Raw genomic sequence first — 57,671 nt, 5'->3', positions numbered from 1 at the left:
TCGACCTTCATGTCGCGCATCCGCGTGATCGCGCCGACCGCGTCGTTGGTGTGGACCGTCGACAGCACGAGATGCCCGGTCAGCGAGGCCTGTACCGCGATTTCGGCGGTCTCGCGGTCGCGGATTTCGCCGACCATCACGACATCGGGATCCTGCCGCAGAATCGCGCGCAACCCTGCCGCGAAGGTCAGCCCGACCTTGGAATTGACCTGCGTCTGCCCGACGCCTTCCATCGCATATTCGACCGGATCCTCGACCGTCAGGATGTTGCGACTGCCGTCGTTGAGCAGGCGCATCGAGGCGTAGAGCGTCGTCGTCTTGCCCGACCCGGTCGGCCCGGTGACGAGGATGATGCCGTTCGGTTCGGTGATCGCTTCCTTGAGCAACTGGTTGATCGCGGGCGTCATCCCGAGCACGTCGAGCGTGATCCCGGCATTCTCCTTGTCGAGAATACGCAGCACCACGCGCTCGCCCGCGCGGCTCGGCAGGGTCGAGACGCGGACGTCGAGCAATTTGCCGCCCAGCGTCAGCCCGATGCGGCCATCCTGCGGCACGCGCCGCTCAGCGATATCGAGCCGCGCCATCACCTTGATCCGGCTGACGACGACAGGTGCGACATGTGGTGGCATCCGCAGCGTCTCGCGCAGCACGCCGTCGATCCGCATCCGCACGACGAGGCCGGTTTCATAGGGTTCGACGTGGATGTCCGACACGCCGTTCCGCGCAGCATCGGCGATGATGCCGTTGATGAGGCGGATCGCGGGCGCATCGTCTGCGGTGTCGAGTAGATCGTCCGCGGTGGGTAAGTCGCTCGCGAGCACGTCGAGTTCGTCGCCGAGGCCGAGCGTTCCGGCTGCCATTGCCGCTGCCTGGCCGTCCATCCGATACGCTTCCGAGAGCAAGCGGTCGAATTCGGTCGGGCTTACGAAGCCGACGTCGAACGGGCGCGCGAGGTGGCGGCGAAGTTCGAGCAGCACCTTGGGGTCGGCGCCTTCGCGCATGGCGATCGCGAGGTGGCTGTCGGTGCCGGGCGCGAGCACGACGCCGAAGCGGCGCGCGAAGGCATAGGGGATGGTGATTTCTGGAATACTTAGCCCCTCCCCTTCAGGGGAGGGGTTGGGGGTGGGGGGTGTCTCACCAAGAGCCAGTCCTGCTGGACTGCCCCACCCCAACCCCTCCCCCGAGGGGGAGGGGCTATTTGAGAGCGGAACCCCCGTCACTTCCCCCTCCGCCGGATCACGGTCGAACTCCGCTGCACCGGCAGCGCGATCCTCGGATCATCCACATTCCCCAGCACCGGCGCACTCGGGATCGGCGGTGCTGCCCCAAGATACTCACGCACCAACTGGTCGATCGACGGCTCCGCATCAGGATCCTGCAAGCCCTGCTGCAACCGCAGATAGCCGTACCGCTGTTCGGTGAGCTTGCGGCTGTCGTCCGCCGTCCGTAAAATCGTCGGCCGGATGAAGATCATCAGATTGGTCTTGGTCCGCGACTTCGCCTTGGACCGGAACAGGTTGCCGAGCGCCGGAATGTCCCCCAGCAGCGGGATCTTCTGGATCGTCCGCCGCTCGTTATCGTCGAGCAACCCGCTGATTACCGCAATGTCGCCATCGTCCACTGTGCGGACCGTCTCCACTTCGCGCTTGTTGAGGATCAGGTCGCTATTATCGCTCGATACCGGCCCAGCGATCGAGCTCACCTCAAGCCGGAGGTTGAGCTTCACGGTCCCGCTCGAATTGACCTGCGGACGCACGGTCAGCTCGATGCCGACATTCTGCCGCTGGGTCGTGCGGAAGGCATTGTCGAAATTGTTCGACAGCGCCTGCCCCGTGGTGATCGGGATTTCCTGCCCGACCAGGCTGTGTGCTTCCTGATTGTCGAGCATCACCAGATGCGGGACCTGCAGCAGGTTCGACGTGGTGTCGCTCTTCACCGCGTTGATGATCGAGGCGAAGATCGTATCGCCGATCTTCCCGCCAAACCCGCCGAACCCGCCGCTCGCCCCGAGGATCGAACTGAGCGCGGATTGCGCGAGCGTATCGCTCACCGTGCTGTTGGTGCTGGTGGTGACGGTTGCACCGTTGATCGTCGTCGTCGTCGTGTTGAGCTGCCGCGCCGCGACCGCACCCGCGATCGTCAGCAGGCTCGGCGCGGTGTTCGAGAAGCTCGATGCCGCAAACACCCCGCCCTTCAGATTGCCGATCGCGAACTGCGCACCGAGCTGGCTCGCGACCTGATCCGACACTTCGGCGACGATCGCCTCAACCAGCACCTGTTCGCGCCGCGTGTCGAGCTGGCGGACGACATCGGACAATTGCCGCTGCACTTCGGCTGGCGCGGCGATGACGATCGCGTTCGCGCCGACGAAACGCGTCACAACTGCGGCGGTGCGCCCGCCCTGCGTGCTGATCGCAGCCTGTCCTGCCGTGCTGCCGGGAGCGGTCGTATCCTGCTGTACCGCCGGGGTATTGGCCTGGCGCTGCGAGCTATTGTTGCCGTTGCTGCCAGTCTGGTTGCTGTTGTTGCCGAAGTTCGACTGCGACAATTGCTGGTTGGTGATCGGCGACGGAGTCTGGCCAACGAGCTGTTGCAACACCGGCAGCAATTGCTCGGCGTCGGCATTCTCGAGGAAGATCACCTTAATCTCGGTGCCGTTCTTGGCGCGGCGATCCAGATCCTCCGCCACCGCGACCAACCGTGCGACCGTCGAAGCATCGCCGCTGATCGCGACCGAGTTGGAGCTTTGCACCGCAACCACACTGGTGCCGGTGCTGCTCGGTGCCGCAGCCCCCGCGGTCGCGCCACCACCGCCGCCGCCACCGCCGCTTTGCCCGGCGAGCGACTGGAGCGCGGTCGCGATCTCGCGTGCGCCGGCGTTCTTGAGCGCGACAACACGGGTCGATGCATTGTTGGTGTCGATTCGCCGCAACACTTCGCGCACGCGCCGCACGTTGTCGGCGAAATCAACGATCACCAGCGTATTGCCACTGCGGTTGGCGGACACCGTCCCCTGCGGCGAGACGAGCGCGCGGACCGTGTCGACCGCGGACTGCGCATCGACCGAGCGCAATCGGACGATCTCGGTCACGAAGCTGTTGCTCTGCGCCCCGCGCGACCCGACCCGGCTCGGTTGCGACGCGGCATTGTCGATCGGCTGGATGCGGAAGCTGCCGTTGGTGGTCGGCACCGCGACCAGTCCGTTGGCGCGGAGTGTCGACAGGAAGATCTCGAAATATTGCGACTTGCTCACCGGGTGATCGGTGACGACCGTCACCTTCCCCTGCACGCGCGCATCAATGATGAACGTCCGCCCGGTCACGCGCGCGGCGTCCGCGATGAACGCACGAATGTCGGCGTCGCGTACGTTCATCGTCTGTTGCGCAGTCGCAGTGCCGGCGGATGCGAGCGCGAGTACGGAAGCAAGTACGGGCCGGAGAATCAGTCTTTTCATTGACCCGCAATCGTAAGGGTAAGGGGAACAACCTGTCCGCCGCGTTCGACCGACAGGGAAACGGTGCCGCCACGGGCAAGCTGCGGACCAAGCCGCTCGATATCGGCCTGACCGCTGACCGGACGTCCGCCGATCTGTGTCACGATGTCGCCATCACGCAAGCCCGCCGCGCGGAATGCTGCGCCGGATCCTTGCGATCGCACGGTCAATCCACTGACCTTACCGCCATCGATCCGCGGGATGAAGCCGACGTCGCTGCGCAGCTGCGCGGCGGTGACGCCTTGCGGGATGCTGGCGGGTGCGGGCGGCATGCCGGGCGCGGGCGGCGGCGGCCCGATGCGATCGCCCATCCCGCCCATCAACGGCGCACCGGCGGGCTGCACCGCAGGCGCGGGTGCCTGCTCGGCCTGGGTGATGAACAGATCCTCGGCGCGCCCGCCACGCTCGATCGAGACGTGATCGAACGCGACCGACTTGAGGATCACGCCCGGCGAGATTTCCTGCCCGACGCCGATGCTCTGCTGGACGCCGTCAGGCCCGGCGATGATCGCCGACCCGCCGCCTTGAGCCTCGTCGATCCGCGTGCCGTACAAAGTCAGTTGCAACGTCGTGATCGCCGCAGGCCCCGCGGCGTCACCACCGCTCGTGCGGAAGAACGGATCGAAGCCGCGCAGGATCGCTTGCGGCGACCCTGCGATCACGCCCTGTTCCGGCCGCCATGTCCCAACCGGTCCGACCGGCGTGATCACGGCATAGACCAGGCGCGCGGACTGGATCGCCAGCACCGCGATCAGCGCCAGCTCCAATCCGGTATAGACTGTCGTGACGGGAAGGCGTCGCAGAATGGCCCGCGCCCGCGCATCCAAAACCAACCGCATGCGGACATATTCCCCGATCAAAGCCCTGCTAGGCAACAGGTGTTACAGTCCGGCGTCATCGCTGTGAACCTTATATGGCACCGACATACACTGGAAAATACCCGGCAGATTTGGCAGGAAATACGCATGACCCATGTGCTGAATTACGGATCGGGATACCCTGCGGACGCACTGGTCGCGCATTTGATCACCCAGCCCGGTGTCCAGCGCGTTCCGAGTCCGAAACTCACGCTGTTCATCAAGCGTCACTTCATCGACGCGGCGACCTGCGCGGCGCTGTGCGCGGCCGTCGATGCTACGCGGCGGCCTTCTACCTTGTCCGATGCCAACAGCGATGCGGCCTTTCGGACGAGCGAGACCGGCGACCTCGACCAACGCGATCCACTGACGATCGACCTGAACGCCCGGATCGCCGCGCTCACCGGGCTCGATCCGGCCTTTGGAGAACCGATCCAAGGGCAACGCTACGCGGTCGGCCAGGAGTTCAAGGCGCATACCGACTATTTCGAGCCCGACGGTGTGGACTATTCCCGCTATTGCGGGGTCGCGGGCAACCGGACGTGGACCGTGATGATCTACCTCAACGAGCCCGAGGCCGGCGGCGCGACGCGGTTCAAGGCGATCGACAAGATCGTCCAGCCCGAGACCGGCAAGCTGCTCGCGTGGAACAACCGCCGCCCCGACGGAACGCTCAACCCGGCGACACTGCATCATGGCATGAAGGTCCGCGCCGGGACAAAATACGTCATCACCAAATGGTTTCGCGAACGGCCGTGGGCCTGACCGCCGCCGCCTCCGCGCCGGTAAACAAACAGGCGCGGAGGCGATACGGCATCAGAACGTCGTGCTGAGGCCGAGCGACAGGATGCGGCCCAGGCGGTAGCGGTTGACGAACACCTGGTTGCCGTTGCTGAACGTCTGGCCTTCCTGATAGCGCGTCCCCGTCAGGTTGCGCGCTTCGGCCTTAAGCTCCCACTGCCCGCCAGCCACCTTGAACCCCTGCCGCGCGACCAGATCGAGCCGGATGCCCGGCTTCTCGATGATGTCGGGCTGGAAGCCGGTCCCGCTCAGGTTGGACGGGCCGCGATTGGTCACGCGGTCGCTGGCATAGTTGAACAGCAAGGTGATCTGCGACAGCGACGCCTTGTCCTCGAGCCCGACCTGAACGTTGACGAGATGTTCGGACTGCCCGGTCAGCGGCGCGCCGTTGCGGAACTGGAGATTGGCCGGACCGAAGCCCGCGCCACAGCCACCGAGCGTCTGGTTGAGCACGTTGGGGACGCAACTGTCGTCCGCGGTGATCTTCGACTTCGAATAGGTGTAGTTGGCGATGAACAGCGCGCGCCGGGTCGTGAAGAAGCTGCTGTCGAGGAAATCGAGCGGGAAATATTTCTGGAGCTCGACTTCGGTGCCGTACAGCTTCGCCTTGGGCAGATTGGTGAAGCCGGTCTGCAACCGGTCATCCGCGCCGGTGTAGAAACCGACTTGCTCAACCGGATTCTTGATCAGCTTGTAGAAGCCACCGAGCGTAAAGCGCTGGTCGCGTGCGAAGAACCATTCGAAGCGGCCTTCGTAATTGTACAGCTCGGAATCGCGCAGCAGCGGGTTACCGAAAAACAGGCGATCCGACTCGGGATCGCGGAACTGCTGTGGTGCCAGTTCACGGAACTGCGGACGCGAGATCGTCTTCGAGCCGCTCGCGCGCAGCTGCATGTTGTTGCGGAAATTCCACGTCAGCGTGAGGGCTGGCAGGAAGTAATCGTTGTTCAGCCGTGTCGTCGCTGAAGCAACCGGCGTGACGCGCTCGTCCGCGGTCTCGTAACGCACGCCGATCGTGCCGCGCACGCCATCGAGGACTTCGGCTTCGATCTGGCCATAGCCCGCATGGATATCCAGCGAAGCGTCATAGGCATAGGCGCCCAGCGGCGTCCCGAACTGGAGTTGCAGATTGTTCGCCGCGATCGAATCCGCCCCGACCAGATAATCCGGCCGCAGCAGGTTCCACGGATAGGCCGGCGCAGTGCCGCCGCCGTCCGCGGTCTGATAATTGAACTGCAAACGAGTCGAGGTGCGGTCGGTCCCCGAATAATAATAGCCCGTCGACAAGGTGACTGGCCGCCCGAGGTCGAGCTTGTAGGTCAGGTCGCCCTGCGCGCTGTACAGATCCTCATCGAGTTCGCTGAAGATGATCGAGGCGAACGGCGAGAAGCGCCGCGTCGCCTGATACGCGCCATCGCACCGCTCGCCGCCGATGCCGTTCTGCTGCGTCTCCTTGATCGGCAAGCCGGTCGTCGTCACGTTCGAGCAGAGATAGTCGAACTGCCGCTCATACGGCGCATCGCGCTTCGAATTGGCATAGGCCCCGCGCACGTCGACATGCAGCGCGTCGGTCACCTTGAACTCGCCGACCATCTGGCCTTCGATCAGCTGGCGTTCGAACCAGTTGGTGTTCTGCTGGAAACGGCGGCCGCTGGAATTGTTGTAGACGATCGCGGTCGATCCGCGCCCCTGCTTGAGCGTGTCGTGGATATAGACGCCGGTCGCACGGATCGTGTTCGGGCCGAATTCATAACCGAGCCCGAGCAGCGCGTTCGCGACGATCCGGTTGTCGGTCAGCAAGGTGTTGTAATCGTTGCGCAGCGTGCCGTCGGGCGAAACCGAATCCTGCTGCTGCGTCAGGCGCGTGCGGAAGGTGTTGCTCGCGCTGACCGAGGCGATCACGCCGATCCGGTCCGCGCCGAGGTCGATCACCTTGCCGCCGCTGATCTCGCCCGAGAAATTGGCGGGCAGGCTGTTGTTGCGCTGGAGCAGCGTCGTGCGCGCGTTGGTCAGCTGCGCGACCTGCTCGCTCGGGATGATACCGGTGCCGCCGGGTGCATTCTTGATGAAGTCGGGCACGTTGCGCGTGCCGTCGTCATAGCCGGTCCAGTCGCTGCGTCCGCCCGCATAGGTATAGCCGAGCTCGCTGGTCGTGACGGTATCCGCCGCGATCGCGCCGCCGAACGAGATGAAGTCCTTCTTGGGGATCGCCTTGGTCGTCAGGTTGATGACGCCGCCGCCGAACTCGCCCGGATAATTGACCGAATAGGTCTTCTGCACCAGCGCCGACCCGACGATCGTCGTCGGAAAGATGTCGAGCGGGACCGAACGCCGCAGCGGCTCGGGGCTCGGCAAGGGCGAGCCGTTGAGCATCGACGACGAATACCGATCGCCGAGGCCGCGCACATAGACGAACCCGCCGCCGACGACGCTGAGGCCAGCGACGTGCGCGAGCGCGCCCGCGATGTCGCCCTCGCCGGTCCGCGCGATGTCCGCGCCCGACAGGACCGACACGATCTGCGGGGTCGAGCGGATCACGTTGGGAATGTTGCGCCCGACGACGACGATGTCCGCGCCCTGGCTGGTGTCCATGCCGGGTGCTGAGACTTCGACCTGCTGTTCGGGGTCACCCGCCTGTTCGGCGGCGGGGGTGGCCACCGGATCACCCGCGCTTTGCGCCGAAGGTGCGGCGGCGGGTGGCGGCGTGGTCGCGGCGGGGGCCGGAGCGGTCTGCGCGAGCGCCGCGGGCGACACCAACGTGGAAGTAAGAAGAAGGAGTGTCCCGAAGGCGAGGCGCTTCTGCATGGCCTGTATTCCCGATCGATATGTCATAGGCAAATGCCGGGGCGGCGCTTAAGCGGCCGCCCCGGCATCAACTGCGCGATGGTCCGGGGCTGAGGCTCAGCGGCCCTGGCAGGAGAAGTAGATCGAGTTGAACACCGGCGGCCCGACATCCTGCAGCGCTGCGTCGGCCGGACGGATCGTCGTGCGACCGCCCGCGGTCTGCTCGCCCGCGATCAGGTTGATGCACGCGACGGTCGCCGGGGTCTTCACCACGCCGTTGACGAAGGTCATGTCCGCACCACCGCGCAGACGGATCGCTGCCGGGGCGAGCGCAGTCTGGAGGAAGGTGAAGTTGGCGTAGCGGCCGAAGGTGCGCGGCAGCAGGTCTTCGGCATTGTTCGAGTCGATCTCGGTCGAGAAGGAGTCGGCGGTCGCCCCGATCGTCCGCTGTGCGGTGATCATGAACTGGATGAACCCGCGGAAGCCGTTGTCGATGTCGAAGCCGTCATCGTCGGCACCCGTCATCACCATATACTTCATGTTGGTCGTGCCGCCGAAGATCTCGACGCCGTCATCCGCCGAATTGTGGCTCTGGACGTGGTCGATCACCGTGCCCGACCCGGTGCCGCCGAGCGTCAGGCCCTGCAGTTCGTTGCCGTCGCTGATCGCGATGCCGCTGTAGCGGATCTGGACGTACTGGAAGTTGCCGCTGCTGTCGGCCTTGGTCGGGCCACCGTAGAAGCGCCCGGTAACGCCTTCGATCGCCTGCTGGCAGGTCGTGCTGGTGCCATCCGCATTGTTCGGACCCGTGCCGGTGGCGCACACGCCGACCGGTGCGCGGCCGAGGATGATCACGCCGCCCCACTGCCCCTGTGTCGCATCGCTGACGCCGTTGGTGGTGAGGTTCTGCTGCGAGGTGAAGATGATCGGGTTGGCGACCGTGCCGACCGCGTTAATCTTGGAACCGCGATTGACGAGCAGCAGGTCGTTGGTCGTCTCGGTCGAATCCGCCGCGATGACGACGCCCGCCTCGATGTTGAGCACCGCGCCATTGTCCGCGCCGGTCGTGCCGACGTCGGTGCCGACTTCGGTCTGACCGCGCAGGCGATAGAAGACGCCCGCGATCTTCGGCAGGTTGAGCGTGCCGTTGATGACCGACGGCAGGCGGCAGGCGCGGAACGTCTGGACGAGGCCGTCATCGGTCGTGCCGGTCGGGCAAGCCGCCGCTGCGCCGCCGGTGCCGACCGCCGGAACCGCGGTGCAACGGGCACCAGCGCCGCCGAATTCCGCCGATGTCGAGTTGCAGGTCCAGCCCTGGAACGCGGTATCGGTCGGGCCATTAAGCGCGCCGACATAGTTGGTGCTGGTGAAGAAGCTGTTGATCGTCGACGGGTCGAGCGCGGTGGTCAGCGAAGCCGCGGTCGTCGGGTACACGCCGTTCAGCATGTTGGTGCCGCTGACGTTGTTGTTGGTTCCGGCGTTGACGAGCGCGAGTTGCTCGTCGGCGGTGATCGAGATGCCGTTGACCGCAGTGACCGCGGCGAACTGCGCTGCGGTGATGGCTGGGGTCGGCGTCGGGGTCGGGGTTGGCGTGGGGGTTGGCGTGGGGGTCGGCGTCGGTACGGGCGTGATGACCACAGTACCCGCGCCCGGCGAAGCAACATCGTTTGCCCCGCTACAGGCGCCCAGCGCAACGGCGGCGGTGGTTACCATGAGAACGGTGCTGAAACGGTTGAAGCTGGCCATGGGTCACTCCCGAATGTGATCGTTGCGCGCGGGCATGTTTGCCCTGATCGATTCGGAACCCCCTTATCGACCCTGCTGCCGCTGCCGTTACGGATGGGACATGACGACTTGATGTGTTTTCCGGGTCAGTTCCGTGACACGGTCATGACAGCAGCGTGACACTGCCGGTGCGACACGCCGCCCGGCCGATGCGGAGGACGTACGACCCAAGCGCTTCGCAGGCTGTTTGAACCTGTCCTTCGCTACCCGGTGCAACAAACGAAAAAGGCCCCCAACTCGCCGAGCTGGAGGCCTTTTCTATTGGTGGGCGCGGCAGGGATTGAACCTGCGACCCCACCCGTGTGAAGGGTGTGCTCTACCACTGAGCTACGCGCCCGTCGCCAGTGTCGCTGTCGCGATCGGCTAAACGGATCGAAGCGGCCGGCGGCCGCCCCGTTGGATCAGTCCTTAATCCGGGCGAACCGCGCTTTGCAAGCGTTGCGGCCAGGAAATTCGCAGGATCTCAGTTGACCGAGTCCTTCAGGCCCTTGCCAGCCTTGAACTTCGGCTGCGACGAAGCCTTGATCGTCATCGGTTCGCCGGTCCGCGGGTTGCGGCCGGTCGATGCCTTGCGCTTGCTGACCGAGAACGTTCCGAACCCGACCAGACGCACTTCATCGCCAGCCTTGAGCGCTGCCGAGACCGCATCGAACACGGCTTCGACCGCCTTGCTCGCATCGCCCTTCGTCAGCCCCGACGTATCGGCTACCGTTGTGATCAATTCCTGTTTGTTCATCGCGACCAAACCCCCGTTACAATTAGAAAAATGATTCCCAGCCCGAGGGCCGCGGGCGCATAAAGGCGGGTCCGGGGGGGGCTGTCAAAACAAAAAGCAAGGCCGTGCGACCGACGTAGGAGCGAATGCGACAATCAGGACACACCGCAAGACCTCGCCGTAGACGGCGCGTACATCAATGATGCACTTCGCCGCCTACAGCAGCCACCCCGGCGGGAGGCTGTGCCGCGAGATCATCGGCTTCACTCCATTCGATCGCCTCGAGCGGCCCGGTCAGTGCCAACCGCAGCACTTCATCGACGTGGGACACCGGAATGATCTTCAGGCCGTTCAGAATATTATCTGGAATCTCTGCCAGATCTTTCTCATTCTCCTGCGGAATCAACACAGTCGTGATGCCGCCCCGAAGTGCCGCGAGCAATTTCTCCTTCAACCCTCCAATCGGCAGGACACGACCACGTAGCGTAACCTCGCCCGTCATCGCGATGTCGCGGCGCACCGGCACCCCGGTCAGCGTCGAAATGATCGCGGTGACGATCCCGATCCCCGCCGACGGACCGTCCTTCGGAACGGCCCCCTCGGGCAGATGGATGTGGACGTCCTTGCGCGCGAACAGGCTCGGCTTGATCCCATAAGAGGGCGAGCGTGCCTTGATGAAGCTGAACGCGGTTTCGATCGACTCTTTCATCACGTCACCGAGCTTGCCCGTGATCTTCGCCTGGCCACGTCCCGGAACCGTGACGCTCTCGATCGTCAGCAACTCGCCGCCGACTTCGGTCCACGCCAGACCGGTGACCGCACCGATCTGATTCTCCTCCTCGCCGATGCCGTGGCGATACTTCTTCACGCCCGCGAAATCGGAAAGGTTCTCCGCGGTGATCGTGATCGCGGTATCCTTGTTCTCCAGGATGCGGCGCAGCGCCTTGCGCGCCAGCTTGGCGATCTCGCGCTCAAGCGTGCGGACGCCGGCTTCGCGCGTGTAATATTGGATCAGCGCACGCAGACCGTCGGTGGTCAGCGTGAACTCACCCGCCTTCAACCCGTGCGCCTCAATCTGCTTGGCGATCAGATGGCGCTCGGCGATCTCGACCTTCTCGTCCTCAGTATAACCCTCAAGCCGGATGATCTCCATCCGGTCGAGCAGTGCCTGCGGAAGATTGAGCGAGTTCGCCGTCGTCACGAACATGATGTCCGACAGGTCGACGTCGATCTCGAGATAGTGATCCTGGAACTTGCCGTTCTGCTCGGGGTCGAGCACCTCGAGCAGCGCAGACGCCGGATCGCCGCGGAAATCCTGTCCGAGCTTGTCGATCTCGTCGAGCAGGAATAGCGGGTTGCTGGTCCCGGCCTTCTTGAGGTTGGTCACGATCTTGCCCGGCAGCGAGCCGATATAGGTGCGACGATGCCCACGGATCTCGGCTTCGTCCCGCACGCCGCCCAGCGACTGGCGGATGAACTCACGGCCAGTCGCCTTGGCGATCGACTTGCCGAGCGAGGTCTTGCCGACGCCGGGAGGTCCGACGAGGCACAGGATCGGCCCCTTCAGCTTGTTCGTACGCGCCTGCACGGCGAGATATTCAATGATCCGGTCCTTGACCTTCTCGAGCGCATAATGGTCCTCGTCGAGCACCGCCTGCGCCGCCGAAATGTCCTTGCGGATCTTCGACTTCTTGCCCCACGGCAGGCCCAGCAGCACGTCGAGGTAATTGCGCACGACGGTCGCTTCCGCCGACATTGGCGCCATCGTCTTGAGCTTCTTGAGCTCGGACGTCGCCTTGCTGCGCGCTTCCTTCGACATCTTGAGCGTCGCGATCTTCTGGGTCAGCTCGGCGATCTCGTCGCCCTCGCCTTCCTCGCCCTCGTTGCCAAGCTCGCGCTGGATCGCCTTCAACTGCTCGTTGAGGTAATATTCGCGCTGGGTCTTCTCCATCTGGCGCTTGACCCGCGACTTGATCTTCTTCTCGACCTGCAGGACGCCAAGCTCGCCTTCCATGAAGGCGAACACCATCTCCAGCCGCTTCGCCGGATCACGCTCGACCAGCAGCGCCTGCTTGTCGCTCACCTTGACCTGGATGTTCGCGGCGACCGCGTCGGCAAGCTTGCTCGCATCCTCGATCTCGCCCAGCTGGACCGCGGTTTCGGCAGGGAGCTTGCGGTTGAGCTTCGCATAATTCTCGAACTGATCGACGACCGAGCGCATCAGCGCGGACACTTCGGTGTTCGGCGCAACGGCTTTTTCCGTGTCTTCCTCTCCCTCGATCATTTCGACCTGCGCGGAAAGATACCCTTCGACTTCGGTCAGCTCGGTCAGCGAGGCGCGGCGCTTGCCCTCGACCAGCACGCGCACCGTCCCGTCGGGGAGCTTGAGCAACTGCAACACGGTCGCCGTCACGCCGATATCGTACAGGTCGTCGCGCGCGGGATCATCCTGCGCGGGGTCGAGCTGGGCTACGAGGAAGATCTCCTTGTCGCCGGCCATCGCCGCCTCAAGCGCCGCGACCGATTTGTCGCGCCCGACGAACAGCGGGACGATCATGCTCGGGAACACGACGATGTCGCGCAGCGGCAGGACGGGGAAGGAATGCGGGGCAGATGCTTGCGTCATGGATACTCCGGGGTCGCGCCACTCAAAGCGCGTTCTTCCTTTATATGGGGCTAACGCCGCCACCATCAATCGTCACGCGATTTTGACGCGGGAATACGGCGGCAATGTGCCGCAGACGTGGACAATGATGACGTTCGACAGGGTTCGCCCGCGTCAGGCCAGCGATGCGAATTGGGCTTAGTTTGGCACTATCGCCGCGGCTGCGTCCACGCCGTGGCTTGCTCCGTGCCGCTGCTGGCGATAGGCGCGATGGCAATACCACAACAATACCGGGGAAACAGCGATGCGACGTACGGACAAGTTCGGGACGCTCGCCCTTGTGGCGGCAACGCTGATGACGGCCCCCGCCGTGGCGGCATCGAACGACGCCCCCCCGACGTTGCCGGCGATCTTTCCTGCGCCGACGTCGATCACTCTCGGCAACGGCAGCTTTCCCCTGGGCAAGACCGTCGTGCTGATAGCGGCCCCCGGTACGGACGCCGCCACGATCGCGCTCACCCGGGACATCCTGCTCGCCTCGGGCGTCGTCAAGGTCACCACCGCGAAACGGTTGCCATCGCATCCCGAGGGAACGCATATCCTGATCGGCGCCGGGTCCGCACCGCTGATCCGTACCACGCTCGCCCGCAGCGCCACGGTGGTCGACGATCACGTCGAAGGCTATACGATCGCCAGCACCCCGATCGATGGTGGCGGGATCATCACGCTTGCGGGTCACGACGCCGATGGCCTGTTCCATGCGGTCCAGAGCTTCCGGCAACTCGCGAAGCGCCCGGTGTTCCCGGCGATGGTGATCCAGGATCACCCCGCCATGCCGATCCGCGGCACGATCGAAGGCTTCTACGGCAAGCCCTGGTCGATGGCGGACCGCACCAAGCACCTCGATTTCCTCGCCACGGTCAAGGCGAACACTTATGTCTACAGCCCAAAGGACGACCCCTTCGCACGCGACCGCTGGCGCGAGGCGTATCCTGCTGCGACCCTGGCGTCACTCGGCGCGCTGGTGGCGACCGCGCGGCGCAACCACGTCGATTTCGTCTATGCCATTTCTCCCGGCCCGACGGTGTGTTTCTCCGATCCCGCCGATGCGCAGGCGCTCGAACGCAAGTTTGCGGCGCTGCGGACGATCGGCGTCCACAGCTTCTACGTCGCACTCGATGACATCGAATATAAGAAGTGGAACTGTGCCCGCGACGCGACCGCCTTCGGTCCCTCGGGAGCGGAAGCCGCGGGGATCGCGCAGGCGCGATTGCTCAACGCGGTCCAGGCGCAGCTCGTCGCGACCGATCCGGCGTCGCGCCCGCTGATCATGGTCCCGACCGAATATTACGACGCCAAGGAGACCCCGTACAAGGCGGCGCTCCGCAAGGAACTCGACCCGCGCGTCGTCGTGCAATGGACCGGCACCGACGTGGTCCCACCGTCAATCTCGATCCCGGATGCCCGCACCGCGACCAAGGCGTTCGGCCGCAAGACGCTGCTGTGGGACAATTACCCGGTCAACGATTATGGGCAGACGACCGGCCGCCTGTTGATGGCGCCCTATGCGCGGCGTGAGGCGGGCCTGTCGGGCGAACTGACCGGCATCCTGTCCAACCCGATGAACCAGGAAGCGCCCAGCCGGGTCGCGGTGACGGGGGTCGCAGCATTCGGATGGAACGATCGGGGCTATGACGCCGAGCGGACGTGGCATTTCTCTGCGCGCGAACTGGCCGGCGGCGATGCCCGCGCCGAGGCCGCGCTGCTCACCTTCTTCGACACGCAACACATGGCACCGACCTTCGGCAGCCAGCCATGGCAGGAACAGGCACCACGGTTGAAGGCGTCGCTGGATGCCGTCCGGGAGGCGCTGGCCGACGGCGACGCGGCCAAACGCAGCGCGGCGATCGCGGACTTGCGCGCGCAGGCGGACACGCTGGCCAACGCTCCCGATATCATCCGATCGGGCACGGTCGACCCGGCCTTTGCCGAGCAGGCACGACCGTGGCTGGACGCGCTGCAATTGTGGGGGCGAGCATTGCAACTGACCGCGGCGGGACTTGATGCGGCAGAGCACGGCAGTACTGCCGCGACGCGCTACTTCACCGACGCCGGCCGGTTGGCCGCACAAGCGGCGGCGGTGCAGAGCATCCCAGGCGCAACGCGCTTCGACGGCCCGATCAAGGTTGCCGATGGTGTGCTTGACCAGTTCGTGAAGGACGCTCCGGCGCTGATCGCGCACTAAGGGGGTGGGGGTAACTCATTGACCACCTTCCCCCCTTCTATCGCTTCCCCGGCGAAGGCCGGGGCCCAGTAGCGAAGGTGGAGGTAACGGAGCGCAATCGCTCGCATTCTTCTGCTTCGCTACTGGGCCCCGGCCTTCGCCGGGGAAGCGCTGCAGAAAAGGGGGAAGCGCTACGGAGGATAGGAAGGCGTTCATTGGTGCGCGTCAGCCAAACGCCCCTCACCCACCGCCAGGCGCAACCTCCAGCACATACCCCACCCCGGGAACGCCAAGCGCGACGCCAGTCGGCGCCAACCGTCCTTCCGCATCGATCGTTAGCGTCGTCACCGTCTGCGACTTCTCATGCGCCACGACGATCAGCCGCCGATCCTCCAGCAACAGAAAGAACCGCGGATACTCTCTCCCCGTGGCGACATGCTCCAGCAGCGTCGGAACCCCCTCCGCATCGAGCGCGAAGACCGCAATGCTGTCATGCCCGCGGTTCGAGACGTACAGCCGCGTCCCCGCCGCATTGATCGCGACATGCGCGACGATGCTGTGCCCCCGCCATGCGTCCGGCAACGTGGACCGGATCACGGGCCCGGTGAACGTCCCATCGCGCACCCGGTCGAGCGTCGTCAGCGTGCAAGCCATTTCGCTGACCAGATACGCCCGCTTGGCGAGATGCGGATGCAGGACGAGGTGCCGCGGCCCCGACCCCGGTGGCGCGGCATAAGCAACGATGGGCGGCGCCAGCTTCCCCGCCGCATCGAACGGGAATGCGAGCACCTCGTCGGTGCCGAGATCGGTCTGGTAAAGCCATCGCCCGTCCGGGCTGAACCCGACCCAATGCGCATGCGGCCCTTCTTGTCGTTCCGCATCGGGCCCGGACCCGCGGTTCGCATGGGTCTGCGCCGCGCCGTCGGGGAGACCCGTGCCGGGATCGAGGCGGATCACCGATACGCTGCCGCCCGCGTAATTGGCGACTGCCAGCAGGGTCTCGGCGGGGTTGAGCGCGACGTGGCACGGCGCGCCGCCGCCCGTCTCGACCGACGCCAGCATTTCCCAGCCGCCCGCCAGATGGCGGTGAACCCCGACGCGCCCGACCGCATCCTCATCGACGATATAATGCAGCCCGTGCCGGGCCGAATACACGCTGAACGAGGCATTGGGCGCGGCGGCATACGCGTCCCCGACACGCCAAGTTGCCGCTTCGTCGGACCATAACGGATGGAGCCCCTGCCCCCCGCCGCCACGATAAGTGCCGGCGGCGATGCGGGGAGTGGGATCATGGTTGGCCATGACGAAATCCTGTGCGTTAATCATCGCGACCGCAACGCTATCTCGCCAGGATCGCTCCGCAGCGTGATCGATCCGTCGCGCATGGCTTGCGCGCAACGCGCGCAAGCAAGACCGCAGGTGCGCTTGCCCGCGTTTGTGCGTATCACGCCCGCAGATCGCGCTTAAGCGGTCTTGACCCTGCAATTTTCGACGGAGTTCGGTTCGGCATGATGGTGTCTCGCGTTGCGGTCGTGCTGGCCTTCCTGTCGCTGACCGCCGCGGCACGCCCTGCGGACACGCTCCCCGGCAAGGGTGAGCCAGCGATCACCGCGCAGACCCAGAAATCGGGCGGTCCGGTCGACCGCGACCAGCAGAAACTGACCTTCGCCGCCGCCGATCTCGCGTTTGAGGTCCTGCCCGACACGCAAACGTTACGCGGCGTCGCCACGCTCGATTTCACCGCGCGCGCGCCGCTCGACCGGCTCGTGCTCGACCTCGATCGCAATTTGCCGATCGATTCGATCGCAATCGACGGCACCACCCTGCCCCGCGACGCCTGGACCAACCCCGAGGGTCAGTTGCAGATCACCCTGCCGCGGACGGTCCCCGCGGGCCGCCGTGTCGTCGCGCGGATCGTCTATGGCGGGCAACCGCATGTCGCGGTCAATGCGCCGTGGGATTCAGGCATGGTCTGGTCGAAGACACCCGACGGCGCGCCGTGGTTCGCCACCACCGCAGAGGGGATCGGCTGCGATCTGTTCTGGCCGTGCCTCGACTTTCCGTCGGGCAAGCCCGGTGTCGTCACGCTCCACATCACCGTGCCCAAGGGACTGAAGGCACCCTCAAACGGCATTCTGCTCGGCGTCGATGCATTGCCCGACGGTCGGACTCGCTGGAACTGGCGGATCAAGCGCCCGACGACCTATGGCATCGCGCTCAACGTCGGGCCGTATGAAGAGATCTCGGGCGTTTATAAGAGCCGCTACGGCAACACGATCCCGCTATTCTACTGGTACCTCCCCGGCGAAGAGGCGAAGGCCCGCGCGCTGTTCGCCGAGTTCGCCCCGACGCTCGATTTCTTCGAAAGCGAGATCGGACCCTATCCGTTCGGCAGCGAAAAGGTCGGCGTCGTCGAAACCCCGCACAAGGGGATGGAGCACCAGACGATCAACGCCTACGGCAACGGCTATGCCAAGGCGCCCGAGGGGTTCGACTGGCTGTTCCAGCACGAGTTCGCGCACGAATGGTTCGGCAACCAGCTGACCGCCGCCGACTGGGACGATTACTGGCTCCACGAAGGCTATGCCCAGTACATGCAGCCCTTCTACGGCCGCTGGCGCGAAGGCGAGGCGCGCTATGCGGTCATGCTCGACGACCAGCGCAACCGGATCGCCAACCTCCGCCCGATCGTCTCCGGCACCGTGCGCACCGAGGAACAGGTGTATGAGATCGCCAAGGGCGGCCCGGGGCAGGACATCTACTACAAGGGCGCATGGATGCTGCACACGCTGCGCGACCTGATCGGCGATCGCGCGTTCCGCGACGTGACGCGGCTCGCCGTCTATGGCCGGCTCGATCCGCGTCCGGGGAATTTCGCCCCGCGCTATGGCAGCACCGCCGAATATGAACGCTTCGTGCGGCGCGTGACGGGCAAGGACTATGGCTGGTTCTTCGACGTCTATTTGCGTCAGGCGGCCCTTCCGCAATTGGTACAGACGCGATCCGGGAGCCGGCTGACGCTCCGCTGGGACGCACCTGGCGGCCGCCCCTTCCCGCTGCCGGTCGAGGTCCAGGTCGGCCCCCGCATCGTGCGCGTGCCGATGACCGCGGGGGTCGGCAGCGTTGCGGTGCCGCCGGGGGCGCATGTCGTCGTCGATCCCAACGCGCGCGTGCTGCGCCGCTCGGTCGCGGTCGAACGCTATCAGGCGTGGCGCGACGAACAGGCGCGCAAGAAAGCGCCCGCCCGCAACTGATGGCAACGCTGCACCGATAACGGCGCAGCATTACCGCAGCGTACGATCAGAACCCGGTCGGCGCGGGCGATACGCTGACCGTCGTGCCGCCGCGGATTTCCTGCACTTCCAGCGCACGCTCGGCGACATTGTCGCGACCGAAGCGGAATGCGCCGTCGATGCCGGAGAACCCGCCGCGATCGCGCAACCGGTCCTCGGGGAACGTTGCCCCCATCGACCAGTCGCGCATGATGCGGATCGTCAACAGCACCGAATCATAGCCGAGGCTCGACAGGCGGAACGGTGCCGCCCCGAAACGCGCACGGTATTTGGTGGCATATTGCCGATACAGTCCGTCCGACACGCTCGCAAACCATGCGCCTTCCAGCGCGGGCTTGCTCGCGATCGAGCTTTCCGAATTCCACAATTCGGTCCCCATGATCCGCGCCCCGCCCATGCCGTTGCGGCGCAGCACCGGAACGCCCGCCGCCGCCGCGCTGCCGCCGTCGGCGATCAGCACTGCCTGATACGGCGCGCTCTTGGCCATCCGCGTAATCGCAGCGCTCATCGACCCGCTCACCCGGTCGTAGGTCTGGAGCGAGCCGACCCGACCGCCCGCCGCCTCGACCGCGCGCAGGAACGCGGTGGACGCGCGCTCGCCGTAAACGCCGTTGGGGACGAGCCCGCCGAAGCTGGTCACGCCATGCGCCTTGGCATAATCGACGACGCGGCCGATCGATTGCGCAGGAACATAGCCCATCAGATACACGCCGTTGCCCGCCGTGGTCGTGTCGTTCGAATAGCTCACCACCGGCACATGCGCCTGCCGCGCGATCGGCGCGACCGCACGGACGTCGTCGGCGAGCAGCGGGCCCAAAATGAGCTGGTTGCCGTCCGCCAATGCCCGCTGCGCCGCCACCGCCGCGCCGGGGGCGGTGTCATAGGTGGTGATCCGGACCGATTCGTTGCGCGAATCGAGCAGCGCGAGCTGCGTCGCATTGGCGAGGCTCTGCCCGACACCGGCGTTGTTCCCGCTGAGCGGCACCAGCAACGCGACGCGGTGCCGCGCGGTGTCCTTTGGAATGCCCTGTTCGAACACCGGCTGCTGCGGCTGGCTCGGGCGCGTGGTCGCCGGGCCGGGGCGTGGCACCGCCCCGCGCGGGACGACCGTCTGGCACCCGCTGAGCACGATCGCACCCGCCACCAGCGTCGCCTGCGAAAGCCGCCTTATTCCGCTGCGCCGTTGCGCCCCTGTATCCCGCTCTGCCATGACCGCTCCTGATGACCAATGATCTTTCCCCGGGCCTCTACATCGTTGCGACCCCCATCGGCAATCTCGGCGATCTGTCGCCGCGTGCCGCGCATATCCTGAGCCATGCCGCTGTGATTGCAGTGGAAGACAGTCGTGTGACGGCGAAGCTGCTGCATCACATCGGGGTCAAACGCCCGATGGTGCCGTATCACGACCACAATGCCGAGGAGGTCCGCCCCGGGCTGATCGCACGGATGGGGATGGAGCCGGTCGCCCTGGTGTCGGATGCGGGGACGCCGTTGATTTCGGATCCGGGTTACAAGCTCGTCCGCGATGCGCGCGCCGCGGGGCATACGGTTTGGACGATTCCCGGGCCTTGCGCAGCGGTTGCGGCGCTGACGCTGGCGGGCTTGCCGACCGATCGGTTCCTGTTCGTCGGGTTCCTGCCCGCCAAGGCGCAGGCGCGCGCGACCGCGATCGCCGAGATCGCGACGATCCGCGCAACGCTGGTGCTGTACGAAAGCGGCCCGCGGCTTGGCGTCACGCTCGCCGCGCTCGCCGAGGGGCTGGGTGACCGCGAGGCGGCGGTGACGCGCGAGATCACCAAGCATTTCGAGGAAGCGGTGACCGGCACGCTGTCAATGCTCGCCGCACGCTATGCCGATGCACCGCCCAAGGGAGAGATCGTCGTGGTGGTTGCGCCACCGGGGGCGCCCGAAGCGGCGAGCGCCGAGGACGCGGATACCGCGCTGACCGAGGCGCTTACTCGTCTTTCAACCGGACAGGCGGCGAGTGAGGTGGCCAAGAAGCTCGGGCTGGATCGCAAGACCTTGTACGCAAGGGCGCTGGAATTGAAGGCGTGAACACCGCCCGCCCCCTCTTTCTCCCCTCCCTGGAAGGGAGGGGCTGGGGGTGGGTCGGCTCGTTGGTCGCGCGACGGATATCCCCCACACCAACCCACCCCCGCCCCCTCCCTTCCAGGGAGGGGAGGAGAATCGGTCCCCTCCAGAAGCAACGAAATTGGTAAGAGACCGCCGCGTCGCCGAAGCCGCCGGACGTCGCGGTGAGCGGCTCGCCGGATGGTGGCTGCGGCTCCACGACTGGGAAATCCTTGCCCGCCGAGTCCGCACCCCCGCGGGCGAAGTCGACCTCGTCGCACGCAAGGCGAACCTCGTCGCGTTCGTCGAGGTCAAGCAACGCAAGACCGCCGCCGCGCTCGACTTCGCGATCGACGAACGCCGCCTCGCGCGGGTCGCGGCGGCGGCGGAAGTGCTGATGCCGCGTTTCGCGGGACCGGGTGATGACATCCGCGTCGACGTGATCCTGCTCGCGCCGGGGGTGCGGCCACGGCATATCGAGAATGCGTGGATCGGGTGAGACAGGTATCGCGATTACCACCATCCCGTTCGTTTCGAGCGAAGTCGAGAAACCCGGCACAGCGCAGGTTTCTCGACTTCGCTCGAAACGAACGGTTGGGTTAGGGTTGATAGCCCCCCCACCGTAATGGCTGAGCCCGCTCGGGGTGACACACCGCGATCGACCCCCTATCTGCGCTCGGATCACCCCGCCGAAGGGTGAACGAAGTGTCCCGGACGGAGTTACAGATCGATGAGCCTGACAGTCGCCGTCCAGATGGACCCCATCGCTTCCATCAACATCACGGGCGATTCGACCTTCGCGCTGATGCTGTCGGCGCAAAAACGCGGGCACAAGCTGTTCCATTACAACGCCGAGGCGCTCAACTATTCCAACGGCCGGGTCTGGGCGAAGGCCGAGCCGGTGACGGTCCAGCGTGTCGAGGGCAACCATTTCACGCTCGGAGAACCGGTAAACCTCGACCTCGGCGATGAGGCCGATGTCGTGCTGATGCGGCAGGATCCGCCGTTCGACCTCGGCTATATCACCGCGACCCACCTGCTCGAGCGCATTTCGGACAAGACGCTGGTGGTCAACGACCCCGCGCAGGTGCGCAACGCACCCGAAAAGGTGTTCGTGCTCGATTACGCGCAGTTCATGCCGCCGACGCTGATCACGCGCTCGCTCGACGAAGCGCGCGCGTTCCTTGCCGAGCATAAGGAAATTGTGATCAAGCCGCTTCACGGCAATGGCGGCAAGGCGATCTTCAAGGTCGGCAGCGACGGCGCCAATCTGTCCGCGCTGATCGAGGTTTTCAACACCATGTGGCGCGAGCCACACATGGTGCAGGCGTTCCTGCCGGACGTTGCCAAGGGCGACAAAAGAATCGTGCTTGTCGATGGCGAAATCGCCGGTGCGATCAACCGTTTGCCGGGCGAAGGCGAGATCCGCTCCAACCTCGCGGTCGGCGGGTCGGCGGTGAAGACCGAGCTGACCGACAAGGAGCGCGAGATCTGCGCGGTGCTCGGGCCGGAGCTCAAGAAACGTGGTCTGTTGTTCGTCGGAATCGACGTGATCGGCGGCGAGTGGCTGACCGAGATCAACGTCACCTCCCCCACCGGCATCGTCGCGATCGAACGCTTCGATGGCACCGATGTCGCGGGGATGATCTGGGACGCGATCGAACGCAAGGTCGCGGGCTGACCGCCCCCTCGCGATGACCGAACTGATTATCGAACTGACCGCCTGGGGCGGCTATTTCGGCATTTTCCTGCTGATGGTGCTGGAAAATGTGTTCCCGCCGATCCCGTCCGAAGTCATCATGGGGCTCGGCGGGATCGCGGTCGCGCGCGGGCAGATGAGCCTCGTCCCGCTGATCGTCGCGGGGACCGCGGGGACGGTCGCGGGGAATTACTTCTGGTACGCGATCGGCTACCGGCTCGGCTATCACCGGCTGCGCCCGGTCGTCGATCGGTACGGCCGCTGGCTGACGCTCGACTGGCAGCATGTCGAGAAGCTCGAGGCGTTCTTTCGCGCGCGCGGGCAATGGGTCGTGTTCGTGTTCCGCTTCATGCCCGCGTTCCGCACCATGGTGTCGCTCCCCGCCGGCATGGCGCGGATGCCGCACCTCCGCTTCATCCTGTGGACCGCGGCGGGGTCGGCGATCTGGAACACCGGGCTGGCCTATGCCGGTTACTATCTCGGCGCCAATTTCCGCGAGTTGGATGCCTTCATCGGCCCCGCGGCGGTGGCGCTGACGGTCGCGATCGTGGTGGGATATGTCTGGCGGCTGCTGACGTGGAAACCGCGCGACTGATCGCGGCTTTGCTGCACTGCGGTAGTAATGGCCGGGTGCGCCACCCATTTGCCGGTCAGCGCGGGCTCATCGCCCGCTGGAGTAAATCATATGAATATCCTGATCGTCCTGACCTCGCATGACCAGCTCGGCGACACCGGTGCCAAGACCGGCTTCTGGCTCGAGGAACTCGCCGCGCCTTATTACGTCCTCAAGCAGGCGGGTGCCACGCTGACGCTCACTTCGCCCAAAGGTGGCCAACCGCCACTCGACCCCAAGAGCGCCGACGAGAGCGCCAAGACCGACGACACGCGCCGGTTCGAGGCGGATGCCGACGCCAAGGCGCAGCTCGCCAGCACGGTGCGGCTTGATACCGTCAAGATCGAGGATTTCGACGCTGTCTTCTATCCTGGCGGCCATGGTCCTTTGTGGGATCTCGCCGAGGATTCGACTTCGCGCGCGCTGATCGAAGGCGCGATCGCCGCCGACAAGCCAGTCGCGTTGGTTTGCCATGCCCCGGGCGTGCTGCGCCACGTGCGGGCCGCCGACGGTACGCCGCTGGTCGCTGGCAAGAAGGTCACGGGCTTCACCAACACCGAGGAAGCTGCGGTCGGGCTGACCGACGTCGTGCCGTTCCTGGTCGAGGACATGCTGACGGGCGCTGGCGGCGTCTATTCGAAGACCGACGACTGGGGCGTGCACGTCGTGCGCGACGGGCTGCTGATCACCGGGCAGAACCCGGCCTCGTCCGCCGCCGCGGCGGAAGCGCTGGTTGACGCACTGCGTTGATGTCTCGTCCCCCCGGTCTTGGCCGGGGGGACTTTCGCGAACTGACGTTTCCCTGAATCGGCGTTACGCCCGCGGGTGGGCGTTGCGGTAGACGTCCATCAAATGCGTCGCATCCACCTGCGTATAGATCTGCGTCGAGCTCAGGCTCGCATGCCCCAACAGTTCCTGCAAAGCGCGCAGATCCGCCCCGCGCCCCAACAAATGCGTCGCGAACGAGTGCCGCAGCGCATGCGGCGTCGTCCGATCCGGCAATTGCAGCCGCACCCGCGCACGCTGCACCGCACGGCGCACCATCCGCGGCGAAAGCGGACCACCCTTCGCCCCGCGAAACAGTTCGGCATCGCGCGCGGTGCCATAAGGGCACAAGGCGACATAGGCCTCGATCGCGGCTTGCACTTGCGGCAGCAGCGGAACGATCCGCGTCTTGTCGCGCTTGCCCCTGACGACCAGCGTCGCGCCGAGCGGCAGCGCCGCACCCGTCAGCCCGAGCGCCTCGGCGACGCGCAGCCCCGCGCCGTAGAGCAGCAGAAGCACCGCAAAATCGCGTGCCCCAATCCATGGTTCATCCGGATCTTCGGATACGTCCTCCGCCAGTGCGATCGCCTCGGCGGGCGAAATCGGGCGCGGGACGCCCTTGGCAACGCGCGGGCCTTTGAGGCGCGGCGTGGTGCCTGCGCCGGTGACGTGATCGAGGAACCCCCGCACCGCCGACAATTCGCGCGCAGCCGAAGCGTTGCCGATCCCCTCCCCGCGCCGCGCAGCGAGAAACGCGCGCAGGTCCGCGGTCGTGACGCGGACGAGTGCGGCCTGGTCGATCGCTTCGCCCCAATGGGTCTGGAGGAAGCCGCACAGCCGCACCGCGGTGGCCTCATAGGCGCGCACGGTGTGCGGGGAGCGCCTGCGGTCGCGCGCGAGATGCTCGGCATAGGCGCGGGGGAGATCGCTCATGGGGGCGGTGTAGCGGATGTGGCCCGACAAGAGAATCCGCTTCTTCTTCCTAAAGCCCCTCCCCTTCAGGGGAGGGGTTGGGGTGGGGAAGTCCAGCAGAACTCAACTCCCTGCGAGACACAGCCCCACCCCCAACCCCTCCCCTGAAGGGGAGGGGCTTGAGAAGAAGGGCGCCCGCTCCCCTGAAGGGAAGGGGCGAAAGGAGACACCCCCCTTTGCGCCCGCCCCCGCAACCCGCCATATACCCCATATGTCCCGCGCCCGTGTCATCCTCCTCAACGCCGCCCTCGGCCCGCTGGATTACCGCGTCCCGCACGGCATGGAAGTCGAACCCGGCTCGATCGTCGTCGCCCCCCTCGGCCCGCGGCAGTTGCTCGGCGTAGTATGGGAAAGCGAGCACATGCCCTCCGACGCCGAGGTCGGCGACAATCGCCTGCGCAACCTCGTCAGCGTCCTCCCCGTCCCCCCGCTCGCCGCCCCCTTGCGGCGGCTGGTCGAATGGACCGCGGATTATTACCTCGCCTCCCCCGCGTCGGTCGTGCGGATGGCGCTCGCGTCCACCTCCGCGCTGGAAGGCGCGAAGACGATCGTCGAATATCGCGCGACCGGCACGCTCCCGGATCGCCTGACCCCACAACGCGAACAGGCGATCGAACGGATCGGCACGACTCAGGGCCTCATCCGCGAACTCGCCGCGATCGCCGAAGTCTCCGATGCAGTGATCCGCGGGCTCGTCAAGGTCGGCGCGCTGGAAGCAGTCGACGTCGACATCGACAGCCCGTTCCCGCTCCCCGACCCCACCTTCGCCGCTCCCGCGCTCTCCGCCGACCAGCGCGCCGCCTCCAGCGTCCTCGTCGCGGATGTCGCCGCAAAGGCGTTCAAGCCGACGCTGCTCGACGGCGTGACAGGCTCGGGCAAGACCGAAGTCTATTTCGAAGCGGTCGCCGAGGCGATCCGCGAAAACCGCCAGTCGCTCGTCCTGCTCCCCGAAATCGCGCTCACTGAGCCATTCCTCAAGCGTTTCGCTGCGCGCTTCGGGGTGCAGCCGGTCGCCTGGCATTCGGGCCTGCGCTCGTCGCAACGCCGTCGCGCGTGGCGCGCGATCGCGAGCGGCCAGGCGCTGGTCACGGTCGGCGCGCGGTCGGCGCTGTTCTTGCCCTACGCCAATCTCGGGCTGATCGTCGTCGACGAGGCGCATGAGACGAGCTTCAAGCAGGAGGAAGGCGTCCACTACCACGCGCGCGACGTCGCGGTGATGCGCGGCAAGTTTGAGCAGATCCCGGTCGTGCTCGCCTCCGCCACCCCCGCGATCGAGACGCGCCAACAAGTCGCGAACGGTCGCTATGCCGAGGTCAAGTTGCCCGGCCGCTGGGGGGCTGCCGAAATGCCGTCGATCCAGGCGCTCGACCTGATCGCCGATCCGCCCGAACGCGGCCGCTGGATCGCGCCCAAGCTCGTCACCGCGATCGGCGAGACGCTCGAACGGCGCGAACAGGTGCTGCTGTTCCTCAACCGCCGCGGCTATGCGCCGCTGACCTTGTGCCGGACGTGCGGGCATCGCTTCCAATGCCCCAATTGCACCGCGTGGATGGTCGAGCACCGGCTGGTGCGCCGCCTCGCCTGCCACCATTGCGGGCATACCGAGCCGGTCCCGCGCGTCTGCCCCGAATGCCAGAACGAAGACACGCTCGCGGCGGTCGGCCCCGGGGTCGAGCGGATCGCGGACGAGGTCGCGGCGCTCTATCCGGATGCCAAGACCGCGGTCGTCACCTCGGACACCATGTGGTCGCCGGCCAAGGCCGCGGAATTCGTCGCGCGGATGGAGGCGCATGACATCGACATCGTGGTCGGCACGCAATTGGTGACCAAGGGCTATCACTTTCCCAATCTGACGCTGGTGGGGGTGATCGACGCCGATCTCGGGCTCGATGGCGGCGATCTGCGCGCGAGCGAGCGGACCTTCCAGCAGATCATGCAGGTCTCGGGGCGTGCAGGGCGCGGCGCGAAACCAGGGCATGTCTTCATCCAGACGCACAGCCCCGATGCGAGCGTGATGCGCGCGTTGGTGTCGGGCGACGCAGAGGCGTTCTACGCCGCCGAGACCGAGCATCGCCGCGAGGCGGGCGCGCCGCCGTTCGGCCGGTTTGCGGGGATCGTCATTTCGAGCGAGGATCAGGGTGCGGCCTTGGAAACCGCGCGGGCGATCGGGCGTTCGGCACCGACGCATGAGGCGATGGAAGTCTATGGCCCCGCGCCTGCGCCGCTGGCGATGCTGCGGGGGCGGCATCGCTATCGGTTGCTGGTGCATGCGCGCCGCGCGTTCGATGTGCAGGATATGCTGCGGGCGTGGCTTGGCGGGGTCGACTGGCCGTCCAAGGTGCGCGTGGTGGTGGATGTGGATCCGTACAGCTTCGTTTGAGCGTTAGTCGAAACGGGATACGCAACCCATATTACCGCTTTCCCGGCGAAGGCCGGGGCCCAGGAGTAGCAGCCAGGGTAACGAAGCGCAGCCCCCCGCTTTCCCGCGTTCCTCTACTGGGCCCCGGCCTTCGCCGGGGAAGCGCTTGTTAACGAAAATTCGCGACGCTTATTCCGCAGGGACCTGCGTCAGCGGCATCGCAGAAAACGACAACTTAACGCGTGGGCGTGCCACAGGCCGCACCGACCGCGACGATCCGCCAGCCGTCGCCATCGCCCAGCCCACCGCCGCCACCGGGATCGCCAGCGCGATCCACGCCGCCGCGTCGCGCCAACCACCCCCGGTCAGCGCCGCAACCAGACCGAACACGGTCGCCAGCGCAATGAGCGTCGGGATGGCAAAGGTCGATCGGATCATCGTACATTACCCTTTGAGACAGGCGTTTGAGCAGGCGAGCGCGGCGTTGTCATGCGGCGGGCGGCAGACGTAGCCGCTCCAAAAGATCCCTCGCGCGCTGCGCCGGGATTGCGGTCGCGCAACCCGCGGACCCGCGCGATCCACAGATACAGGCCGGACACCAGCACCACGATCGTGAACAGGTCGAGCACGGCCCACAGCAGCTTGAGCGGCAACCCGCCGTAATCGCCGAAGTGCAGCGGACGCGACAGCGACAGCGCCTTGAAATACCACGGCATCGGTCGCGCGTCGGTCAGTTGCCCGGTGGCGGCATCGACCAGTGCGGTGGTCAGCAGATTCTCGGTCAGCGGCGTCGCGCCCTGGAAGAACACGGCATAATGATGCCCGCTGCTGAACGATCCACCCGGGAAAGCGATGAACTGCGGGTTCATCCCCGGGATCGCGCGCCGCGCCGTCGCCATCGCGACGTCGACCGAGCCATAGCGCGACGGCGGGAGCGCCGCACGCCCGGCATAGCCCCGCGTCATGTCGGCCAGTTCGTTCGCCTGCCACACAGTCGTGATCGGCGTAACGAACGCATTGATGACCCCGGTCAACCCGACGACCGTCATCCACGCCAGCGCGACGATCCCGACGAGGTTATGATAATCCAGCCACTTGACCCGGCGACTGCGCGCGGTCCGCAAGGTCCCGAAGTCGAGCTTGCGCATGAACGGGGCGTACAGGACCACCCCGGAGACGATCGCGACGAAGAAGATCAGCCCCATCACCCCGAGGAACAGCTCGCCCTTGAGGCCAAGGAACATGTCGATGTGAAGCTGGAGCAGGAACTCAGTAACGGCATGCCCGCCACCCTCGCCCTCGGGCACCAGCGTGCCGGTCAGGCGGTTGAAAGTCTGCGTCTTCATGCCGCTCGCCGGCACATCCGGACGCGCACCGGTGGTCACGGTCATCAGCGGACGGTCGTCGTAGAATGCCATGTACAGCGGCACTTCGCCCGGCCGCGTCGCGAGAGCGGTCTTGAGCATCGAATCGAGCGAGCGCAGTTCGGGTGCGTCGCGCGATGCGGCGATGCCGGTCACCTGCGATGCCGGATCAGCGGCGATCGAATCGATTTCTTCGTGGAAAATCAAAGGCAGGCCAGTGATGCACAGCATCAGCAGGAAGAGCGTGCAAACCAGGCTGGTCCACTTGTGAACCTGTGCCCAGACCTTGATCGTCCCGGGCGTCACCGTAGCCAGCCAGATTGTGTATTGCGACGCATTCGCAGCGATTAGCCTGAACGCTTGTTGCGAGCAAGTCGCAAATTGCCGCCGCCGTCAATCCGTCCGCCGCGGCTCAACCGGATCGACGCGCCAGACATAATAGGACTTGGTAATTCCTAGAAACCGCTCGGTCGCGATCTCCCCGTCCGGGAACAGGCGGCGCAGCAGCTTCCGATCGATCGGCCGCGTGCCCGCCATCTGCCGCCCCAGAAACGGGCGGCCGGTCCGCTTCCACGCGCGGATGCGTTTCCGCCGAAACCCGGACGGCAGCAACCACCAGAACAGATAGCGGCAATGCACCTCGATCGGGAAAGTCGGCGCGGGAACCTGCACCCAATACGCCCTGGACGACCGCACGATGGCGGCAAACTGTTGCTGACGCCGCGAGGATCCGACGTGTTCCAGCACGCTGTTGCTGAAAACCAGGTCATAGGATCGCGCGATGTCGGGCATCCGGCAAATATCCCCCGCCATGACGTGCCGCGTCGGACCGGTGCTGGCTTCCATTTCGGCTGCGATCGACGGCAGGTTGAGCAACGTGACCGTCTGGCGTTCCGCTGCGCCAGACCAGAGATGCGGGGTGCCGCCGACGTCGAGGATGTGCCAGTCGTCCCGCAAGCCGACCGTGGCGCGGAACCGCTGCATCCGGCGCGCGCGCCAATAGGCCCGCAACCGCTCTACGGCGCCATTGACGCGGCTCATCGCGCCGAAACGCGAGCGATCTGAAGCCCGCGTCGGATGTCCTGCCCCAACGTCCGATGCGCCATGCACGACATGCTGCACGTCGTCTTGAACAGGTCGCACGCCAGCGTATCGTCAACGATCTGGCGACGGTTCGCGTCCCGCCAGATATCCTCCATCGACGTGTGACGCAGGTTGCCGACCTTCTCGAACTTCCAGCAATGGTTGACGTCGCCATTGGGACGAATGTCGAGGCTACGCAGACCGACCCGGCAAGAACCCACCCCGTGGACGCTCGGCTCCCCCTTGAAGTGCGGCACGATCGCCTCGAGCTTGGCGACGCTCGTCTCGATCGGGGCGCCGTTGCGCTTGAGCAGCTTGAGGTGTTCGATCCGCCGTTCCAGCGCGTCCATCTCAGGTCCCGCGACCGGATATTGCGCCGCGATTTCCTCGGGCCGCCACAAGCGCACCGGACTGAAATCGACCAGCACGCCCGGCATGCCTTGTGCCCAGCCAACCAGCTCGCTCAAGCTTTCAAAGTTCTGCCGCGTCACGACGGTCTTCAGCCGGATCGGGAAATTGGCTCCGGCGGCAGCCCGCGCCTCCACCAGCGCGGCGATCCCCTGACTCACCCGGCGCATCGCGCCGACGATGCCGCGCGCGGTATCGTTGACCGCCTCGGACCGGCTGTCGATCGACACGTCGACGTTGAGCGGCCGCGCCTCGGCGATCCGTGCCACGCGCGGCCCGCTGAGGCTGGACCCGTTGGTCACAACACCCCAATCGATCCGCGCGTCCCGGCAGAACATCGCCAGGTCGCTGAACCACGGCATGATCATCGGTTCGCCGCCGAGGAACTGAACCGCATAATGGCCGACGTAGCTTCGGACCGACGACAGCACGCCCTGCCATTCGAGCAGCGTCATTTCCGGCGTGTACGCGTCCTGCCGCCAATGCTGGCAATAGACGCACCGGTAATTGCAGCGTTCGGTCAACGTCGCGCGGATATCGCTCGGTAGCGTCCGATCGATCCCGGTGCTGGTATAGACCGCCTCCGTAAAGCTGCGTCGCGACGCACGCTTTGCCAGACGCACGAAAGTCGTTGCGTGCATTCTTCATCCCCCCTGATTGCGGGGGGTGCTACCGATCCGTTAACCAACTGTCGATATGTTACCGGGAGTTAGCGCAATTATTTCAGACTATTGCCTGATCGACATCAGGGGGATGATACGGTGCCGGAACTCACGGCCCGTCTGCCGCCTGCATCTGCGCCTCCCAGCGTAGTCGCAACCTTCCCCCGGCGGTCCCGGACGCCGCCGAGCCACCCCGGCTGGTAATCCCCGCGGCAACCGCCCGTCGCTGCGCGCGCGTCCCGCCGTCGACCAGTATGGCACGGTTCAATCGGGTGGTGGCCCAGGCGGCAGTGTCGAGCATGACGCCGTCGACCACGCCCTCATCGATGACAACCGCCGGTAGGGGCGCATCGCTTGGGGGTGCCAGCGTGACGGTCCATCGGGGCGCGGCGCGCGCCGCACGTACTTCCAGCGCGCGATATCCGGCAAGCGGCAAGCCCGGCAGCGGCGCGGCGGTTGCGGCCAACGTTTGATGGGGCGCATCGACGGTCACGTCGGACTGGCCCACGCCAGCGATCAGCGCGAGATCGGCGACCGCATGTTGCTGCCGCTCGGCCTCGCTCGGTCCGGCCGCACGGCTCGCCTGCGCGATCTGCGCTGCCTCGACGCTGCTGCCATCGGGCGCAACGCGAAGCTGATCGACGTGGACGTCGATCGGTCGCGCCAGCCGTTCGCGCAAGTCGGCGGCCAGAATGCCGTCCGCCTTGGGATCGAGCCTGGGCGTCAGCACCACCGCGCGGATCCGGATCGGATCGGTGCTGTAATCGATATCGAGCTGGCTCAGCCGCGACGGGTTGGCGAAGCGTTCGTTGATCGTCTCGCGGACTTGCCGCCGCGCGACCGATTCGAACGCGATCTGCCGCAAACCGGAGCCAAGCGGTACCGAAAGCAGGCCGACAGCGACGACGAACAGCACCAATTGCCACCCGGTATGCTGCGGTGAGAGATGGCTACCGAAGCCATAGACGCGCGCGACCAGTGCCGCGGTCAGCGCAATCGTGATCGCGTTGGTGGCGAACAGCAGTAGCGCTCCGGCGAACACCGTCCAGTTGAGCGTCGCGATCCCGAACCCGACGACGACCAGCGGCGGCATCAACGCGATCGCGATCGCCACACCGACGACCGTGCCCCCACGGCCACGAATGAGCGCGTAGGCCCCCGCGACCGCCGACAGCAACGCGACCAGCAGGTCAAACAGCGTCGGGCGGGTACGGCCGGCGATCTCGCTCGTGATCGTCTGGATCGGCGACAAACTGACGAAAAGCACCGCCAAAGTGACTGCGATCGCCGCACCGGCGACCAAAGCTGTCGCAGAACGTCGTATTTCGCGCGTGTCGACGGTCGCGATCCCGAAGCCAAGTCCGATGATCGGCATCATCAGCGGCGACAGCAACATCGCGCCGATCAGCACCGCGACCGACGGCATCAACAGCCCGAGCAGTGAGATCGCCGCGGAAATGACGATCAGGAATGCATAGCGTCCCGACCAGCCCGAATCCTCCGCGATCTGGCGCAGGACCGCGTCGTGATCGACGCCGCGAATGAACCAGGCATTCCATCGTTGTCGCAAATTCACCAGGTAACGTGCTGTCGTAACTGCCATTAATTCAACTCTCCGGCGCAAGGGTCAGCGTCTGGCTAGGGCAATCCCGCGCAAGATGCGACCGTCAACCGCCCGAGGGTCGCAGCTTCGGGCCGGCTGCGGGGCCTTCCCGAAACCCGCCGAACGCCCTGCGCCTGGCTCGCTTCCGCGATTTCCCCTGTCTTCCCCGCCGGCTTCCTGCCAGAATCGCGGGATCATGGCCTTTGCATTTCCGCTTCGCACGACCTCCGCTGATCAGCCGCGCGTCGCGCCTGTAGGCAACCTTCGCGATCTTCGCACCATGCTCGTCGCGCTGTCGGTGATGCTGGCCGCATTGTTCTGCGCCGCTCCCGCCCGCGCCGACGATATCTCCGCCACCGCTCGCAGCGTCGTCCGCGTCGTCACGATCGCGATCGTCGACGACGAAGTCGTGGGGTTCGGCCACGGCAGCGGCTTCGCAGTGTCGCCCAACCGCATCGTCACCAATGCCCACGTCGTCGAGCTCGCCGCGCGTTACCCCGGCAACGTGGTGATCGGCGTGGTGCCGTCGGAGGGCACCAAGGGCGTCGAAGGCAAGGTCATCGCGATCGACACGGTGCATGATCTCGCGCTGATCGAATTCACCGGTGCCCGTCTGCCGACGGTCGCGCTCTATACCGGGCCGGTCGACGAAGGCAGTGACGTGACCGCGCTGGGCTATCCCGGGAACGTCGATCTTGCGACGGCGCGGTCCGCGGCGGATTACATCCATCCGTTATCGCCGATCCGGTCGGAGGGCGTGTTCTCCGGGCGGCGACAGATGTCGGGTACCGCAGTGATGCTCCACACCGCGGGCATCGCACGCGGCAATTCAGGCGGGCCGTTGCTCGACCCATGCGGGCGGGTGATCGGCGTCAATTCGGCGATCACGCAAGGGGACGAAGGCGACACCAATTTCGGCTTCGCGATCGCCAACAGCGAGGTGGCCGCCTTCCTGGCGCGCGCGAAACAGCCCTATGCGTCGGTCGGCACCCCCTGCACCAGCATCGCCGATGTCGACAAAGCGGACCGCGACGCCGACGCGCAGGCGCTGTCCGCCGCCGACGCCACGCGGCGTGCGGCCGCTGAACGCGCGGCGCTCGAACAGCAGGGTACGTTGGGCACCGCGCGGATCGCAGCCGATCGCCGCCGCGAGAATGTGATGGCGATCGCGACCTTGCTGCTGGTGCTTGGCGCGATGGGGATCGGCGCGGGCGCGCTGTTCGACCTCCAGGGGCAACGTCGACGCGCGATCTGGGGCTGGGCCGGCGGTGGCGCGCTGATGCTCGTCGCGGTCGTGGTGTTCGTCCTGCGTCCGACGGGTGAGACGCTGCTGCCCAAGGGCGGCTCGACACCGGTAGCCGTCGCGTCTTCGGCGGCGGTGTCGTCGACTGCGGCACTCGGCAAGCTGGTGTGTCGCTTCGTCCCCGAACGCAGCCGCGTCGTCTCCTCGCAGACGACTGACGTCCTGATCGACTGGGGCAATGCAGGCTGCATGAACGGTCGCACGCAATATGCCGAGAACGGCAGCAAATGGGACCGCATCCTGGTTCCGACCGAAGAGCAGACCGTCTCGGTCATGCAATTTGACCCCGCCACGCGCCAATATGTCACGCGGCGCTATTTCCTGTCGGCGGATCAGATGGACACGGTCCGCAAGATCCGTTCGCAGGTCACACTCAAGGCGTGTTCGCCCGACGAGGCGGGGCGTGCCAATCTGGCGACGCAGCAGGCGGCGATCCGCACCGCCCTGCCCCCGCAGCCCAATGAAAAGATCGCTTATACCTGCTCCGCCGACACCGGGTCAGGCGGGTAAGCGCCCGCGCACCCACATCGGAGCGACGAACCGCCCGCGACGATATGCCAGGACAAGCAAGGCGACCCCGAACGCGGTGTCGACCAACACCGCGGGCAGCGATGCTTCCGCACCGAAACGGCCGCCGGTCAACCATTCCGGCCCCTGCACCGATGGCACCAGCAACCCGGTCTGCTTGAAGCCCGACACTGCGATGCCGTAGATCCCGCCTTGCGCGAAGTTCCACGCCGCATGCAGCCCGATCGCAGCCCACAGCCGCCGCGTCAGCATGTAGAGTGCCGCAAGCATGACGCCTGCTTCCAGAGCGATCGCGACCGCAGCCGAAACCGTCGCGCCGGGATTGCCGAGATGGAGCGCCCCGAACAGCGCAGCCGACAGCGCCAGCGCGATCCAGCTGCCGAGCAATCGTTCGAGCAGGCGGAAGAACAGCCCCCGCAGCACGATCTCCTCGACCACGCCGGACAGGATCGCCATCGCCGCGGCGGGGTAAAGCGACGCCACCGTCCCCGTACCGACCACGCTATATCCCCCGAACAAGGCGATCACCCCGATCACCGCACTGAACAGCAAAAGCCCCGCGCCGAACCCTGCGCCGAGTTCGCGCGCCCAACCCGCAGCGCCGAACTCCTCGACAGGGCGACGTTCGATCAGCCGAACGAACGCGACATACGCCCCGGCGATCAGCGCCGCGAACGCTGTTGCCTGCAAGACGCTGACCGGCGTTCCTTTCAGCGGCGGCGACAGCTTGGCGAACATGCTCGCGACGATCTGGCCACCGAAGACGAAGACAAACCCGATAAAGAGGAGGACCAGCGGGAAGTGAATGAAGCTCCAGATGCGGCTGTTCGGTGGTGTATTCGGTTCGGTCGGCAGCATGATCGATTAAGTCCCCCAATGAACTGCCATGCTATCTGTCATGGTAGCCCAAAGGACAATACTCAGTCGTATCGTTCCCGCTTGCGCAAGACAACCTTGCGATCGACCCCATATGCATAGCCGCCAAGCGTCCCGTCACCGCGCTGTACGCGGTGGCAGGGGACAACGATCGCCACCGGATTTGCGCCGCATGCGGTCCCGGCCGCACGGACTGCCCCCGGGTTGCCGACCATCGCGGCAAGTTCGGCATAGCTGCGCGTTTCCCCCAGCGGGATTGCGCGAAGCGCCTGCCAGATCGCCTCCTGGAACGCAGTACCCTGCACGTCGAGCGGCAGATCGTGATCGCGCTCAGGTGATTCGACGCTGGCGACGACCTGCGCAGCGAGCGCAGCAAGCGCCGACCCGCCTTCCACAATCTTTGCATTGGGAAACCGCGCACGAAGCGCGGCTTCGTCTTCATCGAACGAAACGCGGCACAAGCCCCGGTCGGTCGCGGCGACGAGCATCGCGCCGAGGCTGGTATCCGCAATCGTCCAGCGGATCGTCACCCCTGCCCCGCCGCGCTTCCAGGCGTTCGGGCTCATCCCCAACCGTTTCGCGCCATCCTCATAGAAGCGACTCGGCGCCGAATATCCCGCGTCATAGATAGCGGCGGTCACGCTCGCGTTTCCCGTCAGCGCCTTCGCGGCACGCTGCGCGCGCAAGCCGCGCGCATAGGCAGCAGGCGTTACGCCAGTTGCCCGCTTGAACAGACGATGGAAGTGGTGCGGGGCGTATCCAACCTGCAACGCGAGATCGTCGAGCCCGATCATTTCCTCCGCCGCAGCCAGCAGCGCCACCGCTTGCGCCACCGCGATCCGGTCGCGCCCGACCTCATCGGGTTTGCAACGAAGGCACGCACGATAGCCGGCGTCGCGCGCTTCGGCAGGATCACGGTAGAAGGTCACGTGCTCGCGTTTGGGATGACGTGCCGGACAGCTCGGCTTGCAGTAGATGCCGGTGGTCCGCACCGCGCCGACGAAGCGCCCGTCGCTATGCCGGTCCCGCGCCTCGAACGCGGCCCAGGCGATGTCGGGATCGAGAAGGAAGGTCTGCGTCATGCCGTCGGTATACGCTTAGGCGGGATGTCGGGACATCCCGCCGTTTGCGATCAAAGCATCAGCCCCCGTTGGCGGCAAACAGCTCGAGCGTGCGCTGCTTGGCCAGCTTCGCGCTTTCCGCATCATAATCGGCGCGGCGATCCGAATTGAAGCCGTGACCCGCCTCGTAGACATAGACCGTCGCGTTCGGCCAATCCTTGTCAATCACCTTCTGAACGCCGTCCATCGGGATATGATCGTCATTCTTGCCGAAGTGAAGGATCGTCGGAACCTTGGGTTCTTCGTCCGCCGCATCGGGGATCATCGCGCCGTAATATCCCGATACCGCAGCGACGTTCTGCAACTGCGTCGCCGCCTTCCAACCGACCGAGCCGCCGTAGCAATAGCCGACGACGAACACCGGCCCCTTGTCGGCAAGCGAATCGATGCACGTCTGAACGTCGGCGAGCGTCAGCTCAAACGGATGCAGCTTGCTCGCGAGTTCGACCCCGCGGGCGAAACCGTCGCCGGAATATTCTGCTTCGAACCCCGGATGCTCGCGATCGAACACGGCTGGCGCGAGAACCTCGAAGCCATCCTTGGCATAGTCGTCGCACAGGCTGCGGATATGGTCGGTCACGCCGAAGATTTCCTGCACCAGCACCAGTCCACCGCGCCGGTTGCCGCTGGGCTGCGCGTGATAGACGGCAATTTCGGCACCGTCGGACATCGTCATGTTGATCGTGGGCATACGCTACTCCTTAACACTGCGCGCGCCATAGCGCGCCGGTGCCCGCACGCTCAACGGTTTTACCGCACCCGTATGTCTCCGGTGTTCAGCGACGTGATCGTCCCGCTCCGGACACATTTCAGTGCACGGCTTGCATCCCCGGCAACCCGATGCTAGCGAACCGGCAACCCATCTGGAGGCGCGTTTTGCCGCCTTCATTCCCCGTGGGGCCATCTTACGACGTCCAAGAGGATCTTAATCGCGTGGAGACATCCGGCGGTATTCAAGCAAGCTTAAGCGGACGTTATGCCACCGCATTGTTCGAGCTTGCCCGTGACACCCGTAGCATCGACGCAGTCGAGGCGAGCCTTGGTCGTGTGCGTGAAGCACTGGCCCAATCCGACGAATTCGCTGCGCTGGTCGCCAGTCCGGTGATCTCGCGCGCGGCCGCCGCCAAGGCAGTCGCTGCGGCCGCGGAGATGATCGACGTGGACGACACGACGAACAAGTTCCTCGGCGTCCTCGCCGACAACCGTCGCTTGCCGCAGTTGCCAGCCGTGATCCGCGCGTTCCGGGATCTCGCCGCACGCCACCGCGGCGAGACGACCGCAGAGGTCACGTCGGCGCATCCGCTTTCGGACGATCAGGTCGATGCGCTCAAGCAGCAGCTGCGCACCCGGATCGGGACCGACGTTTCGGTCGACCTGTCGGTCGACCCCGCACTTTTGGGAGGGCTGGTCGTGAAGATCGGCTCGCAGATGATCGATTCGTCGATCCGCACCCGTCTCAACACCCTCGCGCACGCGATGAAAGGCTGAAGTCGTAATGGATATCCGCGCCGCAGAAATCTCGAAGGTCATCAAGGACCAGATCGCATCGTTCGGCACCGAGGCGCAGGTCTCGGAAACCGGCCAGGTGCTCAGCGTCGGTGACGGCATCGCGCGCATCCACGGGCTCGACAACGTCCAGGCGGGCGAAATGGTCGAGTTCTCGAACGGCGTGCAGGGCATGGCGCTCAACCTCGAGGCCGACAATGTCGGCGTCGTGATCTTCGGCTCGGACAGCCAGATCAAGGAAGGCGACGTCGTCAAGCGGACCGGCACGATCGTCGACGTCCCCGTCGGCAAGGGTCTGCTCGGGCGCGTCGTCGACGGCCTCGGCAACCCGATCGACGGCAAGGGTCCGATCGTTTCGGACCAACGCAGCCGCGTCGAGGTCAAGGCACCGGGCATCATCCCGCGCCAGTCGGTCAGCGAGCCGGTCCAGACCGGGCTCAAGGCAATTGACGCGCTCGTTCCCGTTGGCCGTGGCCAGCGCGAGCTGATCATCGGCGATCGTCAGACCGGCAAGTCCGCCGTCGCGATCGACACCTTCATCAACCAGAAGGCGGCGCACCAGGGCGACGACGAGTCGAAGAAGCTGTATTGCATCTACGTCGCGGTCGGCCAGAAGCGTTCGACCGTCGCCCAGCTCGTCCGCACGCTGACCGAACAGGGCGCGATGGATTACTCGATCGTCATCGCGGCGACTGCTTCCGACCCTGCCCCGCTCCAGTTCCTCGCGCCCTACACCGGTTGCGCGATGGGCGAGTATTTCCGTGACAACGGCATGCACGCGGTCATCGTCTATGACGATCTTTCCAAGCAGGCCGTTGCGTATCGTCAGATGTCGCTGCTGCTGCGCCGTCCGCCGGGCCGCGAAGCCTATCCGGGCGACGTCTTCTATCTTCACTCGCGTCTCCTCGAGCGTGCGGCGAAGATGAATGACAAGGAAGGCGGCGGCTCGCTGACCGCGCTCCCGATCATCGAGACGCAGGCGGGCGACGTTTCGGCCTACATCCCGACCAACGTGATTTCGATCACCGACGGCCAGATCTTCCTTGAGACCGACCTGTTCTTCGCGGGCATCCGTCCCGCCATCAACGTCGGCCTGTCGGTGTCGCGCGTCGGCTCCGCCGCGCAGACCAAGGCGATGAAGAAGGTGTCGGGCTCGATCAAGCTCGAGCTCGCGCAGTATCGCGAAATGGCGGCGTTCGCGCAGTTCGGTTCGGATCTCGATGCGTCGACGCAGCGCCTGCTAAACCGCGGTGCACGTCTGACCGAGCTGCTCAAGCAGGCGCAGTTCCAGCCGATGCCGTTCGAAGAGCAGACCGTGTCGATCTTCGCGGGCACCAACGGCTTCCTCGATACGGTCCCGGTCAACGCAGTCGTCCGCTACGAGCAGGCGATGCTGTCGACGATGCGCAGCGATCACGCCGATCTCCTCAAGGACATTCGCGACAAGCGCGACCTGTCCAAGGAGACGACCGAAGCGCTGAAGACCGCGCTGGGTGCGTTTTCGAAGACGTTTGCGTAAAGGGAAGCTGACGGCGGACACCCTCCGCCGTCACCCTGAACTTGTTTCAGGGTCCACCGCGAAACGGCCCCAGGGCGCGCAAGCGGAGGAGTGGATGCTGAAACAAGTTCAGCATGACGGCAGGTTGGGAATGGTGACGAACTAAATGGCATCCTTGAAAGCCCTCAAGATCCGCATCGGCTCGGTGAAGTCGACGCAGAAGATCACCAAGGCGATGAAGATGGTCGCCGCTGCCAAGCTGCGTCGCGCGCAGGAAGCGGCCGTCGCCGGTCGCCCCTATGCCGAGCGGCTCGAGCAGGTCATGGCGAGCCTCGCGTCGAAGGTCTCGGTCAGCGAATCGAGCCCCAAGCTGCTTGCGGGCACCGGCAAGGACCAGGTCCATCTGCTGATCATCGCGACCAGCGAGCGTGGCCTCGCGGGTGCGTTCAACTCGAACATCGTCCGCGCCGCGCGCCGCAAGGCCGAGGAACTCGAAGCCGCGGGCAAGACCGTGAAGTTCTACGTCGCAGGCAAGAAGGGCCGGGTCATCCGCCGCTTCTTCCCGACGCAGATCGCCGCCGATCACGAGATGAGCCACATCAAGACGGTGTCGTTCACGGACGCGCGCGCGATCGCCGACGACGTCATCGCGCGCTTCGAAGCGGGCGAGTTCGACATCGCGCATCTGTTTTACGCCAAGTTCCAGTCGGCGCTGGTGCAGACCCCGGTCGGCAACCAGATCATCCCCGTCGCGATCGACACCAATGCCGCTCCGGTTTCGGACGGTGGTGCCGCGGTCGAGTATGAGCCCGACGAGGAAACGATCCTCGCCGATCTGCTCCCGCGCAACGTTGCGATCCAGGTCTTCCGCGCGCTGCTTGAGAATGCGGCGTCGGAGCAGGGTTCGCGCATGACCGCGATGGACAATGCGACCCGCAACGCGGGCGACATGATCAAGCGTCTGAGCATCCAGTACAACCGCGCACGTCAGGCCGCGATCACGACCGAGCTGGTCGAAATCATCTCGGGCGCCGAAGCGCTCTAAGCAGTCGATACGAGGAAAGAACCATGGCAACCGCCCCCGAAATGACCACGCCTCCCCAGGCTACCACCAACAGCGTCGGCCGCATCAGCCAGGTCATCGGCGCCGTCGTCGACGTGACGTTCGAGCAGGATCGCCTCCCCGCGATTTTGAACGCGCTCGAGACGTCGAACAACGGCAACCGCCTCGTGCTCGAAGTCGCGCAGCATCTGGGCGAGAACACCGTCCGCACGATCGCGATGGACTCGACCGAGGGTCTGACCCGCGGCCAGGAAGTTACCGACACCGGCTCGCAGATCCGTGTTCCGGTCGGCCCGCAGACGTTGGGCCGCATTCTCAACGTCATCGGCGAGCCGATCGACGAGCGTGGCCCGGTCGGTCACACCGACACGATGCCGATCCACGCACCGGCGCCCCTCTTCGTCGACCAGTCGACCGAGAGCGCGATTCTCGTCACCGGCATCAAGGTCATCGATCTGCTCGCACCGTACGCAAAGGGCGGCAAGATCGGCCTGTTCGGCGGCGCCGGCGTCGGCAAGACCGTGCTCATCCAGGAACTGATCAACAACATCGCCAAGGGCCACGGCGGCACCTCGGTGTTCGCGGGCGTCGGCGAGCGTACCCGTGAGGGCAACGATCTGTACCACGAGTTCCTCGACGCGGGCGTCATCGCCAAGGACGCCGATGGCAACCCGACGCCGGAAGGCTCGAAGGTCGCGCTCGTGTTCGGCCAGATGAACGAGCCGCCAGGCGCACGCGCACGCGTCGCGCTCTCGGGCCTGACGATCGCCGAATATTTCCGCGACGTCGAAGGCCAGGACGTGCTGTTCTTCGTCGACAACATCTTCCGCTTCACGCAGGCGGGTTCGGAAGTGTCGGCACTGCTCGGTCGTATTCCGTCGGCCGTGGGCTATCAGCCGACGCTGTCGACCGACATGGGCGCGCTGCAGGAGCGCATCACGTCCACGAACAAGGGTTCGATCACCTCGGTGCAGGCGATCTACGTTCCGGCAGACGATCTTACCGATCCGGCGCCAGCAACCTCGTTCGCTCACTTGGACGCGACGACCAACCTCAACCGCGCGATTTCGGAGCTGGGTATCTACCCGGCCGTCGATCCGCTCGATTCGACCAGCCGCGTGCTGACCCCGGCGATCGTCGGCCAGGAGCATTACGACACCGCCCGCCGCGTCCAGGAGACGCTGCAGCGCTACAAGTCACTCCAGGACATCATCGCGATTCTGGGCATGGACGAGCTTTCGGAAGAAGATAAGTCGACCGTGTCGCGCGCCCGCAAGATCCAGCGCTTCCTCTCGCAGCCGTTCCACGTCGCAGAAGTCTTCACCGGCATCAGCGGCAAGTTCGTCCAGGTCGAGGATACGGTGCGGTCGTTCAAGGCAGTCGTCGACGGTGATTATGATCACCTGCCCGAGAGCGCTTTCTACATGGTCGGCGGGATCGACGAAGTCGTCGCCAAGGCCGAGAAGATGGCCAAGGAAGCCTAAACTACTAAAGGCCCCTCCCCTTCAAGGGAGGGGTTGGGGTGGGGCAGTCCAGCAGTGCTGATGCTCGGTGAGACACCCCCCACCCCCACCCCCTCCCCTGAAGGGGAGGGGCGAAGAGAGAGATACGATGCTGCACTTCGAACTCGTCACGCCTGAAAAGCTGGTTCGCTCCGAATCGGTCCACATGGTCGTTGTTCCCGGCACCGAGGGTGACTTCGGCGTGCTCGAAGGCCATGCGCCGGTCATGTCGACGATCCGCGACGGCGCACTGTCGGTCTATCGCACCCCCGACGGCGTCCCCGAGACGATCACGATCGAAGGCGGTTTCGCCGAGGTCAGCGCCCGCGGCCTCACCGTCTTGGCCGAGCGCGTCGTCTGATCGAACGCCTCCCTGACTCGCGTAGTTAGGCAATTATCAACCGTTCGCTCTTAACCCTCATTCCATCATGGGAAAGACAGCGGCATGAGTGCATTTGGGCGTCGTCCCGGAATTGTGGGACAGGGTTCTCGCCCCGCGTTCGGCGTGGCTCGTCCAATGCAGGGCGGCGGCAGCGTTCGGTCGGTAGAGGCCGACGCCGGCGGTGAGCAATTCCCGCCCCTGCCGACATCCGCCGACGAAATCGATCCGTTTGGTGCGATCCCGCCACTGCAGCAGGATGCGATGCAGCGCCTGGCCGACCGGCAGGCATCCTCCGGCGACGCCGGAAACTCCAAGGTCGAGGGCTTCGAAAGCTCGATCCACAAGATCAAGGAACAGGTGCTTCCGCGCCTGCTCGAACGCGTCGACCCAGAGGCCGCCGCCACGCTCGACAAGGACGAACTCGCCGAGGAATTTCGCCCGATCATCGGCGAAGTGCTCGCCGAGCTGAAGCTGACGCTCAACCGCCGCGAACAGTTCGCGCTGGAAAAGGTGCTCGTTGACGAACTGCTTGGGCTCGGACCGCTCGAGGAGTTGCTCGCAGACCCGAACATCACCGACATCATGGTCAACGGTCCCGACCAGACCTATGTCGAGCGCAAGGGTAAGCTAGAGCTCGCGCAGATCCAGTTCCGCGACGAGGAGCATTTGTTCCAGATCGCACAGCGCATCTGCAACTCGGTCGGCCGTCGTGTCGACCAGACCACGCCGCTCGCCGACGCCCGCCTGAAGGACGGCTCTCGCGTCAACGTGATCGTTCCCCCGCTGTCGCTCCGCGGGACCGCGATCTCGATTCGTAAGTTTTCCGCCAAGCCGATCACGCTCGACATGATGGCGGGTTTCGGATCGATGAGCCCGAAGATGGCGACCGCGCTCAAGATCGCGGGCGCGTGCCGGTTCAACGTCGTCATCTCGGGCGGTACCGGTTCGGGCAAGACGACAATGCTCAACGCGCTTTCAAAGCTGATCGACCCCGGCGAGCGCGTGCTGACGATCGAGGACGCGGCCGAGCTTCGCCTGCAACAGCCGCACTGGCTCCCGCTCGAAACACGTCCGGCCAACCTCGAAGGCCAGGGCGAGATCAGCATTCGCGATCTCGTCAAGAACGCACTGCGTATGCGCCCGGATCGCATCATCCTCGGCGAAATCCGCGGCAGCGAATGTTTCGACATGCTCGCCGCGATGAACACCGGTCACGACGGATCGATGTGTACGCTCCACGCTAACTCCCCGCGCGAGGCGCTCGCGCGTATGGAGAACATGGTGATGATGTCGGACATCAAGGTGCCCAAGGAAGCGATCAGCCGTCAGATCGCGGACTCGGTCGAGATGATCATTCAGGTCAAGCGTCTGCGCGACGGCTCGCGCCGTGTGACCAACGTAACCGAGGTGATCGGGATGGAAGGCCCGGTGATCGTCACGCAGGAACTGTTCAAGTTCGAATATCTCGACGAAAGCGCCGACGGAAAGATCATCGGTGAATATCGCTCGATGGGGCTACGGCCTTACACGCTTGAGAAGGCTCGGACTTTCGGGTTCGACCAGGCCTATCTGGAGGCGTGTCTATAAGCCGGTTCAGCACGTCCCGTACGAATTGCGGCCAAGGCGCGGTCGAGCATATCGTCGTCGTTTCTCCCAAGTGGGGCACGTAGCGGGATATCCGGGACGATACCCCGCGCCACCAAACTGCCGCTCGGACGAATAAGCATGGCTTTGGCATATCCCACCACAATCCCCGTGCGCGGCAGTGTGAAGCTTTCCATCGCGCCATAGGTCGTTGCCAGGTCGGTGGTTTCCTCGCCCAAGATGGTTCCGAAGCGATAATCCTGCACGATCGCTGCAACACTGACGGTGTTGGAATAGGAATAACGGTCGATCAGCACATAAACCTTGCCGGTGAATCTTTCCCCGGTCCGTGGCGGCGTCAGTGGCACTGGGAACGACCGTACGCTTCCAGGCTTCGCGTTGGCGTACAGATCCGCAAGCCGCGGTGAAATAAGGTCGACGACACCGTCCCTAGCTGATGCCGCCATCCGCGCAAGATTTGAGGCGACTGTCTCGTCACTGATCCGGATGCGAAAATCCGAAACGAACCGGAACGGTCGCGTTGCAAACCACGCTATCACGGGGTCGCTAAAGGATGCATCGCCACCGGGATTGTTGCGCAAATCAATCAGTAAGGTGGTTGCGCCAGCCGCGAGAAAGCTGCGGAACGCCGAGTCGACATAAGCTGTGAACGCGCGCGTATCCCAAGGGTTGGCGCCAGGGTCGATATTGTAGAACGGTCCGGGACGAAGATAGGCAACCGCCTCTGGAAGCATCTTTGCGACTCTGACCGGGTCTGGCCGCGGCGCGGGCCTGATAGCCGCGATCTCCGCCGCCGTGCGCCCGGCAAGCTTGACCTTGCGCACGTTGCCATCCGGACGACGAACGGTCAGGTCGAAAACCGACTGCGCCCCATATTCAAGCCAAAGATATGCTGGCAGCCGGTATTCGATGATCGAATGCGCCAGATACGGCGTATCCGCGGAAACGTTCCGCCCCAACCGGGCAAGCACGTCGGGCATTGGCGTACCGTTCAGCCGCACGATCTCATCCCCGACTGCAACATTGGCGTCGTCGGCAGCCGGAGCGATCACAAACGCCCGTCCGGCATCGATCCGCAGTTCAAGTGGAAAAATTCTGTTTCCGGCCTTGGTATAGCGGTCATAAGCGGCTGTCGGGAACGCGATCCGGGTGTGCGCCACCTTGATCTTTGCGACGAACCTTTGAAATCGTGTCTGAACTTCAACGAGCGGCATCGGGTGGTTCAGCGTGGCAAGCTCTGCAGCGAACGCGCGATTCAATACCGCTGTCGAGGTTCGAGCATAAACGGCATATTGCGCGGACCGCAGACGCGCATACAGCGCACGAAAATCTGCCCTCATAGCCTCCGTGCCGATCAGCGCCGGAGGAGAGGAAACTGCAGGGTTTGCCCGAGCCGGACAGCCCACCGCGAATGGCAAAAGAAGAAGACTGAGCCCGATCAGGCCACGCGACCAGACATGCTGTATCATCATCAAACAGTCCCCCGGATGTCAGACTGATGCGCCCACGTGTATTACATAATCAGCACACCCTTGCAACCTGGCTACAGGTCGCTGACGTCACCAAGCCCCGTCCTGCATCCGACACAGGCGCTCGTGCTCGGGTCGGCTGATGACGGGTTCGGGATGACCGCTGGTCGGCAACGTGCCGTGTCCGAACAGGCGCTTTCCCGGTCCCCAACACCAAGGGGAACGTCATGAGCACCAATTCGTCGAGCAACCCGACCGCCAGCAGCGGGGGATAGAGCGTCGATGATCCCTGGATGAGCAAATCCGGACCGTCGCTTGGCTTGAACGCGCGGACCGCGGCGATGTCATCGAGCCGGTCGCTGTTGGCCCAGTCAAGCGGCTGGTTGCCGCCTGTCACGACATACTTATCCGCTGCGGTCAGCGCCGCGCCCATGTCCGCCATCGCGCCCTCGACGAACGGTCAATAGGCCGCAAAGATGTCGTAGGTCCGCCGTCCGAGCAACAGCGCATAAGGCGGGTTGAATAGCCGACTTATCACGGAATCGATGACCGCGTCGGCGACCCCGAACACCCACCCCCGAGATCGAAGCCTCCGGTCGGATCCTCGGTGGGTCCCCCCGGGGCCTGTACCACCCCGTCGAGCCACACGAACGCGGCCCCTGTCAGCTTTCGCACTGGCCATCCCCTCCCAGTCCAAGACATACCAGCCTGCCGACGATCGATCGAGTCGAACAGGCGTGCATGCGTCTGCAAAATCGCTAGCGCGAGACGAACCATACGGTCATGTTCCCGGGCGAAGGTAGCGCGCGCAGTGCGACGTGCAGCTACCGCCATGGGAGATCGGCATGACTGTTAAGCGCACCGCAATCGGACGTTCGGCTCTTCTCGCGACACTCGCTTTGGGGATCGTGGGCAATGCCGCGGACCCGACCGCCTTCGCCTCCGCCGCCGACATCACGGCGCAAGTGGCGGCAATGGAGCGGGACATGAAGCCGGATCAGGGCTTCGCATGGAAGCCGCTATTGCGCGACGGCGAAACGGTCGCGGCGGTCGAGATCTGGAAGAAGCCGGGCCGCCCCGCGGTCCACCCGGATCAGGCGGAATATGCGACCGTCATCGCGGGAAGCGGCACGCTAATTTCCGGCGGCACGCTGGACGCACCCACCGCCGTCAAACCCGATCTGACCGAGGGGGCGCGGATCCTGGGGGGCACCACGCGTGCGCTCAAGCCCGGTGACGTGGTTCTGATACCGGCGGGCGTCCCGCACTGGTTCGGGATCACCGGCAAGCGGCTCGTGCTGCTTGGGACCAAATTGGCCATCAAGCGCTGAGGGCCATCTCGCCCCCGACATCACCCATGCTGTCCCGCCACCACGCACAGCGCCGCGGCGATCAGAGCGAACATCTGGACCGACCGCCAGTCCAGCCAGCCGACGCGGTCCAGGTCGTCACGGCGCGTGCGGCGCCAGTCCGCGACGCCCGCAAGCACGGCCCCCACAAGCGCGATCGCCGCGCCACCCCACCACATTGCTTCCCCCGTCAGCTGCCGAGCTTCTCCACCTTGTCGTTCAACCGCCCGAGTTCGGCCTTCAAGGCGGCGATCTCATCGTCCTTGGATGCGTGTGTGGCTGCGGACGCTGGTGCGCCGGGCCGCGGTGCAGGGTTCCCTGCTCCGGGCTCGCTACCGGGCTTGAACGCCGCGGTCGCGGCCTCGAACATCGCCATGTTCTGCTTCGCCAGTTCGGCAAACGGCGAATTGGCAAACGCGCCCTCGACTGCCGATTTGAACTGCTGCTGATTGCGGCGGAAGCTGTCCATCGACGCCTCGAGATAGCCCGGGACCATCGCTTGCATCGAATCCCCGTACATGGAGATGAGCTGCCGCAGGAACGGCACCGGCAGCATCGTCTGACCGCGCTGCTCCTCTTCCATGATGATCTGGGTCAGGATGTTGTGCGTGATATCCTCTTCGGACTTCGCATCGATAACCTTGAAATCGCGCCCCTCGCGCGTCATCGCAGCAAGGTGTTCCAGCGTGATGTAGGACGACGTCTCGGTGTTATAGAGGCGGCGGTTTGCGTATTTCTTGATCGTCACCGGGCCGTCGCCCGGAATGGTCTTCTTCATGGAGAAGGGCTCCCGCCTTATGGTCTCAGAGACCCTACCACCTTTTATTGCGGCGCTGCAACACGGGGCTCCGCAGCGAATATCATACGCCCCACGCCCTTTGCCGCTGTTTCTCGACATGTTGCATACGCAGACTGCAGCATCACCCGAGCGCCGCACTGCAGCACTGGCGGGTCTGCGCGCGTATCAGGACGCGTCGCGTGCCACGCCGCGCAAGCCGGCACCGGCGCGCTTTCGCAAAGGTACGGCACGAGTCCGCGACTATGCGCCGCGCGGGTCGAGCGGACATCCCGTGCTGTTCGTTCCGTCGTTGATCAACCCGCCGCATATCCTCGACCTGCTCCCCGACCGTTCGTTGCTGCGCTGGCTTGCGGCACAGGGACACCGGCCGTTCCTGCTCGACTGGGGGACCCCGAATCCGGACAAGGCGCTGGATATCGACGCGCATGTCGAACGGATTCTGCTCCCGCTGATCGCGAAGTTCGACCGGCCGCCAGTTCTCGTCGGCTATTGCCTTGGCGGCACGATCGCGCTTGCCGCAGCGATACGGTCACGCGTGGTCGGTCTGGCGCTGGTCGCCGCGCCGTGGCGGTTTGCGGGGCTGGGTTCTGCCGCGCGGTCCGACATCGCGCAATTGTGGAGTACCGCGCGACCGGTATGCGAGCGCATGGGACTGGTTCCGATGGAAGTTCTGCAGAGCGGCTTCTGGCGGCTCGATCCTGCTCGGACGATCGCCAAGTACGAAACCTTCGCGCAGACCGATCCTGATTCGCCCGCTTTGCGCCAGTTCGTCGCGATGGAGGATTGGGCAAATGCCGGTGCCCCCCTGCCCTTCGCTGCCGGCCGGCAATTGTTCGAGGACTTCGTCGCGCAGGACGGTCCGGGATCGGGTGGCTGGTCGCTATCGGGAACACCGATCACCCCGGACGCGCTCGATTGTCCGTCGGTGGACTTCGTGTCGCGCAACGACCGCATCGTCCCCGCGGCGACGGCGGCGAACCTCGCGGACCGCCGTGATCTTGGCGCGGGGCATGTCGGAATGATCGTCGGGAGTGGTGCGCAAACACAACTGTGGGAGCCGCTGTCGGACTGGCTAAATTCTCTGCCGGAACCTAAATAGAAGACCTCTTTCGTCGCTCGCCGTTTTTCGTGCGGCATTTTGAACCAGGAGCCCGCCATGCAGGACATCGTCATCACCGCCGCCAAGCGTACCCCCGTGGGCAGCTTTCTGGGCGCCTTTGCCGGCACGCCTGCGCATGAGCTTGGTCGCGTCGCGATCGAGGCCGCGCTGGCGCAGGCTGGCGTTGCCGGGGAAGAGGTTTCGGAAGTGATCCTCGGCCAGGTGCTGACCGCGGCGCAGGGACAGAACCCGGCGCGGCAAGCCTCGATGGCGGCGGGCATTCCCAAGGAGGTCCCGGCCTGGGGCGTCAACCAGGTGTGCGGTTCGGGGCTTCGCACGGTTGCACTGGCGGCGCAGGCGATCGCTTGTGGTGACGCAACGATCATCGTCGCGGGCGGACAGGAATCCATGTCGATGAGCGCGCATGCGCAGTCGATCCGTGGCGGGCAGAAGATGGGCGACCTCAGTCTGGTCGACACGATGGTCAAGGACGGCCTGACCGACGTCTTCAACGGCTATCACATGGGGATCACCGCAGAGAACCTTGCCGAGCAATATCAGATCACGCGCGGCGCTCAGGATGAATTCTCGGTTCGCTCGCAGAATCTGGCTGAGGCCGCGCGCGCGTCGGGCCGCTTCCGCGACGAGATCGCCCCCGTTACCATCAAGGGTCGCAAGGGCGACACGATCGTGTCGGACGACGAATACATCCGCGCGGGCGTGACGCTCGACAGCGTGTCCGGGGTGCGCCCGGCGTTCAAGAAGGACGGCACGGTTACCGCCGCGAATGCCTCGGGGCTTAATGACGGTGCCGCAGCGCTGGTCATCATGAGCCGCGCAGAAGCCGAGCGCCGTGGGTCACCGATCCTCGGACGAATCGCAAGCTGGGCATCGGCGGGCGTCGATCCGTCAGTGATGGGGATCGGCCCGGTCCCCGCAACGCGCCGTGCACTGGAAAAGGCGGGCTGGACCATGGCAGACCTCGATCTTATCGAAGCCAATGAAGCATTTGCTGCGCAGGCTCTGTCGGTCGGCAAGGAACTGGGCTGGGACGCCGATCGCGTCAACGTCAATGGCGGCGCAATCGCCATCGGGCATCCGATCGGCGCCTCGGGCGCACGCGTACTCACCACCTTGTTGTACGAAATGGCCAAGCGCGACGCGCATAAGGGCCTCGCAACGCTCTGTATTGGTGGGGGAATGGGCATCGCGATCTGTATCGAACGCTGACACTCTTTCCAACGTGACAAGATTGTCACAATCGGTTGCAAAAGTCCGTTAATACCCGGTTCATCGACCGGAACCCTCTTGCGAGATGGTTCCGGTCTGGTCTCTTTTGTCGTCACGGCCTGCTTGTACGCAGGATTGTAACGCGGAGAGTACCTAGCGAGATTACAAACCTTGCTCAGCGCTACGGCGCTGGCGACGAGCTTTGCCTTGGGCACCATTGCTGCTCCGGCAGCTTACGCACAATCAGCATCGGATCAAACGGCAGCACCTGGTGCAGTCACACAGCCTGCGATCGAAAGTCCGACATTCGCCGATGGGCAGACCGACCCTGCCGCTCCGGAAGAAAGCGCAGCCGAGATCGTCGTGACGGGCACGCGCCTCAATCGCCCCAACCTGTCGTCGTCAGTTCCGATCACGTCGGTGACCGCGTCCGAACTGCTCAACCGCGGCGGCGTCGCGATCGGCGATCTGGTCAACCAGCTGCCGCAGCTGCGCTCGTCGGTGAACCAGGCCAACTCGCAGAACGCGATCGGTCGCGCCGGCATCAGCGCGCTCGATCTGCGCGGGCTCGGCACCGCGCGGACGCTCGTGCTGCTCGACGGTCGGCGCATCGTGACTGCAACGCCGGGGATCAACCGGCCCGACGTCAACATCGTGCCGAATGACCTGCTCGAACGCCTTGACATCGTGACCGGCGGCAACTCGGCAATCTACGGCTCGGACGCGGTCGCGGGCGTCGCTAACTTCGTGCTCAAGCATGACTTCGAGGGCATCAAGGTCCGTGGCCAGTCGGGCATCTCGTCGCGCGGCGACCGCCCTTCGTATATCGGCGCGATCACCGCAGGGCATAACTTCGCCGAAGGTCGTGCCAATCTGACGATCTCGCTCGAATATGCCAATGCGGGCACCCTGCTGAACAGTGATCGCGACGAAACCACGGGCGCCTTCAGCGGTCGCAATCAGTTCCAGCCCGTCCAGAACACCGGCGCGAACCTCAACCCGTCGGCAGGCGCGCTTCGCCCGGCCGAACCCTCGACCGGGGACGGCATTCCCGACAGCGTGTTCATCCGCGGGGTTCGGAACGGCAACATTTCGGGAGGTGGCATGTTCGTCGCAACCTGCCCGAACGTGGCAGCGACCGGGGAGTCCGCGACCGCCTTCACCGCGCGCCGAGCCGCCGCGTGCTCGGGCCTTCCCAACCCAGCCTCCGCCAATCCGCTCGCGCAGTTCGGCACCGCTTATGCCTTCAACCCGGACGGCAGCCTGACGCCGAACAATTGCATCACCGACTTCCGCCCCTACGGATCGAGCAACTGCCAGGGTGGGCGCGGATCGACCTTGCTTGAGAACGGCTTCATAATTCCGGGGCTCGTGCGGCGGTCGGCGTACATCTCGGGTCACTTCCAGGTCACGCCCGCGTTCGACCCATATTTTGAAGCGCAATATTTCCGCGCGAACGCCAATCAGGAAGGCCAGCCGACCTTCTTCAACAACACATTCAGCATCAACAACCCGTTCCTGACCCCGCAAGCCCGCGCGCAACTGGTGTCGACGCTCGCCCCCGGCACGACGACTTTTACTGCGCAGCGCTTCAACACCGATTTCGGTGGTCGCGGCGAGGATCATCTGCGCGAGCAGACTCGCGCGATCGTCGGTGTCCGCGGCACGTTCAACGAAGACTGGAAGTATGACGTCTCGTTCAACTACGGCAATCTCTCTACCTTCTACCGCACTGCGGGCAATCTCAACCGGCAGAAGTACGCCAACTCGATTAACGCGGTGCGCAACGCCTCCGGGCAGATCGTGTGCGGGATCAACGCCGACGCCAGCACCGCCAACGACGATGCGGCGTGCGTTCCGGTCAACCTGTTCGGTGAGGGTCAGCCAAGCCGCGCGGCGATCGATTACTTCGGCTACACCTCCAGCCGCGTCCAGCGCGCCAATCTGTACGACGTGACCGGCTATGTCGCGGGCGACCTGTCGCAGCTTTTCTCGCTGCCGGGCGGTCCGATCGCCTTCGTGCTTGGTGGCGAGTATCGCAAGGAAACCGCATTCGCAGCGTATGACGCGTTCACCGCGGGGACGTCGGGGGTTGCCTGCCCGGCGGCTGGCTGCACCTTCCTCAACACGATCCCGGACTTCCGTCCGCCCAACCAGATCGTCAAGGAAGGGTTCGCCGAAGTCAGCGTCCCGTTGCTGAAGGAACTGCCGTTCGCCTATGAACTGTCGGTCGATGGCGCGGTCCGCGTGTCGAACTACAACATCGGCAACACGGGCACGGTGGTCGCGTACAACTTCAACGGGACGTACGCGCCAATACGCGACGTGCGCTTCCGCGCCGGCTACGCCCGCGCCATTCGCGCACCAACCCAGTCGGACCTGTACTCGCCGTTGACGCAGACCTTCCTCAACGGTCTGGTGGATCCTTGCGGGCAACAGAATATCAACAACAATCCGAACCGCGTCCGCAATTGCGCCGCTGCCGGCGTTCCGACGACGCAGACCTTCAACGGCGTGACGGAACCCTTCTCGAACCGCGCGGCGTCTGGCGTTTCCGGGGTCAACGGCAGCAACAGCGCACTGACCGCCGAGATCAGCGACAGCCTGACCGTCGGGGCATTGTTCCTGCCGCGGGCGGTTCCGGGGCTCACGCTGAGCGTCGATTACTATTACATCAAGATCAGCCAGGCGATCAACACGCTGACGCCGCAGACGATCATTAACCAATGCTATGACAGCCCGGGCGGGATCAACAATCCGTTCTGCGCCTCGATCTTCCGCAACCCGAACGGCACGTTCCGTGGTCAAAGCGACGTGACCAACAACGGCACCGTCATCACGCTGCCGACATCCGGCCCGTCCTTCGTCGCGGGACCGTTCAACTATGCCAAGAACACCAACTCGGGCATCGACATCGAAGCCGCCTACCGCGGACAGCTGTCATCCTCGGTCAACTTCGCGCTGCGCGCGATCGTGTCCAAGGCGCTGATGAAGGACAATTATACCGACATCAACGACCCCAACTTCATCATCCAGCAGCTCGGCAACCTGGGTGACCCGGAATGGCAGGGCATGCTATCGCTGAACGTCTCCAACAAGCTATTCAACTTCGGCTACCGCTTCCGCGGATATGACAAGACGACGATCCTTGCGTTCGAAACGCAGAATTCGGTGCAGGGTCGCCCGCCGACGAACCCCGATTCCTACTCGGTGGTACGCTATCCGCTGATTTCCTATTCGGATCTGCGGCTCGACATCACGCCCAAGTCGAAGTTCGGCTTCTACGTCGGGGTCGACAATCTGTTCGACCAGCTCGGGCCGTACGGCCTGATCGGCAACGAAGCCGCCACGCAATATGATGCGGTCGGCCGGTTCCTCTATGCCGGTGCCTCGTTCAAGTTCTGACCACGGCCAGTCGTTCCTGGGCCCCCTAAGGGGGGCCCTTTTTCTAGGACCAGATCCGGTCGAACCGCGCACCCAGCCCGGTCAGCAATTCATATTGCGACATGCCCGATTGCGCCGATGCCCCCGGCAAGGCGAAGTCGAGCGTCACCCAATCCCCCTCAGCCAGCGTCGGCAATGCATCGACCGAGATCGCTGTCAGATCCATCGAGACGCGTCCGAGGACCGGTAGCCGCGCACCGCCGACACTCGCGTGGCCGGAATTGGAAAAGCCACGCCAATATCCGTCCGCATAACCGATATTGAGGATCGCGACTTCGACCGCCTGGGTCGCGGTATAGCGGGCGTTGTATCCGATAGAGTCCCCCGCCGCGAGCAGGCGCCGCTGGAGGATCTGCGCTTGCGGCGTTACGACCTGTCGCACCACGCCTGCCAGTGCGTCCCGCGGAACCCCGCCGTAGAGAGCGAGGCCAGGCCGGGTCAGGTCGAACGCATACTCCGCACCCAGCACGATCCCGGCGGAGTTGGCCAAGCTCATCCGTCGCGCGCCGGTCATTCCGCGGAGGGCTTCCATCCGGTCACGCTGGATCGCATTGGCGACGACGTCTTCATCGGCACGGGCAAGATGGCTCATGATCGTGTCGATCGCGATACCCTTCAGCAGCCCTTGTGCGACATCCTCCGTCGACACGCCGAGCCGGTTCATCCCCGTATCGACCATCACGTCGCACGGTCCACCGCCGGCGGAACTCCAGCGCTGAACCTGATCGCACGTGCTGAGCACCGGGCGCGCGAACCCCTGCCCTGCCAGGGGCATGTCTTCGGCGCGCACACCGTGCAGCACGCTCAGGCCGATCGCGGGATCATTGACGAGATCGGCAATCGCCGCCGCCTCGTTCCAGTTCGCGACGAAGAAGTCCCGCGCGCCCGTTTGCGCAAGCCGCTCGACCACGCCCCTCGCGCCCAGCCCATAGCCATCCGCCTTGACCGCGGCGCCACATGCCGCGGGACCGCTCAGCCGATCGAGCGCGCGCCAATTGTCGCAGAGGGCATTGGTATCGAGCGAGAGGCGAAGCGGCGCAGTCATGCAAGCGCGGGTAGCCGTCCGCGTCGCGTTCGGCTAGCCCGCCTTCGACCGGGCGGGGCGTACGTCCTCTAGCCAGAGCGTCGTCACGACCAGCGCCATCGCCACCACAGCAAACGTGTACCACAGGCCCGCATAGGGGTTTCCTGTGCGCGCGACGATGTACTGGCTGATGAACGGCAGGAAGCCGCCGAAATAGCCGGTTCCGACATGATACGGGATCGACATCGAGCTGTAGCGAATCCGCGGCGGGAACATCTCCGCCAGCAACGCCGCGACGGGACCATAAGTGATTCCCGACAATGCGCTGAGCGCGAGGATTGCCACCAGGATCAGCGCGATGCTGCGCGCGCGCGGAACGACCGGGTCGAGATCATACCCCGCCGCGACCAATGCCGCGTCGAGACCCGCGCTGCTCCGGTCGGTCACCGGCGTCCCCCCGATGATGACGAGCGTAACCGGCGTGTGGGCCTTGGTGTACGGCACGCCCTTGCGGGACAGCGTGTCGAGCAACTGTCCACAGGCATCGGTTTGCCGCGCCGCGAACGGGTTGTAGGCACAGGATGGGCCGGACACGATCACCGGCGCATGGCGCGCCGCTGCGGCAAGCTGGGGATTTGCGGCGCTGCCGAGTACCCAGAAGATCGGGAACAGCAACGCCAGGGTGAGGGCATAACCGATGATGATCGGGTTCTTGCGCCCGAACCGATCCGACAACCGCCCGAATAGCACGAAGAACCCCAGACCGCCCAACGCACCCACGCCGACGATCAGCTGCGCCGTGGTTTCCTCCACGCGCATTGGCCCTTCCAGGAACGACAGGACGGTAAACATCGCAGTGTACCAGATCACCGTCAGACCCGCCGCGATCCCGAACAGGGCGACGGCGAGTCGCTTGAGGTTGCCGGGATAAGTAAAGCTTTCGACGAACGGGTTGCGCGCGGTGGTGCCGGCAGCCTTCATCTGTCGGAACACCGGGCTTTCCGACAGCTTCAGCCGCATAAACAACGATACCCCCAGCAACAGCAGGGAAAAGACGAACGGCACTCGCCAGCCCCATGCCGCCCATGCGGATGCACCCAAGATACCGCGCGTGGCCAACACCACCGCAAGGCTGAGAATGAACCCGCCCGCGACGCTTGCCTGAATGAAACTCGTGTAATAGCCGCTTTTGCCGGGCGGCGAATGCTCCGCGACGTAGATCGCCGCGCCACCATATTCGCCGCCAAGCGCGAGGCCCTGCAGGATCCGAAGACTGATAATGATCAAGGGGGCTGCAATGCCGATCGTCGCGGCGGACGGAACCATGCCGACCGCGGCGGTTGCCAGACCCATCATCGAGATCGTCACGAGGAACGTGTATTTCCGTCCCATCCGGTCCCCAAGAAACCCGAACAGGATCGCGCCCAACGGGCGAAACCCGAACCCGACCGCAAACCCTGCCCAGGCATACAAGGTCTGGAGCAATTCGCTTTGCGCGGGAAAGAACGTACGGCCAATGACGCCCGACGCCGCCAGCGTCCCGTATATGAAGAAATCATACCATTCGAAGATCGTGCCGAGCGATGACGCGGTGATGATCAACTGAATATCGCGACGGCTTGGCTGTGGAACGGTTGTCGAGGCGCTTGCTGCGTCCGCTTCGCCCATCAGGTTTGTCGCCATCTGTCCCCCCGCGCCGTCGCCATTCCAGGCCTTGGCACGACGATACGGGGTTTTTAGGTTGCGGCAAGCGCGGGCGTCCGTCTCTCCATCCATCACATCACGCGAATCGGTTTGTCGGCTCCTTTCCGAACGTGTCGAAACGGTACAGCCATGCGCAAACCGCCCGTTTTCGCTCGACGATCAGGGTAGGACCAAAATATATTATCCATCGTTTGCACTGCGGTTGCGAAGGCGTCCTCAGACTGTTGCGCCGCGGACAAACCGTGCACACGATTGCAGGATGCAGCAGGAATCATTCTCGCTCCCGGCGGGTCGAACGACGCCGCAATGGCCCTCTGAGGGCCTTGTCCCAATATTCCGATCGAGCGATCGGCCGGTTTGCAGAAGAGCGCTGGAACCTGCGGGACGCCGGCGTCGGCGTAGTCGGGCATGGCGTTACCCAGCGTCAAACTCGTCTGACACAAGCGAGAACCCAAAATAAACGACGATTTGTCGTACTTTTTGAGCATTCCAATCCGTCGCAACGCACTGCGGGAGATTGTGGAGGCAAATGCTCCCCCCGGCTTCGCTACGATCCTCGACGGATCCGGAGGGGACCGATCGACCGATACGTGCCGTTCGTTGATCGTCGCGTCAGGCAACCCCAACGCGTTTGGCTCGGGTCAGGCCGCACGCTTTCACGACATCTGTGCATTCGCAAAGTTAGCCGCACAAACAACCGCCAGTGCGCGGCAGTTATGCTGCATCGCAGCATGGTTTACCGAGCTTCTGTTCGGGATGGATCGTGAACAAATACTTGCATCACCCGTTAACCTTATTCACCATCACGTGGTGAACCCCAGGAAGAGGGCTTCGCATAGGAGCGATTTAGATGCGTATCGAGTGGACGGATGAGAGGCGGTTGACGCCAATGTCGAGCGGGCGGACCCTATCCGCTGGCCTCGGACTGCTCATCGCAAGCTTGATTTCCTTGTTGATGTGGGCAGTGATAGTGGGAGTGGCGATCGTCCTTTGATTGCCGCTAGGCGACGTTTGAGGGATTGAATCGGTCGTGAACACAAATCAGTTCAGCAACGGTTCAAACCCATAGGGTAACCCCCTCGGTACCCATGGCCAACGTCGTCCTCCCTTTCATCGCGATGCTAGCGCTTGCTCCTGTGGCGTCCGCCGACACAGTGTCGCTCGATCGGATTGAACTCGCGCAGGTGACGATCCACCAGCGCATCATCATCCGTATCCCACGAGTGCTTGGCGGTCATCCCATGCCACAGGCCATGCCAAATCGCGCTCTGCGTTGGGACGAGAAGCGCGGTCCGAAATGTGTGTCTGCCGACCTGCTCGAGGGTGCGGTCATCACTGGTGCGGACAGCGTCGACTTGATCATTGCCGATGGGAGCCGACTGCGCGCCGAACTCGACGATCATTGTCCTGCGCTCGACTTCTACTCCGGGCTTTACTTGAAGCAGACCAGCGACGGATTGATCTGCGCCGATCGCGACTCCATCCGTGCTCGCTCGGGCAGCATCTGCAAGATCGACCGGTTCAAACGTCTGGAAGCAAGACGTTAGCAGGAAAATCGCCCTTTATCTTGACAATCGACGCCCAATCCGCAAGCGCTTGACGCCGTCTACGGGTGCTCTCGCCCGGACGATCATTCCGGACACCGCATGACCTTTGCCGATCTCGGCCTTTCCGACGAACTCCAGCGCGCCGTCAACGAGTCCGGCTATACCGAGCCGACTCCGATCCAGGCGAGTGCGATCCCGTCGATCCTGATGGGCAAGGACCTCGTCGCCGTCGCACAGACGGGCACCGGCAAGACCGCCGCCTTCGTGCTGCCGATGATCGACATCCTCGGCGAGGGGCGTTCCCGTGCGCGCATGCCACGGACGCTGATCCTTGAGCCGACACGCGAACTCGCGGCGCAGGTCGCTGAGAACTTCGAGAAGTACGGCAAATATCACAAGCTTTCGATGGCGTTGCTGATTGGTGGCGTATCGATGGGTGATCAGACCGCCGCTCTGGAGAAAGGCGT

Annotated in this window: 47 protein-coding genes and 1 tRNA gene (2 of these 48 only partly in view); 22 read left to right on the top strand and 26 right to left on the bottom strand. The window is 64.8% G+C overall.

Annotated elements, in window-relative coordinates; all coding sequences use genetic code 11:
• The 3 genes from AC3WJR_RS03965 to AC3WJR_RS03955 all read right to left on the bottom strand — a co-directional run.
• A protein-coding gene (locus tag AC3WJR_RS03965; protein ID WP_492724146.1) for a GspE/PulE family protein crosses the window boundary here: on the bottom strand, positions 1 to 1,148 show its 5' portion. The gene continues 427 nt to the left of window position 1, outside the view; the window shows 1,148 of its 1,575 coding nt (coding positions 1-1,148); it begins with the start codon at positions 1,146 to 1,148; its stop codon lies off the left edge, out of view.
• 68 nt (positions 1,149 to 1,216) lie between these two features.
• Positions 1,217 to 3,454, bottom strand: coding sequence for a type II secretion system secretin GspD (gene gspD / locus AC3WJR_RS03960; RefSeq protein WP_492722473.1), 2,238 nt, complete (start codon positions 3,452 to 3,454; stop codon positions 1,217 to 1,219).
• Positions 3,451 to 4,332 (bottom strand): type II secretion system protein N, encoded by an 882-nt coding sequence (locus AC3WJR_RS03955; RefSeq protein ID WP_492722470.1) that lies wholly within the window; start codon positions 4,330 to 4,332, stop codon positions 3,451 to 3,453. The genes gspD and AC3WJR_RS03955 overlap by 4 nt, the downstream gene beginning before the upstream one ends.
• 126 nt (positions 4,333 to 4,458) lie before the next feature.
• Here AC3WJR_RS03955 and AC3WJR_RS03950 point away from each other — a divergent pair, with 126 nt between their 5' ends.
• Positions 4,459 to 5,115, top strand: coding sequence for a prolyl hydroxylase family protein (locus AC3WJR_RS03950; protein ID WP_492722468.1), 657 nt, complete (start codon positions 4,459 to 4,461; stop codon positions 5,113 to 5,115).
• Positions 5,116 to 5,166: 51 nt separating this feature from the next.
• Here the strand turns inward: AC3WJR_RS03950 and AC3WJR_RS03945 are convergent, their stop codons facing one another.
• From AC3WJR_RS03945 to lon, 5 genes are all read right to left on the bottom strand, one after another.
• Positions 5,167 to 7,956 carry a TonB-dependent receptor domain-containing protein gene (locus tag AC3WJR_RS03945; protein ID WP_492722465.1) on the bottom strand — a complete coding sequence of 930 codons (2,790 nt, stop codon included), beginning with the start codon at positions 7,954 to 7,956 and terminating at the stop codon, positions 5,167 to 5,169.
• Positions 7,957 to 8,052: 96 nt separating this feature from the next.
• A complete protein-coding gene (locus tag AC3WJR_RS03940; RefSeq protein ID WP_492722463.1) occupies positions 8,053 to 9,681 on the bottom strand; it encodes a beta-helix domain-containing protein in 1,629 nt (542 codons plus the stop codon).
• 301 nt (positions 9,682 to 9,982) lie between these two features.
• Positions 9,983 to 10,057, bottom strand: a tRNA-Val gene (locus AC3WJR_RS03935).
• Positions 10,058 to 10,183: 126 nt separating this feature from the next.
• Positions 10,184 to 10,456, bottom strand: a complete 273-nt coding sequence (locus tag AC3WJR_RS03930) for an HU family DNA-binding protein (protein ID WP_277971343.1) — start codon at positions 10,454 to 10,456, stop codon at positions 10,184 to 10,186.
• 175 nt (positions 10,457 to 10,631) lie between these two features.
• Positions 10,632 to 13,061 carry an endopeptidase La gene (gene lon, locus AC3WJR_RS03925; RefSeq protein ID WP_492722460.1) on the bottom strand — a complete coding sequence of 810 codons (2,430 nt, stop codon included), beginning with the start codon at positions 13,059 to 13,061 and terminating at the stop codon, positions 10,632 to 10,634.
• Positions 13,062 to 13,344: 283 nt separating this feature from the next.
• Between lon and AC3WJR_RS03920 the strand changes: the two genes are divergently transcribed.
• Complete coding sequence (locus tag AC3WJR_RS03920; RefSeq protein ID WP_492722458.1) at positions 13,345 to 15,285, top strand: protein O-GlcNAcase; 1,941 nt, start codon at positions 13,345 to 13,347, stop codon at positions 15,283 to 15,285.
• A gap of 219 nt (positions 15,286 to 15,504) precedes the next feature.
• Here the strand turns inward: AC3WJR_RS03920 and AC3WJR_RS03915 are convergent, their stop codons facing one another.
• Positions 15,505 to 16,566, bottom strand: a complete 1,062-nt coding sequence (locus tag AC3WJR_RS03915) for a lactonase family protein (protein WP_492722455.1) — start codon at positions 16,564 to 16,566, stop codon at positions 15,505 to 15,507.
• Between the two features lie 206 nt (positions 16,567 to 16,772).
• On the opposite strand from AC3WJR_RS03915, the gene AC3WJR_RS03910 reads away from it, so the two are divergent.
• Positions 16,773 to 18,518, top strand: a complete 1,746-nt coding sequence (locus AC3WJR_RS03910; protein WP_492722452.1) for a M1 family metallopeptidase — start codon at positions 16,773 to 16,775, stop codon at positions 18,516 to 18,518.
• Between the two features lie 46 nt (positions 18,519 to 18,564).
• On the opposite strand, the gene AC3WJR_RS03905 is transcribed toward AC3WJR_RS03910, so the two are convergent.
• On the bottom strand, positions 18,565 to 19,767 hold the full coding sequence (locus AC3WJR_RS03905; RefSeq protein WP_354280144.1) for a penicillin-binding protein activator: 1,203 nt from the start codon (positions 19,765 to 19,767) through the stop codon (positions 18,565 to 18,567).
• A gap of 11 nt (positions 19,768 to 19,778) precedes the next feature.
• On the opposite strand from AC3WJR_RS03905, the gene rsmI reads away from it, so the two are divergent.
• The 5 genes from rsmI (at position 19,779) to AC3WJR_RS03880 (ending at position 23,689) form a co-directional block, all read left to right on the top strand.
• A complete protein-coding gene (rsmI, locus tag AC3WJR_RS03900) occupies positions 19,779 to 20,612 on the top strand; it encodes a 16S rRNA (cytidine(1402)-2'-O)-methyltransferase (protein WP_492722450.1) in 834 nt (277 codons plus the stop codon).
• Between the two features lie 157 nt (positions 20,613 to 20,769).
• Positions 20,770 to 21,126 (top strand): YraN family protein, encoded by a 357-nt coding sequence (locus tag AC3WJR_RS03895; protein WP_492722448.1) that lies wholly within the window; start codon positions 20,770 to 20,772, stop codon positions 21,124 to 21,126.
• 231 nt (positions 21,127 to 21,357) lie between these two features.
• Positions 21,358 to 22,308 carry a glutathione synthase gene (gene gshB, locus AC3WJR_RS03890; RefSeq protein WP_492722446.1) on the top strand — a complete coding sequence of 317 codons (951 nt, stop codon included), beginning with the start codon at positions 21,358 to 21,360 and terminating at the stop codon, positions 22,306 to 22,308.
• Between the two features lie 13 nt (positions 22,309 to 22,321).
• Positions 22,322 to 22,921 (top strand): DedA family protein, encoded by a 600-nt coding sequence (locus tag AC3WJR_RS03885; RefSeq protein ID WP_492722444.1) that lies wholly within the window; start codon positions 22,322 to 22,324, stop codon positions 22,919 to 22,921.
• 90 nt (positions 22,922 to 23,011) lie between these two features.
• The gene (locus tag AC3WJR_RS03880; protein WP_492722442.1) at positions 23,012 to 23,689 is read left to right on the top strand and encodes a type 1 glutamine amidotransferase domain-containing protein; all 678 of its coding nucleotides are present in this window, start codon (positions 23,012 to 23,014) and stop codon (positions 23,687 to 23,689) included.
• A gap of 63 nt (positions 23,690 to 23,752) precedes the next feature.
• Here AC3WJR_RS03880 and AC3WJR_RS03875 read toward each other — a convergent pair whose 3' ends face one another.
• Positions 23,753 to 24,637: a tyrosine recombinase XerC gene (locus AC3WJR_RS03875; RefSeq protein WP_492722440.1), complete on the bottom strand. Its 885-nt coding sequence runs from the start codon at positions 24,635 to 24,637 to the stop codon at positions 23,753 to 23,755.
• A 250-nt stretch (positions 24,638 to 24,887) separates the two neighbouring features.
• Between AC3WJR_RS03875 and AC3WJR_RS03870 the strand changes: the two genes are divergently transcribed.
• Complete coding sequence (locus AC3WJR_RS03870; protein ID WP_492722438.1) at positions 24,888 to 27,056, top strand: primosomal protein N'; 2,169 nt, start codon at positions 24,888 to 24,890, stop codon at positions 27,054 to 27,056.
• Positions 27,057 to 27,224: 168 nt separating this feature from the next.
• Here the strand turns inward: AC3WJR_RS03870 and AC3WJR_RS03865 are convergent, their stop codons facing one another.
• The 5 genes from AC3WJR_RS03865 to AC3WJR_RS03845 form a co-directional block, all read right to left on the bottom strand.
• Complete coding sequence (locus AC3WJR_RS03865; protein WP_492722436.1) at positions 27,225 to 27,473, bottom strand: hypothetical protein; 249 nt, start codon at positions 27,471 to 27,473, stop codon at positions 27,225 to 27,227.
• Positions 27,470 to 28,705, bottom strand: coding sequence for a PepSY-associated TM helix domain-containing protein (locus AC3WJR_RS03860; protein ID WP_492722434.1), 1,236 nt, complete (start codon positions 28,703 to 28,705; stop codon positions 27,470 to 27,472). Before AC3WJR_RS03860 ends, AC3WJR_RS03865 begins: the two co-directional genes overlap by 4 nt.
• A gap of 87 nt (positions 28,706 to 28,792) precedes the next feature.
• On the bottom strand, positions 28,793 to 29,440 hold the full coding sequence (locus AC3WJR_RS03855) for a class I SAM-dependent methyltransferase (protein ID WP_492722432.1): 648 nt from the start codon (positions 29,438 to 29,440) through the stop codon (positions 28,793 to 28,795).
• Positions 29,437 to 30,531, bottom strand: coding sequence for a radical SAM protein (locus AC3WJR_RS03850; RefSeq protein ID WP_492722431.1), 1,095 nt, complete (start codon positions 30,529 to 30,531; stop codon positions 29,437 to 29,439). The genes AC3WJR_RS03855 and AC3WJR_RS03850 overlap by 4 nt, the downstream gene beginning before the upstream one ends.
• A 130-nt stretch (positions 30,532 to 30,661) precedes the next feature.
• Entirely contained in the window at positions 30,662 to 32,128 is a 1,467-nt protein-coding gene (locus AC3WJR_RS03845; protein ID WP_492722429.1) for a DUF389 domain-containing protein, read from the bottom strand.
• A gap of 223 nt (positions 32,129 to 32,351) precedes the next feature.
• Between AC3WJR_RS03845 and AC3WJR_RS03840 the strand changes: the two genes are divergently transcribed.
• Positions 32,352 to 33,968 (top strand): S1C family serine protease, encoded by a 1,617-nt coding sequence (locus tag AC3WJR_RS03840; RefSeq protein WP_492722427.1) that lies wholly within the window; start codon positions 32,352 to 32,354, stop codon positions 33,966 to 33,968.
• On the opposite strand, the gene AC3WJR_RS03835 is transcribed toward AC3WJR_RS03840, so the two are convergent.
• The 3 genes from AC3WJR_RS03835 to AC3WJR_RS03825 form a co-directional block, all read right to left on the bottom strand.
• Positions 33,957 to 34,844, bottom strand: coding sequence for a CPBP family intramembrane glutamic endopeptidase (locus AC3WJR_RS03835; protein WP_492722425.1), 888 nt, complete (start codon positions 34,842 to 34,844; stop codon positions 33,957 to 33,959). The two genes, AC3WJR_RS03840 and AC3WJR_RS03835, sit on opposite strands and share 12 nt — an antisense overlap.
• A 62-nt stretch (positions 34,845 to 34,906) precedes the next feature.
• Entirely contained in the window at positions 34,907 to 35,944 is a 1,038-nt protein-coding gene (gene ada, locus AC3WJR_RS03830; protein WP_492722423.1) for a bifunctional DNA-binding transcriptional regulator/O6-methylguanine-DNA methyltransferase Ada, read from the bottom strand.
• Between the two features lie 58 nt (positions 35,945 to 36,002).
• Entirely contained in the window at positions 36,003 to 36,674 is a 672-nt protein-coding gene (locus tag AC3WJR_RS03825) for a dienelactone hydrolase family protein (RefSeq protein ID WP_492722421.1), read from the bottom strand.
• Positions 36,675 to 36,916: 242 nt separating this feature from the next.
• On the opposite strand from AC3WJR_RS03825, the gene AC3WJR_RS03820 reads away from it, so the two are divergent.
• The 6 genes from AC3WJR_RS03820 (at position 36,917) to AC3WJR_RS03795 (ending at position 43,521) form a co-directional block, all read left to right on the top strand.
• A complete protein-coding gene (locus AC3WJR_RS03820) occupies positions 36,917 to 37,471 on the top strand; it encodes a F0F1 ATP synthase subunit delta (protein ID WP_354280593.1) in 555 nt (184 codons plus the stop codon).
• Between the two features lie 7 nt (positions 37,472 to 37,478).
• Complete coding sequence (gene atpA, locus AC3WJR_RS03815; protein WP_131527322.1) at positions 37,479 to 39,008, top strand: F0F1 ATP synthase subunit alpha; 1,530 nt, start codon at positions 37,479 to 37,481, stop codon at positions 39,006 to 39,008.
• 145 nt (positions 39,009 to 39,153) lie between these two features.
• The gene (locus AC3WJR_RS03810) at positions 39,154 to 40,032 is read left to right on the top strand and encodes a F0F1 ATP synthase subunit gamma (protein ID WP_354280104.1); all 879 of its coding nucleotides are present in this window, start codon (positions 39,154 to 39,156) and stop codon (positions 40,030 to 40,032) included.
• Positions 40,033 to 40,073: 41 nt separating this feature from the next.
• Complete coding sequence (atpD, locus tag AC3WJR_RS03805) at positions 40,074 to 41,534, top strand: F0F1 ATP synthase subunit beta (RefSeq protein ID WP_354280591.1); 1,461 nt, start codon at positions 40,074 to 40,076, stop codon at positions 41,532 to 41,534.
• Positions 41,535 to 41,661: 127 nt separating this feature from the next.
• Positions 41,662 to 41,913 (top strand): ATP synthase F1 subunit epsilon, encoded by a 252-nt coding sequence (locus tag AC3WJR_RS03800; RefSeq protein ID WP_492722417.1) that lies wholly within the window; start codon positions 41,662 to 41,664, stop codon positions 41,911 to 41,913.
• A gap of 84 nt (positions 41,914 to 41,997) precedes the next feature.
• The gene (locus AC3WJR_RS03795) at positions 41,998 to 43,521 is read left to right on the top strand and encodes a TadA family conjugal transfer-associated ATPase (RefSeq protein ID WP_354280100.1); all 1,524 of its coding nucleotides are present in this window, start codon (positions 41,998 to 42,000) and stop codon (positions 43,519 to 43,521) included.
• On the opposite strand, the gene AC3WJR_RS03790 is transcribed toward AC3WJR_RS03795, so the two are convergent.
• Positions 43,500 to 45,011, bottom strand: coding sequence for a S41 family peptidase (locus tag AC3WJR_RS03790; RefSeq protein ID WP_492722415.1), 1,512 nt, complete (start codon positions 45,009 to 45,011; stop codon positions 43,500 to 43,502). The two genes, AC3WJR_RS03795 and AC3WJR_RS03790, sit on opposite strands and share 22 nt — an antisense overlap.
• A 49-nt stretch (positions 45,012 to 45,060) precedes the next feature.
• A complete protein-coding gene (locus AC3WJR_RS03785) occupies positions 45,061 to 45,441 on the bottom strand; it encodes a dihydrofolate reductase family protein (protein WP_492722413.1) in 381 nt (126 codons plus the stop codon).
• A 412-nt stretch (positions 45,442 to 45,853) separates the two neighbouring features.
• Here AC3WJR_RS03785 and AC3WJR_RS03780 point away from each other — a divergent pair, with 412 nt between their 5' ends.
• Positions 45,854 to 46,339 carry a cupin domain-containing protein gene (locus AC3WJR_RS03780; protein WP_492722411.1) on the top strand — a complete coding sequence of 162 codons (486 nt, stop codon included), beginning with the start codon at positions 45,854 to 45,856 and terminating at the stop codon, positions 46,337 to 46,339.
• 20 nt (positions 46,340 to 46,359) lie between these two features.
• Here AC3WJR_RS03780 and AC3WJR_RS03775 read toward each other — a convergent pair whose 3' ends face one another.
• A complete protein-coding gene (locus AC3WJR_RS03775) occupies positions 46,360 to 46,536 on the bottom strand; it encodes a hypothetical protein (protein ID WP_492722409.1) in 177 nt (58 codons plus the stop codon).
• A gap of 11 nt (positions 46,537 to 46,547) precedes the next feature.
• Entirely contained in the window at positions 46,548 to 47,135 is a 588-nt protein-coding gene (gene phaR / locus AC3WJR_RS03770) for a polyhydroxyalkanoate synthesis repressor PhaR (RefSeq protein ID WP_354280091.1), read from the bottom strand.
• Positions 47,136 to 47,154: 19 nt separating this feature from the next.
• Between phaR and AC3WJR_RS03765 the strand changes: the two genes are divergently transcribed.
• The 3 genes from AC3WJR_RS03765 to AC3WJR_RS03755 all read left to right on the top strand — a co-directional run bounded on the left by AC3WJR_RS03765 (position 47,155) and on the right by AC3WJR_RS03755 (position 52,890).
• Positions 47,155 to 48,255, top strand: a complete 1,101-nt coding sequence (locus AC3WJR_RS03765; protein ID WP_492722407.1) for an alpha/beta fold hydrolase — start codon at positions 47,155 to 47,157, stop codon at positions 48,253 to 48,255.
• 57 nt (positions 48,256 to 48,312) lie between these two features.
• Complete coding sequence (locus AC3WJR_RS03760; protein WP_492722405.1) at positions 48,313 to 49,485, top strand: acetyl-CoA C-acetyltransferase; 1,173 nt, start codon at positions 48,313 to 48,315, stop codon at positions 49,483 to 49,485.
• Between the two features lie 171 nt (positions 49,486 to 49,656).
• Positions 49,657 to 52,890 (top strand): TonB-dependent receptor domain-containing protein, encoded by a 3,234-nt coding sequence (locus tag AC3WJR_RS03755; protein WP_492722404.1) that lies wholly within the window; start codon positions 49,657 to 49,659, stop codon positions 52,888 to 52,890.
• Between the two features lie 43 nt (positions 52,891 to 52,933).
• Here the strand turns inward: AC3WJR_RS03755 and AC3WJR_RS03750 are convergent, their stop codons facing one another.
• From AC3WJR_RS03750 to AC3WJR_RS03740, 3 genes are all read right to left on the bottom strand, one after another.
• Entirely contained in the window at positions 52,934 to 53,974 is a 1,041-nt protein-coding gene (locus AC3WJR_RS03750; protein ID WP_492722402.1) for an alanine racemase, read from the bottom strand.
• Positions 53,975 to 54,007: 33 nt separating this feature from the next.
• Entirely contained in the window at positions 54,008 to 55,636 is a 1,629-nt protein-coding gene (locus AC3WJR_RS03745) for an MFS transporter (RefSeq protein ID WP_492722400.1), read from the bottom strand.
• 92 nt (positions 55,637 to 55,728) lie between these two features.
• On the bottom strand, positions 55,729 to 56,145 hold the full coding sequence (locus AC3WJR_RS03740; RefSeq protein ID WP_492722399.1) for a hypothetical protein: 417 nt from the start codon (positions 56,143 to 56,145) through the stop codon (positions 55,729 to 55,731).
• Positions 56,146 to 56,745: 600 nt separating this feature from the next.
• Here AC3WJR_RS03740 and AC3WJR_RS03735 point away from each other — a divergent pair.
• A complete protein-coding gene (locus AC3WJR_RS03735) occupies positions 56,746 to 57,204 on the top strand; it encodes a hypothetical protein (RefSeq protein ID WP_492722398.1) in 459 nt (152 codons plus the stop codon).
• Between the two features lie 99 nt (positions 57,205 to 57,303).
• Positions 57,304 to 57,671 carry the 5' end (the start) of a DEAD/DEAH box helicase gene (locus AC3WJR_RS03730; RefSeq protein ID WP_492722397.1) on the top strand. The gene runs 1,126 nt beyond the window's last position, so only the first 368 of its 1,494 coding nucleotides appear in the window; its start codon is at positions 57,304 to 57,306; its stop codon lies beyond the right edge, outside the window.

This window comes from Sphingomonas sp. FW306-05-A, assembly GCF_058782275.1.
This window is presented reverse-complemented; position numbering and strand designations above follow the sequence as displayed.

What these genes read in the sequence shown, in the direction of transcription:
- gspD (WP_492722473.1), bottom strand. Translation starts at nt 3,454, where the DNA reads ATGAAAAGACTGATTCTCCGGCCCGTACTTGCTTCCGTACTCGCGCTC.
- AC3WJR_RS03955 (WP_492722470.1), bottom strand. Translation starts at nt 4,332, where the DNA reads ATGCGGTTGGTTTTGGATGCGCGGGCGCGGGCCATTCTGCGACGCCTT.
- AC3WJR_RS03950 (WP_492722468.1), top strand. Translation starts at nt 4,459, where the DNA reads ATGACCCATGTGCTGAATTACGGATCGGGATACCCTGCGGACGCACTG.
- AC3WJR_RS03945 (WP_492722465.1), bottom strand. Translation starts at nt 7,956, where the DNA reads ATGCAGAAGCGCCTCGCCTTCGGGACACTCCTTCTTCTTACTTCCACG.
- AC3WJR_RS03940 (WP_492722463.1), bottom strand. Translation starts at nt 9,681, where the DNA reads ATGGCCAGCTTCAACCGTTTCAGCACCGTTCTCATGGTAACCACCGCC.
- AC3WJR_RS03930 (WP_277971343.1), bottom strand. Translation starts at nt 10,456, where the DNA reads ATGAACAAACAGGAATTGATCACAACGGTAGCCGATACGTCGGGGCTG.
- lon (WP_492722460.1), bottom strand. Translation starts at nt 13,061, where the DNA reads ATGACGCAAGCATCTGCCCCGCATTCCTTCCCCGTCCTGCCGCTGCGC.
- AC3WJR_RS03920 (WP_492722458.1), top strand. Translation starts at nt 13,345, where the DNA reads ATGCGACGTACGGACAAGTTCGGGACGCTCGCCCTTGTGGCGGCAACG.
- AC3WJR_RS03915 (WP_492722455.1), bottom strand. Translation starts at nt 16,566, where the DNA reads ATGGCCAACCATGATCCCACTCCCCGCATCGCCGCCGGCACTTATCGT.
- AC3WJR_RS03910 (WP_492722452.1), top strand. Translation starts at nt 16,773, where the DNA reads ATGATGGTGTCTCGCGTTGCGGTCGTGCTGGCCTTCCTGTCGCTGACC.
- AC3WJR_RS03905 (WP_354280144.1), bottom strand. Translation starts at nt 19,767, where the DNA reads ATGGCAGAGCGGGATACAGGGGCGCAACGGCGCAGCGGAATAAGGCGG.
- rsmI (WP_492722450.1), top strand. Translation starts at nt 19,779, where the DNA reads ATGACCAATGATCTTTCCCCGGGCCTCTACATCGTTGCGACCCCCATC.
- gshB (WP_492722446.1), top strand. Translation starts at nt 21,358, where the DNA reads ATGAGCCTGACAGTCGCCGTCCAGATGGACCCCATCGCTTCCATCAAC.
- AC3WJR_RS03885 (WP_492722444.1), top strand. Translation starts at nt 22,322, where the DNA reads ATGACCGAACTGATTATCGAACTGACCGCCTGGGGCGGCTATTTCGGC.
- AC3WJR_RS03880 (WP_492722442.1), top strand. Translation starts at nt 23,012, where the DNA reads ATGAATATCCTGATCGTCCTGACCTCGCATGACCAGCTCGGCGACACC.
- AC3WJR_RS03875 (WP_492722440.1), bottom strand. Translation starts at nt 24,637, where the DNA reads ATGAGCGATCTCCCCCGCGCCTATGCCGAGCATCTCGCGCGCGACCGC.
- AC3WJR_RS03870 (WP_492722438.1), top strand. Translation starts at nt 24,888, where the DNA reads ATGTCCCGCGCCCGTGTCATCCTCCTCAACGCCGCCCTCGGCCCGCTG.
- AC3WJR_RS03865 (WP_492722436.1), bottom strand. Translation starts at nt 27,473, where the DNA reads ATGATCCGATCGACCTTTGCCATCCCGACGCTCATTGCGCTGGCGACC.
- AC3WJR_RS03855 (WP_492722432.1), bottom strand. Translation starts at nt 29,440, where the DNA reads ATGAGCCGCGTCAATGGCGCCGTAGAGCGGTTGCGGGCCTATTGGCGC.
- AC3WJR_RS03850 (WP_492722431.1), bottom strand. Translation starts at nt 30,531, where the DNA reads ATGCACGCAACGACTTTCGTGCGTCTGGCAAAGCGTGCGTCGCGACGC.
- AC3WJR_RS03840 (WP_492722427.1), top strand. Translation starts at nt 32,352, where the DNA reads ATGGCCTTTGCATTTCCGCTTCGCACGACCTCCGCTGATCAGCCGCGC.
- AC3WJR_RS03835 (WP_492722425.1), bottom strand. Translation starts at nt 34,844, where the DNA reads ATGCTGCCGACCGAACCGAATACACCACCGAACAGCCGCATCTGGAGC.
- ada (WP_492722423.1), bottom strand. Translation starts at nt 35,944, where the DNA reads ATGACGCAGACCTTCCTTCTCGATCCCGACATCGCCTGGGCCGCGTTC.
- AC3WJR_RS03825 (WP_492722421.1), bottom strand. Translation starts at nt 36,674, where the DNA reads ATGCCCACGATCAACATGACGATGTCCGACGGTGCCGAAATTGCCGTC.
- atpA (WP_131527322.1), top strand. Translation starts at nt 37,479, where the DNA reads ATGGATATCCGCGCCGCAGAAATCTCGAAGGTCATCAAGGACCAGATC.
- AC3WJR_RS03810 (WP_354280104.1), top strand. Translation starts at nt 39,154, where the DNA reads ATGGCATCCTTGAAAGCCCTCAAGATCCGCATCGGCTCGGTGAAGTCG.
- atpD (WP_354280591.1), top strand. Translation starts at nt 40,074, where the DNA reads ATGACCACGCCTCCCCAGGCTACCACCAACAGCGTCGGCCGCATCAGC.
- AC3WJR_RS03800 (WP_492722417.1), top strand. Translation starts at nt 41,662, where the DNA reads ATGCTGCACTTCGAACTCGTCACGCCTGAAAAGCTGGTTCGCTCCGAA.
- AC3WJR_RS03795 (WP_354280100.1), top strand. Translation starts at nt 41,998, where the DNA reads ATGAGTGCATTTGGGCGTCGTCCCGGAATTGTGGGACAGGGTTCTCGC.
- AC3WJR_RS03790 (WP_492722415.1), bottom strand. Translation starts at nt 45,011, where the DNA reads ATGATGATACAGCATGTCTGGTCGCGTGGCCTGATCGGGCTCAGTCTT.
- AC3WJR_RS03785 (WP_492722413.1), bottom strand. Translation starts at nt 45,441, where the DNA reads ATGGGCGCGGCGCTGACCGCAGCGGATAAGTATGTCGTGACAGGCGGC.
- AC3WJR_RS03780 (WP_492722411.1), top strand. Translation starts at nt 45,854, where the DNA reads ATGACTGTTAAGCGCACCGCAATCGGACGTTCGGCTCTTCTCGCGACA.
- AC3WJR_RS03775 (WP_492722409.1), bottom strand. Translation starts at nt 46,536, where the DNA reads ATGTGGTGGGGTGGCGCGGCGATCGCGCTTGTGGGGGCCGTGCTTGCG.
- phaR (WP_354280091.1), bottom strand. Translation starts at nt 47,135, where the DNA reads ATGAAGAAGACCATTCCGGGCGACGGCCCGGTGACGATCAAGAAATAC.
- AC3WJR_RS03765 (WP_492722407.1), top strand. Translation starts at nt 47,155, where the DNA reads ATGGTCTCAGAGACCCTACCACCTTTTATTGCGGCGCTGCAACACGGG.
- AC3WJR_RS03760 (WP_492722405.1), top strand. Translation starts at nt 48,313, where the DNA reads ATGCAGGACATCGTCATCACCGCCGCCAAGCGTACCCCCGTGGGCAGC.
- AC3WJR_RS03750 (WP_492722402.1), bottom strand. Translation starts at nt 53,974, where the DNA reads ATGACTGCGCCGCTTCGCCTCTCGCTCGATACCAATGCCCTCTGCGAC.
- AC3WJR_RS03745 (WP_492722400.1), bottom strand. Translation starts at nt 55,636, where the DNA reads ATGGCGACAAACCTGATGGGCGAAGCGGACGCAGCAAGCGCCTCGACA.
- AC3WJR_RS03740 (WP_492722399.1), bottom strand. Translation starts at nt 56,145, where the DNA reads ATGCTCAAAAAGTACGACAAATCGTCGTTTATTTTGGGTTCTCGCTTG.
- AC3WJR_RS03735 (WP_492722398.1), top strand. Translation starts at nt 56,746, where the DNA reads ATGGCCAACGTCGTCCTCCCTTTCATCGCGATGCTAGCGCTTGCTCCT.